51 protein-coding genes and 2 pseudogenes are annotated in these 56,640 nt (G+C 61.0%); 24 read left to right on the forward strand and 29 right to left on the reverse strand.

Translation table 11 applies throughout. The features are described 5' to 3' along the window. Window positions 1–610: 610 nt before the first annotated feature. Window positions 611–994: a DUF6124 family protein gene (locus tag BMY45_RS04230; RefSeq protein ID WP_092394955.1), complete on the reverse strand. Its 384-nt coding sequence runs from the start codon at window positions 992–994 to the stop codon at window positions 611–613. 537 nt (window positions 995–1,531) lie between these two features. Between BMY45_RS04230 and BMY45_RS04235 the strand changes: the two genes are divergently transcribed. Then, window positions 1,532–1,915 carry a helicase gene (locus BMY45_RS04235; RefSeq protein ID WP_092394958.1) on the forward strand — a complete coding sequence of 128 codons (384 nt, stop codon included), beginning with the start codon at window positions 1,532–1,534 and terminating at the stop codon, window positions 1,913–1,915. A 209-nt stretch (window positions 1,916–2,124) separates the two neighbouring features. On the opposite strand, the gene BMY45_RS04240 is transcribed toward BMY45_RS04235, so the two are convergent. The 6 genes from BMY45_RS04240 to exbB form a co-directional block, all read right to left on the reverse strand. After that, window positions 2,125–3,525 carry an aminoacyl-tRNA deacylase and HDOD domain-containing protein gene (locus tag BMY45_RS04240; RefSeq protein ID WP_092394964.1) on the reverse strand — a complete coding sequence of 467 codons (1,401 nt, stop codon included), beginning with the start codon at window positions 3,523–3,525 and terminating at the stop codon, window positions 2,125–2,127. 78 nt (window positions 3,526–3,603) lie between these two features. Further along, complete coding sequence (recG, locus tag BMY45_RS04245; RefSeq protein WP_092394967.1) at window positions 3,604–5,679, reverse strand: ATP-dependent DNA helicase RecG; 2,076 nt, start codon at window positions 5,677–5,679, stop codon at window positions 3,604–3,606. Between the two features lie 9 nt (window positions 5,680–5,688). Continuing rightward, window positions 5,689–6,609: a hydrogen peroxide-inducible genes activator gene (locus BMY45_RS04250; protein ID WP_092394970.1), complete on the reverse strand. Its 921-nt coding sequence runs from the start codon at window positions 6,607–6,609 to the stop codon at window positions 5,689–5,691. A 216-nt stretch (window positions 6,610–6,825) separates the two neighbouring features. Further along, window positions 6,826–7,581, reverse strand: a complete 756-nt coding sequence (locus BMY45_RS04255) for an energy transducer TonB family protein (RefSeq protein WP_092394973.1) — start codon at window positions 7,579–7,581, stop codon at window positions 6,826–6,828. Beyond that, window positions 7,578–8,006, reverse strand: coding sequence for a TonB system transport protein ExbD (gene exbD, locus BMY45_RS04260; protein WP_092394976.1), 429 nt, complete (start codon window positions 8,004–8,006; stop codon window positions 7,578–7,580). The genes BMY45_RS04255 and exbD overlap by 4 nt, the downstream gene beginning before the upstream one ends. A gap of 6 nt (window positions 8,007–8,012) precedes the next feature. Beyond that, a complete protein-coding gene (gene exbB, locus BMY45_RS04265) occupies window positions 8,013–8,990 on the reverse strand; it encodes a tonB-system energizer ExbB (protein ID WP_092394979.1) in 978 nt (325 codons plus the stop codon). Window positions 8,991–9,178: 188 nt separating this feature from the next. Between exbB and BMY45_RS04270 the strand changes: the two genes are divergently transcribed. Continuing rightward, window positions 9,179–10,036, forward strand: a complete 858-nt coding sequence (locus tag BMY45_RS04270) for an NAD-dependent epimerase/dehydratase family protein (protein WP_092394983.1) — start codon at window positions 9,179–9,181, stop codon at window positions 10,034–10,036. A 137-nt stretch (window positions 10,037–10,173) separates the two neighbouring features. On the opposite strand, the gene BMY45_RS04275 is transcribed toward BMY45_RS04270, so the two are convergent. From BMY45_RS04275 to BMY45_RS04300, 6 genes are all read right to left on the reverse strand, one after another. Then, the gene (locus BMY45_RS04275; RefSeq protein ID WP_076383093.1) at window positions 10,174–10,914 is read right to left on the reverse strand and encodes a hypothetical protein; all 741 of its coding nucleotides are present in this window, start codon (window positions 10,912–10,914) and stop codon (window positions 10,174–10,176) included. Between the two features lie 53 nt (window positions 10,915–10,967). Beyond that, entirely contained in the window at window positions 10,968–11,348 is a 381-nt protein-coding gene (locus BMY45_RS04280) for a RidA family protein (RefSeq protein WP_003229509.1), read from the reverse strand. Window positions 11,349–11,375: 27 nt separating this feature from the next. Beyond that, window positions 11,376–13,481 (reverse strand): bifunctional GTP diphosphokinase/guanosine-3',5'-bis pyrophosphate 3'-pyrophosphohydrolase, encoded by a 2,106-nt coding sequence (gene spoT / locus BMY45_RS04285; RefSeq protein WP_047226172.1) that lies wholly within the window; start codon window positions 13,479–13,481, stop codon window positions 11,376–11,378. Between the two features lie 60 nt (window positions 13,482–13,541). Beyond that, window positions 13,542–13,805 (reverse strand): DNA-directed RNA polymerase subunit omega, encoded by a 264-nt coding sequence (gene rpoZ / locus BMY45_RS04290; RefSeq protein WP_003177259.1) that lies wholly within the window; start codon window positions 13,803–13,805, stop codon window positions 13,542–13,544. Between the two features lie 167 nt (window positions 13,806–13,972). After that, window positions 13,973–14,593 (reverse strand): guanylate kinase, encoded by a 621-nt coding sequence (gmk, locus tag BMY45_RS04295; protein WP_047226171.1) that lies wholly within the window; start codon window positions 14,591–14,593, stop codon window positions 13,973–13,975. A 12-nt stretch (window positions 14,594–14,605) separates the two neighbouring features. Next, window positions 14,606–15,469 carry a YicC/YloC family endoribonuclease gene (locus BMY45_RS04300; protein WP_047226170.1) on the reverse strand — a complete coding sequence of 288 codons (864 nt, stop codon included), beginning with the start codon at window positions 15,467–15,469 and terminating at the stop codon, window positions 14,606–14,608. Between the two features lie 280 nt (window positions 15,470–15,749). Between BMY45_RS04300 and rph the strand changes: the two genes are divergently transcribed. Further along, complete coding sequence (gene rph / locus BMY45_RS04305; protein WP_047226169.1) at window positions 15,750–16,472, forward strand: ribonuclease PH; 723 nt, start codon at window positions 15,750–15,752, stop codon at window positions 16,470–16,472. 30 nt (window positions 16,473–16,502) lie between these two features. Then, window positions 16,503–16,871: a DUF4870 domain-containing protein gene (locus BMY45_RS04310; protein ID WP_047226168.1), complete on the forward strand. Its 369-nt coding sequence runs from the start codon at window positions 16,503–16,505 to the stop codon at window positions 16,869–16,871. Between the two features lie 175 nt (window positions 16,872–17,046). Here the strand turns inward: BMY45_RS04310 and BMY45_RS04315 are convergent, their stop codons facing one another. After that, a complete protein-coding gene (locus BMY45_RS04315) occupies window positions 17,047–17,826 on the reverse strand; it encodes an exodeoxyribonuclease III (protein WP_003177265.1) in 780 nt (259 codons plus the stop codon). An 82-nt stretch (window positions 17,827–17,908) separates the two neighbouring features. On the opposite strand from BMY45_RS04315, the gene pyrE reads away from it, so the two are divergent. Further along, complete coding sequence (gene pyrE, locus BMY45_RS04320) at window positions 17,909–18,553, forward strand: orotate phosphoribosyltransferase (RefSeq protein WP_092394986.1); 645 nt, start codon at window positions 17,909–17,911, stop codon at window positions 18,551–18,553. Between the two features lie 170 nt (window positions 18,554–18,723). On the opposite strand, the gene argB is transcribed toward pyrE, so the two are convergent. From argB to coaBC, 4 genes and pseudogenes are all read right to left on the reverse strand, one after another. Further along, window positions 18,724–19,629 carry an acetylglutamate kinase gene (argB, locus tag BMY45_RS04325; RefSeq protein WP_092394989.1) on the reverse strand — a complete coding sequence of 302 codons (906 nt, stop codon included), beginning with the start codon at window positions 19,627–19,629 and terminating at the stop codon, window positions 18,724–18,726. A 26-nt stretch (window positions 19,630–19,655) separates the two neighbouring features. Continuing rightward, window positions 19,656–21,059: pseudogene (locus BMY45_RS04330) on the reverse strand (phosphomannomutase/phosphoglucomutase); the annotation flags it as partial. Between the two features lie 251 nt (window positions 21,060–21,310). After that, window positions 21,311–21,766 (reverse strand): dUTP diphosphatase, encoded by a 456-nt coding sequence (dut, locus tag BMY45_RS04335; protein WP_092394996.1) that lies wholly within the window; start codon window positions 21,764–21,766, stop codon window positions 21,311–21,313. Between the two features lie 5 nt (window positions 21,767–21,771). Beyond that, the gene (gene coaBC, locus BMY45_RS04340) at window positions 21,772–22,980 is read right to left on the reverse strand and encodes a bifunctional phosphopantothenoylcysteine decarboxylase/phosphopantothenate--cysteine ligase CoaBC (protein WP_092394999.1); all 1,209 of its coding nucleotides are present in this window, start codon (window positions 22,978–22,980) and stop codon (window positions 21,772–21,774) included. A gap of 145 nt (window positions 22,981–23,125) precedes the next feature. On the opposite strand from coaBC, the gene radC reads away from it, so the two are divergent. Continuing rightward, a complete protein-coding gene (gene radC / locus BMY45_RS04345; RefSeq protein ID WP_092395002.1) occupies window positions 23,126–23,800 on the forward strand; it encodes a RadC family protein in 675 nt (224 codons plus the stop codon). Window positions 23,801–23,935: 135 nt separating this feature from the next. Here radC and BMY45_RS04350 read toward each other — a convergent pair whose 3' ends face one another. Next, window positions 23,936–25,522: an ABC transporter substrate-binding protein gene (locus BMY45_RS04350; RefSeq protein WP_092395005.1), complete on the reverse strand. Its 1,587-nt coding sequence runs from the start codon at window positions 25,520–25,522 to the stop codon at window positions 23,936–23,938. 436 nt (window positions 25,523–25,958) lie between these two features. Between BMY45_RS04350 and rpmB the strand changes: the two genes are divergently transcribed. Further along, entirely contained in the window at window positions 25,959–26,192 is a 234-nt protein-coding gene (rpmB, locus tag BMY45_RS04355) for a 50S ribosomal protein L28 (RefSeq protein WP_003177273.1), read from the forward strand. 11 nt (window positions 26,193–26,203) lie between these two features. Next, window positions 26,204–26,359: a 50S ribosomal protein L33 gene (gene rpmG, locus BMY45_RS04360; RefSeq protein WP_003177274.1), complete on the forward strand. Its 156-nt coding sequence runs from the start codon at window positions 26,204–26,206 to the stop codon at window positions 26,357–26,359. Between the two features lie 203 nt (window positions 26,360–26,562). On the opposite strand, the gene BMY45_RS04365 is transcribed toward rpmG, so the two are convergent. Continuing rightward, a complete protein-coding gene (locus BMY45_RS04365; protein WP_092395008.1) occupies window positions 26,563–26,925 on the reverse strand; it encodes a cupin domain-containing protein in 363 nt (120 codons plus the stop codon). Between the two features lie 243 nt (window positions 26,926–27,168). Here BMY45_RS04365 and BMY45_RS04370 point away from each other — a divergent pair, with 243 nt between their 5' ends. Both BMY45_RS04370 and BMY45_RS04375 read left to right on the forward strand, forming a co-directional pair. Further along, window positions 27,169–28,662, forward strand: a complete 1,494-nt coding sequence (locus tag BMY45_RS04370) for an aldehyde dehydrogenase (protein WP_092395011.1) — start codon at window positions 27,169–27,171, stop codon at window positions 28,660–28,662. Window positions 28,663–28,837: 175 nt separating this feature from the next. Beyond that, complete coding sequence (locus tag BMY45_RS04375) at window positions 28,838–29,980, forward strand: MFS transporter (RefSeq protein WP_092395015.1); 1,143 nt, start codon at window positions 28,838–28,840, stop codon at window positions 29,978–29,980. Between the two features lie 30 nt (window positions 29,981–30,010). Here the strand turns inward: BMY45_RS04375 and BMY45_RS04380 are convergent, their stop codons facing one another. Continuing rightward, on the reverse strand, window positions 30,011–31,579 hold the full coding sequence (locus BMY45_RS04380) for a phospholipase D family protein (protein WP_092395018.1): 1,569 nt from the start codon (window positions 31,577–31,579) through the stop codon (window positions 30,011–30,013). Between the two features lie 61 nt (window positions 31,580–31,640). Further along, window positions 31,641–33,074, reverse strand: coding sequence for an aminotransferase-like domain-containing protein (locus BMY45_RS04385; protein ID WP_092395021.1), 1,434 nt, complete (start codon window positions 33,072–33,074; stop codon window positions 31,641–31,643). Between the two features lie 179 nt (window positions 33,075–33,253). On the opposite strand from BMY45_RS04385, the gene BMY45_RS04390 reads away from it, so the two are divergent. Continuing rightward, on the forward strand, window positions 33,254–33,499 hold the full coding sequence (locus tag BMY45_RS04390) for a DUF1127 domain-containing protein (RefSeq protein WP_092395024.1): 246 nt from the start codon (window positions 33,254–33,256) through the stop codon (window positions 33,497–33,499). A gap of 116 nt (window positions 33,500–33,615) precedes the next feature. On the opposite strand, the gene BMY45_RS04395 is transcribed toward BMY45_RS04390, so the two are convergent. Then, window positions 33,616–34,929 (reverse strand): NAD(P)/FAD-dependent oxidoreductase, encoded by a 1,314-nt coding sequence (locus tag BMY45_RS04395; RefSeq protein WP_092395027.1) that lies wholly within the window; start codon window positions 34,927–34,929, stop codon window positions 33,616–33,618. A gap of 146 nt (window positions 34,930–35,075) precedes the next feature. Between BMY45_RS04395 and BMY45_RS04400 the strand changes: the two genes are divergently transcribed. Further along, window positions 35,076–35,429: a YkgJ family cysteine cluster protein gene (locus tag BMY45_RS04400; protein ID WP_003206850.1), complete on the forward strand. Its 354-nt coding sequence runs from the start codon at window positions 35,076–35,078 to the stop codon at window positions 35,427–35,429. A 13-nt stretch (window positions 35,430–35,442) separates the two neighbouring features. On the opposite strand, the gene BMY45_RS04405 is transcribed toward BMY45_RS04400, so the two are convergent. Beyond that, a complete protein-coding gene (locus BMY45_RS04405) occupies window positions 35,443–35,931 on the reverse strand; it encodes an Lrp/AsnC ligand binding domain-containing protein (RefSeq protein ID WP_003206849.1) in 489 nt (162 codons plus the stop codon). A 155-nt stretch (window positions 35,932–36,086) separates the two neighbouring features. Here BMY45_RS04405 and dadA point away from each other — a divergent pair, with 155 nt between their 5' ends. The 6 genes from dadA (at window position 36,087) to BMY45_RS04435 (ending at window position 42,213) form a co-directional block, all read left to right on the forward strand. Further along, window positions 36,087–37,391 (forward strand): D-amino acid dehydrogenase, encoded by a 1,305-nt coding sequence (dadA, locus tag BMY45_RS04410; protein WP_092395030.1) that lies wholly within the window; start codon window positions 36,087–36,089, stop codon window positions 37,389–37,391. Then, a complete protein-coding gene (locus BMY45_RS04415; protein ID WP_092395033.1) occupies window positions 37,363–37,716 on the forward strand; it encodes a RidA family protein in 354 nt (117 codons plus the stop codon). Before dadA ends, BMY45_RS04415 begins: the two co-directional genes overlap by 29 nt. Before the next feature lie 94 nt (window positions 37,717–37,810). Further along, on the forward strand, window positions 37,811–38,884 hold the full coding sequence (gene alr / locus BMY45_RS04420; RefSeq protein WP_092395036.1) for an alanine racemase: 1,074 nt from the start codon (window positions 37,811–37,813) through the stop codon (window positions 38,882–38,884). A 128-nt stretch (window positions 38,885–39,012) separates the two neighbouring features. Further along, a complete protein-coding gene (locus BMY45_RS04425; protein ID WP_047226150.1) occupies window positions 39,013–39,561 on the forward strand; it encodes a cupin domain-containing protein in 549 nt (182 codons plus the stop codon). A 183-nt stretch (window positions 39,562–39,744) separates the two neighbouring features. Continuing rightward, window positions 39,745–40,155: a c-type cytochrome gene (locus tag BMY45_RS04430; protein WP_305728325.1), complete on the forward strand. Its 411-nt coding sequence runs from the start codon at window positions 39,745–39,747 to the stop codon at window positions 40,153–40,155. A gap of 135 nt (window positions 40,156–40,290) precedes the next feature. Further along, the gene (locus tag BMY45_RS04435; RefSeq protein WP_092395039.1) at window positions 40,291–42,213 is read left to right on the forward strand and encodes an acetyl-CoA hydrolase/transferase C-terminal domain-containing protein; all 1,923 of its coding nucleotides are present in this window, start codon (window positions 40,291–40,293) and stop codon (window positions 42,211–42,213) included. A gap of 122 nt (window positions 42,214–42,335) precedes the next feature. On the opposite strand, the gene BMY45_RS04440 is transcribed toward BMY45_RS04435, so the two are convergent. Both BMY45_RS04440 and rep read right to left on the reverse strand, forming a co-directional pair. Then, a complete protein-coding gene (locus tag BMY45_RS04440) occupies window positions 42,336–42,908 on the reverse strand; it encodes a xanthine phosphoribosyltransferase (protein WP_092395042.1) in 573 nt (190 codons plus the stop codon). A gap of 69 nt (window positions 42,909–42,977) precedes the next feature. Beyond that, window positions 42,978–44,987 carry a DNA helicase Rep gene (gene rep, locus BMY45_RS04445; RefSeq protein WP_047226146.1) on the reverse strand — a complete coding sequence of 670 codons (2,010 nt, stop codon included), beginning with the start codon at window positions 44,985–44,987 and terminating at the stop codon, window positions 42,978–42,980. A gap of 274 nt (window positions 44,988–45,261) precedes the next feature. Between rep and BMY45_RS04450 the strand changes: the two genes are divergently transcribed. After that, window positions 45,262–46,932 (forward strand): putative bifunctional diguanylate cyclase/phosphodiesterase, encoded by a 1,671-nt coding sequence (locus tag BMY45_RS04450; RefSeq protein ID WP_092395045.1) that lies wholly within the window; start codon window positions 45,262–45,264, stop codon window positions 46,930–46,932. A 108-nt stretch (window positions 46,933–47,040) separates the two neighbouring features. On the opposite strand, the gene BMY45_RS04455 is transcribed toward BMY45_RS04450, so the two are convergent. After that, complete coding sequence (locus tag BMY45_RS04455; protein WP_092395984.1) at window positions 47,041–48,435, reverse strand: NorM family multidrug efflux MATE transporter; 1,395 nt, start codon at window positions 48,433–48,435, stop codon at window positions 47,041–47,043. A 158-nt stretch (window positions 48,436–48,593) separates the two neighbouring features. Here BMY45_RS04455 and BMY45_RS04460 point away from each other — a divergent pair, with 158 nt between their 5' ends. From BMY45_RS04460 to BMY45_RS04470, 4 genes and pseudogenes are all read left to right on the forward strand, one after another. Beyond that, window positions 48,594–49,514, forward strand: a complete 921-nt coding sequence (locus tag BMY45_RS04460) for a LysR substrate-binding domain-containing protein (RefSeq protein ID WP_092395048.1) — start codon at window positions 48,594–48,596, stop codon at window positions 49,512–49,514. Between the two features lie 347 nt (window positions 49,515–49,861). After that, window positions 49,862–50,776: pseudogene (locus tag BMY45_RS28570) on the forward strand (Cache 3/Cache 2 fusion domain-containing protein); the annotation flags it as partial. A 180-nt stretch (window positions 50,777–50,956) separates the two neighbouring features. Continuing rightward, entirely contained in the window at window positions 50,957–51,679 is a 723-nt protein-coding gene (locus BMY45_RS28575; protein ID WP_370695182.1) for a methyl-accepting chemotaxis protein, read from the forward strand. A 381-nt stretch (window positions 51,680–52,060) separates the two neighbouring features. Beyond that, the gene (locus BMY45_RS04470) at window positions 52,061–53,275 is read left to right on the forward strand and encodes an aldose 1-epimerase family protein (RefSeq protein WP_092395054.1); all 1,215 of its coding nucleotides are present in this window, start codon (window positions 52,061–52,063) and stop codon (window positions 53,273–53,275) included. Between the two features lie 6 nt (window positions 53,276–53,281). Here the strand turns inward: BMY45_RS04470 and BMY45_RS04475 are convergent, their stop codons facing one another. Continuing rightward, complete coding sequence (locus BMY45_RS04475) at window positions 53,282–54,775, reverse strand: YifB family Mg chelatase-like AAA ATPase (protein WP_092395057.1); 1,494 nt, start codon at window positions 54,773–54,775, stop codon at window positions 53,282–53,284. Between the two features lie 276 nt (window positions 54,776–55,051). Between BMY45_RS04475 and BMY45_RS04480 the strand changes: the two genes are divergently transcribed. After that, a complete protein-coding gene (locus BMY45_RS04480; protein ID WP_092395060.1) occupies window positions 55,052–56,329 on the forward strand; it encodes a sensor histidine kinase in 1,278 nt (425 codons plus the stop codon). A gap of 43 nt (window positions 56,330–56,372) precedes the next feature. Here the strand turns inward: BMY45_RS04480 and BMY45_RS04485 are convergent, their stop codons facing one another. Continuing rightward, window positions 56,373–56,633, reverse strand: a complete 261-nt coding sequence (locus tag BMY45_RS04485) for an accessory factor UbiK family protein (RefSeq protein WP_058543112.1) — start codon at window positions 56,631–56,633, stop codon at window positions 56,373–56,375. Between the last annotated feature and the right edge of the window lie 7 nt (window positions 56,634–56,640).

Consider the following 56,640-nt stretch of genomic DNA (forward strand, 5'->3'; position numbering starts at 1 on the left):
TGTTGACTGACACCCCGCTTTCGCGAGCAAGCCCGCTCCCACATTTGTTTTGGGTTGCCGCAATAGCCCCGATCCTCTGTGGGAGCGAGCCTGCTCGCGATGGCGGCCTGACAGCCGGCCTGGGGTTTGTTGACTGGGTACATATCCGTTGCTGCGGTAACGGCGGCTTAGGGTTCCGCCCTTACGGCGGGTCACTTTTGGCAAACGCCCCAAAAGTAACCAAAAGGTCTTTGCCCCACCACTCGGCACCTCGCTTAGGCTCGGTGTGCCCTCACTCCGGCATTGCTCCGTGGGCCCGCCGCGAAGGGCCATCCATGGCCCAGCGCGGCTATCCCGGCATCCATGCCGGGATGCCCACTGCGCAATACCTGCATTCGGCCAGCGTGGTTAACGGGGCCCCCAGATCAAAAGCCAGCGCGAGGCGGCCTGACAGCCGGCCTGGCTATAGCGGGTGTACACCATCAGAGCTGTTTGAGCAGAACCTGTGGGAGCAAAGCTTGCTCGCGAGGCGGCCTTATAGCCGACCTGTCTCTCCGGCCGTACCTCGATCCCATTGTGGGAGCGGGCTTGCTCGCGAAGGCGTCGGCACAGCTTGCATCAATGCAAAGCGCTACCCCTTGGTTCCAGGCGCCGCCATCTCTTTTGTTTCCAGATGATCCAGCGCTCGTTCAACCAACAACTGAACTCCATCGGCCATGCGGCTGATCGCCAAGGCTACGCAGCGGCGTGAATCATCGACATCGTCAGCCAGGTCGGCGGCGATGGTGCTGATGGAGAGCAGGTCTTCGGAGGCGTTGGCAAGCAGGGTTTCGGTGTCGATGTGGGGGGAGACGATGAAGAGCTGGTTCTTGTCGGGTTCGGGCGGGGAGGAAGGCTGGGGTTTGAGGTAGTAATCGAGGGCGCGGGTGGCGGCGTCTTCGAGCTTTTTTTCTTTGAGGGTTTCGACGCGGGATTTGTGGCCGCTTTGCGGCGGATTCGGTGAAGGCTTAACCATATTTATGTACCAGAGTTGGGGTTGGCATCCTTTCGCTTGCATTCGAAGAGGCGGCAACTGTGCGTAGGTGTGCAAGACCGGTCCGGTACCGCCGGCAGACCCGAAGGTCTCCCACGCACAATCGCCATAACGGACGCGAGCATAAAAAAATGCTCGGTCAATAGCTATCACCGATTGGATACCAGTCCGGACTTGCACGTCCGTGTCACCGTTTTTTGCGATGACGAACAGAGGTTAGCGGCGCTCGAAAGCGCTGCCTAGTTCATGAACAGCCCGGCGTTTTGAAGGAAATGTCCGAGGGGTTTGGCGGGGAAAAGATCGAAAGATCGTCCGAACGCGGCCCGAGCCTTCGGCAGCTCCTACATCGATTTCTGTAGGAGCTGCCGAAGGCTGCGATCTTTTGATTTTTGGTTTTATGACTTGGCAGTCATCTTTCGCGAAAACATGCTTATCTTCCGCCAAAGCGATCCGATGATGGCGTTACGCCGAAGAATCGCTAAACTGCCAAACATTCATTATTCTTTCGAGGCCGTGCCCATGAAGTTTCGTTTTCTGCTGTGGATGCTGGGGTTGTTGATGGGCAGGGCCAGTCGGACCAATCCGGCGTTCCAGCAGCAGTTGGGCGATAAGGAGTTGGTGTTCCAATTGCAAACCCTGGACGGCAAAGTCGCCCGGCATTTCACCGTGAAGGACCAGCGCATCACCAGCCAGTCCGGCACCTACCCGACGCCGGCATTCTCCATCGCCTTCAAGGACGCGGCCTATGGCTTCGCCACGATGCAGGCGAAGAACAAGCAGTTGGCCTTTATGACCGGGATTCAGGACAAGTCGATCCAGATCAAGGGCAATCCGGCGTTGGTGATCTGGTTTCAGGGGCTGACCAAGTACTTGAAGCCGAAGAAGGCCAAGGCGAAGACCTGAGGCGCTGCGGATACTTGTGGCGAGGGGATTTATCCCCGCTGGGCTGCGCAGCAGGCCCAAAAAGGCTGAGCGGTGTTCAGCCTGCGTAACCAGGGAAGCAGTTTTTAGGGCTGCTTCGCAGCCCAGCGGGGATAAATCCCCTCGCCACAACGGCCACAACGGCCACAACGGCCACAACGGCTACAACCACCCGATTGCCAGGCTGGCTATCAGCCATGGCTGAACTGCGAAGCCAGTTCGCGCAACAACACCTCAGCCTCCAGCACTTTGCTGACCACTTCATTGGCTTTGTCGCGACTCAGGCCGACGCGTTCGAGCAGTGCGTCGGGAATCTCCTCGTCGGGGCCTGAGCCAATGCCACGGGCGCGTAGCAGACGTACGGCCAGGCACACCAGGTTCGGGTAGGCGGCGTATTCGCCGTCGTAGTGCGGGTCGTGCTGGAAGCGCAGGGCGGTGGCCAGTTCGTCGGGCATGTCCCAGTAGCGCATCAGCCATGAACCGATCTGCTCGCGACTGATGCCCAGCAGATGCTGTTCCACGTAGCTGTGGCACAGATGCGGGTTGACCTCCAGATGCCGGCAGATCAACGAGAAGTGCGGCGGGAACACGTGGGCCAGCAACAGGTAGCCGAAGTTGTGCAGCAGGCCGGACAGGTACGACAGGCCGCCTTCGGGGCGCTGGGCGCGGGGCATGGCGCGGGTCAGGCCCTCGATGACGGCGGCGGTGTAGATCGACTGGTGCCAGTACGGCGTGGTGTGTTGCGGGTGGTCCTTGGGCAGGCTCAGGGTCTTGCCCAACGCCAGGCCCAGCGCCAGGTTGATCACCAGGTCGAAGCCCAGGACCCGGACGATGGCGTCTTCCACTGAGCGGATCTTGCCGGGCGACGCGTAGTACGGCGAGGCGGCCCAGCTCACCACTTGCGCGGCCAGCGCCGGGTCGGTTTCCACGACGCCGGTGATGTCATCAATGGTGGCGTCCGGATCGACACGCAGCTTGATAATCTTTTGCGCCGTTTCGGCCAGAGGCGGAATTTCTATGGTTTCTTCCAGCCGTTGCTGGATGCGTCGGGCGGTAAACGCCTGCACGGCCTGGGTGATTTCCGCGCGGTCGTCGTGTGGACGGTCCAGGTTGGGAGTGATGTTGCTCACGGCTTCGCCGAACGTCGCGGCGCTGGCCTTGGTGAGCATGGTCCTGAACGCCTCGCTGGTGACTTCCAGCAGCAGCCCCGGTTCACCCGAGTTGATCAGCAGTTTCGGCTCGCGCAGCAGGCTTTCTTCATACAGGCAAGGGGAGCTGGTCAGGGCCGGCAGGCCGGGCAGCAGGCTCAGGCTGTGCTTGCCGAGCATGCGCTCCAGACGGTCAGTGGGCACCGCCGTGAGTTTGCGACCGGTGAGTTCGGCCAGGCGGTTGAGGTCCAGCAGCTGGCTTTGCGGAAACAGCACCATGAGGGCGCCAACGGCATCGTGCAACAGAACGGCCTGCACTTTACGGGCGGGATTCAGGCCTGGTCGTTCGATTACTTCGTCAAAGCCGATGCCCAGTTTCTCGAGCAACAGCCGAATAACAGACGGAGCGTGCGGGGTTTCGGGGACGAGGGCAGCTTCTGTCATGGTCTGTATCCGTTTTCCTACAAGTTCAGCAGTATAACCAGCTTGCCGGACAGGTGCGTCCGGAAACTGAGAGCGTGCTCACACTTGGCCATATTGCTGCCCATGACGCAGCCAGCGATCCAGCAGCGGGCTGACATGGTCGGGCCAGCGTTCCAGCAAAGCCTGGGCGGCGTCGCGTACGGCGGGGAGCAGGTCGGCGTCGCGCATCAGGTCGGCTACCTTGAATTGAAGCAGGCCGGTCTGGCGCGTGCCGAGCATTTCACCGGGGCCGCGTAATTCCAGGTCTTTTTCGGCGATGACAAAACCGTCGTTGGTTTCGCGCATGATGCCCAGGCGCTGGCGACCGATCTGTGACAGCGGCGGGTGATACAGCAAGACGCAGTGGCTGGCGGCGCTGCCCCGGCCGACCCGGCCACGTAGCTGGTGCAACTGCGCCAGGCCCAGGCGCTCGGGGTTCTCGATGATCATCAAGCTGGCATTGGGCACATCGACCCCGACCTCGATTACCGTAGTGGCGACCAGCAATTGCAGGGCTCCGGCCTTGAATTCGGCCATCACGGCGGCTTTCTCGGCGGGTTTCATACGCCCGTGGATCAGTCCGACCTTGAGTTCGCCGAGGGCGGCGGTGAGGTCTTCATAGGTGGTTTCGGCCGCCTGGCAGGTCAGCTCTTCCGATTCTTCAATCAGTGTGCACACCCAATAGGCCTGTCGCCCTTCGGCACAGGCGCCGCGCACGCGCTCGATCACTTCGACACGTCGGGTGTCGGTGACCAGCACGGTATTGACCGGCGTGCGCCCAGGAGGCAGTTCGTCGAGGATCGAGGTGTCGAGATCGGCATAGGCGCTCATGGCCAGTGTCCGCGGAATCGGCGTGGCAGTCATGATCAATTGATGAGGGCACATCCGCCCGCCGACGCCTTTCTGCCGCAGCGCCAGGCGCTGCTGCACGCCGAAGCGGTGCTGTTCGTCGATGATCACCAGTGCCAGGTTCTTGAACTGCACTTCGTCCTGGAACAAGGCATGGGTGCCGACCACCATCGGTGCCCCTTCGGCGATCTGCGCCAGGGCGGCTGCGCGATTCTTGCCCTTGAGCTTGCCGGCCAGCCACGCGACCTCGATCCCCAGTGGTTCGAGCCAGCGCTGGAAGGTGATGAAATGCTGTTCGGCAAGAATCTCGGTAGGCGCCATCAACGCCACTTGATAACCCGCCTCCAGAGCCTGAAGCGCGGCGAGGGCGGCAACCACGGTCTTGCCGGCGCCGACATCGCCCTGGATCAGCCGCAGCATCGGCTCGGGCTGGCTCAGGTCGTAGGCGATTTCGTTGCCGACCCGCTGCTGGGCCCCTGTGGGTTTAAAGCCCAGGTTAGCCAGGTAACGGGCGGGCAGGTCCTTGGCCTTGGGCATCGCCGGGGCTCGCAGGGAACGCAGGCTTTCGCGCAGGCGTTGCTGGGACAGTTGATGGGTCAGTAACTCTTCAAAGGCCAGTCGGTGCTGGGCCCAGTGATGCCCCAGGGCGAGCTCGTCGACATCGGCATCGGCCGGCGGGTGGTGCAAATAGCGAATCGCATCAGCCAGTGGCGCCAGTTGATAATCTCGGGCCAGTTCGTTGGGCAGCCAGTCGGGCAGACTGCTGGGGCCGAGCAGGGTCAGGGTTTGCTGGCAGAGCTGACGCAGGCGCTGTTGGGTCAGGCCTTCGGTGAGCGGGTAGACCGGGGTCAGGGTTTCATCCACCGGCGGCGGCTCGTCGCCGGTGATGGCGCGGTATTCCGGGTGATAGATCTCCAGCCCGGACGCACCGGGCCGTGCTTCACCGTAGCAGCGCACGCGGGTGCCCCGCTTGAGGCCTTCCTTTTGCGCATTGCTGAAGTGATAGAAGCGCAGGCTCAGGCCGCCGGTGCCGTCCTGCAGGCGCACCACCAGGCTACGGCGCCGCCCCATGACCACGTCGGCGCCGCTGACGGTGCCTTCGATCACGGCGTCCTGGCCCGGGCGCAAATGCCCGATGGGCACGACGCGGGTGCGGTCCTGGTAACGCAGCGGCAGGTGGAACAGCACGTCCTGGAGGTTTTCCAGGCCAACCTTGGCCAGCTTCTCGGCCATGGCTTCACCGACACCCTTGAGTGCCGTGACCGGCACTTTCGACAGCTCAGTCATGGCCGCGGCTTACTTGGCAGTGGGCGGCTTGGCCACGGAACACAGGCGGATCGAGTCAGCGAGGATCTCGATGGCCTTGGGTCGCGGAAAGCTGGCGCGCCAGGCGATGGCAACGGTGCGGAACGGCACGGGCGGCGTCAGTGGGCGAACCTCGATCACGCCAGGGGCGTAATGATGGCTGTCCACCGCCGACAGCGGCAAAATCGAAATGCCCAGGCCCGAGGCGACCATGTGGCGAATGGTTTCCAGGGAGCTGGATTCCACCGTGGTGTGCTTGGCGCCTTCGCTGCCTTTGGTCAGGGTCGGGCAGGCTTCCAGCACTTGGTCGCGGAAGCAGTGGCCTTCGCCGAGCAGCAGCAGGCTCTTGTCGTTGAGCAGGGCGGCGTCGATGGATTTTTTCTGGGTCCACGGATGCTGGGCCGGCATCAACACGTAGAACGGCTCGTCGTAGAGCGGCAGGGTCAGGACATCGGCTTCGTTGAACGGCAGGGCGATGATGATCGCGTCCAGTTCGCCGTTGCGCAGTTTGTCGCGCAGCACATGGGTGAAGTTTTCTTCGATGTACAACGGCATCTGCGGGGCGACCCGGTGCAGTTGCGGAATCAGGTGCGGGAACAGGTACGGGCCAACGGTGTAGATGGCGCCGACTTTCAGCGGGGCGGTCAGTTGGTTCTTGCCGGCCTGGGCCAGTTCACGGATGCCTTGGGCCTGTTCGAGGACTTTTTGCGCCTGGGCAACGATGCCTTCGCCCACCGGGGTCAGGCGCACGGCGCTTTTGCTGCGCTCGAAAATCAGCACGCCGAGCTCGTCTTCAAGCTTTTTCACACCCACCGAAAGGGTCGGCTGGCTGACATGGCAACGCTCGGCCGCATGGCCGAAATGCTGCTCCTGGGCGAGGGTGACGATGTAGCGTAATTCTGTGAGGGTCATGGCGAGCGTCCGTGAAGTTGCAAGCCAAGCATACCGGCTGCAATCGATAGACGCACGTTATCAGACTGGAGACGCGGTGTGACACTGCCTAATGTGGGTGACGAGGGCTCTGTAGGAGCTGCCGAAGGCTGCGATCTTTTGATACTCAAGCATCAGGGAAAAGATCGCAGCCTCGCTCCGCTCGGCAGCTCCTACAGACCCGGCAGCACGCTGTGGCTAACGCCGGCGCTTGTCGATGGAGTACACAAACGGCGCGACGATTTCGATGGAGCCGTTCACCAGCATGTCGGCCGGTGGCTTGGGCAGTGGTTGGGCGCGGCGAATCATTTCCAGGGTCGCCCGGTCCAGGGCGGCGTTGCCGGACTTGCTCACCAACTCGAAGGACAACACATTGCCTTCGGCGTCCACCACGAACCGTAAACGGTTCAAGCCTTCCTTGCCGCGCGACTGGGCGCTGGCGGGGTATTTCTTGTACTTGCCCAGGTGCGCAAGCAATGTGCCTTGCCAACTGGCCTTGGCCGCCACTTGAGCGGGGGACGGGCCAGGCGCCGGCTGCGCGGATTTCTCGGTCGGTGCCTTGGTCGGCTGAGTATCGCTGGGCTTTTGCTCAGACGGCTCTTCCTTGGGCGGTTCCGGTTTCTTTTCCACGGGTTTGGGTTTGGGCTTGGGCGGTTTAGGCTTGGGCTTGACCGGCTTGGGCACCGAAATCTCCGGTTTCTCGGCTTCGGCGATTTTAGGCAATGGCAGTTCTTCGACCGGCTCCGGAGGCTGCGGTGGCGTGACGACTTTAGGCGGTGCAGGCGGTGGTGGGGCCGGAACCGGCGCCAGCTCGACCATCATCGCCTGGGGCGGCAATTCAATGGGCGGGTTTGACGTCCAGTTCAGCGCCAAGGCAATGGCGAGCGCATGCACGCCCAGCACCACGGCCAGGCTACCGCTGTAACGCGTCAGCTTTTGGCGCGTCGTGATCATTTCTTGGGCGCCGTCTCAAGTCCGACCAGACCGACCTTCAGGTATCCGGCGGCGCGCAGGGCGTCCATCACGTTCATCAGGTCGCCGTAATCCACGCCTTTATCAGCCTGGAAGAAGATCGTCGTGTCCTTTTTGCCCTGGGTCTTGGCGTCGAGGGTCGCGCCGAGGCTATCGGTCTTGACCTCGTCTTCACCCAGGAACAGGCGTTGGTCGGCCTTGACGCTGAGGAACACCGGTTTCTCGGGTCGTGGCGAAGGCTTGGCCGTCGACGCCGGCAGGTCGACCTTGATGTCCACGGTGGCGAGTGGCGCGGCCACCATGAAGATGATCAACAGCACCAGCATCACGTCGATGAACGGCGTAACGTTGATTTCGTGGTTCTCGGCCAGATCGTCGTCTGCGCCTTCTTTCAAATGCAGGCCCATGGCCGATTACCCCACTTTCACCATGTGCGGTTGCGAGCCACGCTCGGGCGGCAGGTGGTCGAGGTCGCGGCTGACCAGCAACAGGACTTCGGCCGAAGCGTCGGAGACCTGGGCCTTGTAACCGGCAATGGAACGGGCGAACACGTTGTAGATGACCACCGCCGGGATCGCCGCGACCAGACCCAGAGCCGTTGCGAGCAGGGCTTCGGCGATGCCGGGGGCCACGACAGCGAGGTTGGTGGTCTGGGTCTTGGCGATGCCGATGAAGCTGTTCATGATGCCCCACACGGTGCCGAACAGGCCGACGAACGGCGCGGTGGAACCGATGGTGGCGAGCACGCCGGTGCCGCTGCTCATGTTGCGACCGCAGGCCGCGACCAGACGCTCGAGGCGGAAGCTCACGCGCTCCTTGATGCCTTCCTTCTCGCGACTGTTGGCCGATAGGCGCATCTCTTCGAGGGCGTCGTGAACCAGCAGATTGGCCAAGGTGCCTTCTTTGGCTGCAGAGGCGCTGGCCTCTTTGAGGGTGGTGGCTTTTTTCAGGTTGGCGATTTCACCGCGCAAGCGGCGCTTGGCGCCCATCAGCTCGAAGCCCTTGGCGATCCAGATGGTCCAGGTGATGATCGAGGCGATGGCCAGGCCGATCATGACGATTTTCACGATAATGTCGGCGTTCTGGTACATGCCCCATGGCGACAGATCGTGGGCCATGCCCAAGGTGTTGTCGGCTTCGAGCACTTCAGGGGCGTCTACGGCGTTGGCTTCAACGGCCTGGGCCGGGTCGATGGCCTGAGGAGCGGCTACGGGCTGGGCGGCATCGACAGGCGTTTGGATGGCAGCGGGGGCTTCGGCCGGGGTCGTGGCCGGCGCTTGTGCGTCGGCAAATGCGCTGGGCGCCAGCAGCAGGCTGAGCAGCAGGGCTGCCATGGCGCTCCAGGTGCGAGGTCGATTGGTTGGCGAAGCGGAGGGGAGATAGCGTGTCATGCTGGCCGGACCTGAGAGGATAAAGAAGGTTGATGTTCTTCCAGGCCTCGAGGGCCGAGAACAAAACTGGCGTGCATTATTGCAAGTAATTCTTGTTAACAAAAGTAATACAGTATCTTTTTTTCCTGCATTGCTAGCCGCTCGTCCCTTCTGGCAGCTAGTCTGCGGCTTTATGAGAGGAGATTTTGATGTCCGCGCCTTCTGTTTTGATCGCCGGCTGCGGTGATATCGGCGGCCGCCTGGCGAGCCAGTTGCTGGTCGACCAATGGCAGGTGTACGGCCTGCGCCGCACGGTTTCGCACCTGCCGACCGGGGTCGTTGGGGTGACGGGTGACCTGTTCAGCGAGCAATGTCCCGCTGATTGGCCCACCGGTCCACTGGATTACGTGGTGTACAGCGTCGCCGCCACCGAGCATGACGAGGCGGGCTACCGCGCGGCTTATGTCCAAGGGTTACAGCATGTGTTGAGCTGGCTGAAGCAGCACGGGCAGCAGCCAAAACGACTGCTTTTTGTCTCCAGCAGCAGCGTCTACGGGCAGCAGGGTGGCGAGTGGGTCGATGAAACCTCGCCCACCGTGGGCGGTGGCTATTCCGGCCGGCTGATGCTCGAAGCCGAACAGGTGGCGCTCGACAGCGGCATCCCGGCCAGCCGCGTACGCCTGACCGGCATCTATGGTCCGGGCCGCGAATGGTTGCTGAGCCAGGTGCGCCAGGGCTATAGCGTGGTGGAAGACCCGCCCCTCTACGCCAACCGCATCCATGCCGACGACGCGGCGGGTCTGCTGGCCTTCCTGCTGGAAGCCGATCGCCAGGGCAAAACCTTGGAAGACTGTTACATCGGTGTCGACGACGCGCCCGCCGCGCTGGCCGAGGTTGTGGGCTGGCTGCGCGAGTACATGGGCGTTACCCAATGGGCCGAAAACGCCAGCGTCCGCCGCGCCGGCAGCAAGCGCTGCAGCAATGCCCGGGCCAAGGCCCTGGGCTGGACGCCGCGGTATCCGAGTTTTCGTGAGGGGTATGCGGCGATTCTGGAAGGGCGCTGCTGACTTGCGGCACCACAAGAACTTTGTGGGAGCGAGCCTGCTCGCGATGAGGCCATAACATTCAATATCAGTGTTGACTGTTATACCGCTATCGCGAGCAGGCTCGCTCCCACAGGGGGATCGGCGTGTGTTCAGTCGGACTACTGCTTTTCCAACACCCACTGCCGGTCACCCGGCGTAAACGAAGGCATTTCATCCGCCAGTGCCGCATTAACGGTCTGGAAAATTTCCAGTTTCTTGCCGTCGCGGGAGAAGATCCAGGTGTTGCCCTGGCCGTTCTGTTGCAGCCAGATGTTGTCGTTGCCGCCGCTCATGGATGCACAGTCGCCGGCCAGGCACAGGGCGTAGCGGTCGGCGCCTGGCAGTCCGCTGACCTGGCCATCGGGTTGGAACTGCACGCTGGCACCTTGGCCTGGGCCGTTGACGATGTTCCAGGTGCCGCCCAGATAGGCGGTATACAGCGCCCGTTCGAAACTGGCGCCCAGCGGCGCTCCCTCCGGCACCTGGACCTGGGCGCGCTCGAACACTTGCTGCGGTTCGTTCTCGGTGGCGGATTGGTTCAACTGGTCGCCGTCACGTTGCAGTTCGCTGGCGGAGCTGCCGTAGAAATCGACTTTCCACGCCCCGTCTTCTTCGCCCAGCAGCTTGCCTTCGACATTCTCGAAACCGTTGGTGTAGCGTGCCTGGCCGGCCCGGGTGTTGACGTCCCATTCCAGGTTCGGGCCATAGGCCTGCAGCGCCTCGCGCAGCGGGCCGCCCTTGGCGGCGGCGTCGATTGCCGCCTGGTTGATCCAGGTGCCGCTGATATCACGGTCGGCAGGGTCGCTGGCGCAGCCGCCCAACAGCAGGGCAGCCAGCGAAAGAGCAAGCGCTTTGCGCATGGTGGAATCCTTAAACGAAAACGGCGCAGCAGGGGAAGGCTGCGCCGGGCTTGTTACTCGATGACCAGGATGGCGTCCATCTCAACCTGCGAACCCTTCGGCAGGGCTGCTACGCCGATGGCGGCGCGGGCAGGGTAAGGCTGGTCGAAGTACTTGCCCATGATCTCGTTGACCTTGGCGAAGTGGCTCAGGTCGGTGAGGAAGATGTTGAGCTTGACGATGTCCTTGAACGAACCACCAGCAGCCTCGGCCACGGCCTTGAGGTTCTCGAACACCTGCACGGTCTGGGCTTCGAAGCCTTCTACCAGTTCCATGGTTTTCGGGTCCAGCGGGATCTGGCCCGACATGTACACGGTGTTGCCCGCCTTGATTGCCTGGGAATACGTACCGATGGCGGCCGGAGCTTTGTCGCTGGTGATAACGGTCTTGGTCATTTATGACTCCTTGTATTGGATGGGGAGCTATGCGCGCATGCGAGTGATGCGGATGACGCCAGTCAGGGCGCGCAGCTTCTTGATCACGCGGGCCAGGTGTACGCGGTCGTGCACGCTGACCACCAGTTGGACGACGCTGATGCGGCCATCACGCTCGTCCATGCTGATTTTTTCGATATTGCCGTCGGCGGCGTTGACGCTGCTGGCCAGCAAGGCGATCAGGCCACGCTGGTGCTCCAGTTCGACCCGCAGCTCGACATTGAATTCGCCGGTGACATCCTTGGCCCAGGAGAGCTGGATGCATTTTTCCGGGTTGTGGCGGATTTCGCTGATGTTGCGGCAGTTGTCCAAGTGCACCACCATCCCTTTGCCGGCGGACAGATGGCCGACAATCGGATCGCCAGGAATCGGCGTGCAGCACTTGGCATAACTGAGCACCAGGCCTTCGGTGCCGCGAATGGCCAGCGGGCCTTCAGGGCTAGGCAGCTGTTCGCCTTCGCCGAGCAGGCGGCGGGCGACGACGTAGGCCATGCGATTGCCCAGGCCGATGTCTTCCAGCAGGTCTTCGATCAGTTCCAGGCGGTACTCGCTGAGCATGATCTGCACGCGTTCGGCCGGGATCTTGTCCAGGGAGCTGTCGAAGCCGTTGAGGACTTTATTGAGCAAGCGTTCGCCCAGGCTGATGGATTCGGAGCGGCGTTGTAGCTTCAGGGCGTGGCGGATGTGCGTGCGAGCCTTGCCGGTGACTACAAAGTTGAGCCATGCCGGGTTTGGTCGCGCGCCGGCGGCGCTGACGATTTCCACCGTGGAGCCGCTTTGCAGCGGTTCGGACAACGGCGCCAGGCGGCGGTTGATCCGGCACGCGATGCAGCTGTTGCCGACGTCGGTGTGTACTGCATAGGCAAAGTCCACCGCCGTGGAGCCTTTGGGCAGCTCCATGATCCGGCCTTTGGGCGTGAACACGTAGACCTCGTCCGGGAACAGGTCGATCTTCACGCTTTCGATGAATTCCAGGGAGTTGCCGGCCCGCTGCTGCATTTCCAGCACGCCTTTGACCCACTGGCGGGCCCGGGCGTGGGTGCTCTTGGGTTGTTCGTCGCCGCTGGACTTGTACAGCCAGTGCGCGGCGATGCCGTTGTTGGCCATCTCTTCCATTTCGCGGGTGCGGATCTGGATTTCGATCGGTACGCCGTGCATGCCGAACAGCGTGGTGTGCAGCGACTGGTAGCCGTTGGCCTTGGGAATCGCGATGTAGTCCTTGAAGCGCCCTGGCAATGGTTTGTACAAATTATGTACAGCACCCAATACGCGGTAGCAGGTATCGACCTTGTCGACGATGATCCGGAACGCATAGACGTCCATGATCTCGTTGAAGGCTCGACGCTTGCCGCGCATCTTCTTGTAGATGCCGTAGAGGTGTTTCTGTCGGCCACTGACCTCGCCTTCGATGCCGTCGATGGTCAGGCAGTGGCTCAAGGACTCTTCGATCTTGTTGACGATTTCCTTGCGATTGCCCCGGGCGCGCTTGACGGCTTGATTGATCCGCGCCGAACGCATCGGGTGCATGGCCTTGAAGCCGAGGTCTTCGAACTCGATGCGAATCGCGTGCATGCCCAGCCGATTGGCGATGGGCGCATAGATTTCCAGGGTTTCCTTGGCGATTCGCCGGCGTTTTTCACCGGACAACACTTCCAGCGTTCGCATGTTGTGCAGGCGGTCGGCGAGCTTGACCAGGATCACGCGAATGTCGCGGGCCATGGCCATGGCCATTTTCTGGAAGTTTTCCGCCTGGGCCTCGGCCTTGGTCTCGAAGTTCATCTGGGTCAGTTTGCTGACCCCGTCGACCAGTTCGGCCACGGTTTCGCCGAACTGCGCTTGCAGCGCTTCCTTGGCAATTCCGGTGTCTTCGATCACGTCATGCAGCATCGCCGCCATCAGGCTCTGATGGTCCATGTGCATGTCGGCAAGAATGTTCGCCACCGCAAGCGGGTGCGTGACGTACGCCTCGCCGCTGCGGCGGCGCTGTCCGTCGTGGGCTTGTTCGGCGTAGAAATAGGCTCGGCGGACCAGATTGACCTGGTCCGTGCCGAGGTAGGCCGATAAGCGATCGGCGAGGGCGTCTATGCTCGGCATGATAATGACTCCTGCCGTTTGCTGTGACCCCGCGCCGTGCTACGTCGACCAGGCATAGGCTTAGACCGCCTCGTTGGACTCGTCCTCGAACGCTGCGAACAGCGGTTCGTCTTCAACGATTTCAGCGTTGGCGATGAACTCGTAGCTCATCAGGCCTTCGGCGATTTCACGTAGCGCTACCACGGTAGGCTTGTCGTTTTCCCACTGGACCAACGGCTCTTTGCCACCGGTGGCCAGTTGACGGGCACGCTTGGTAGAGAGCATGACCAGCTCAAAGCGGTTTTCCACGTGTTCTAGGCAGTCTTCAACGGTTACGCGGGCCATGGTATTCCTCGGAGCGAATGCAATATGCGCGCTGCCCGGTTGGGCGAGCGGACTCGACAGTTTAAAAAAACGCCAGCGTTTAGGGAAGCGCTGATTTTTTAACCAACCCCCTCGACCCGCTGCAAGCTCCAATGTAAAGCCGTCGCAGCGGTTTTGGGAAGGGCTGTTCAACCCAGCAGTTCGGCCAATAATTTACCGAAACGTTGCTGCTGGCGTTTCTGTTGCAGCTGGCTGGCGCGGAAAATCGCCTTCAGATCGTCCAGTGCATGGGCGAAATCGTCGTTGATGATCAGGTAATCGTAGTCGACGTAGTGGCTCATTTCGCTGACCGCTTCGCGCATCCGGCCTTCGATGATGTCGTCGCTGTCCTGGCCGCGATTGGTCAGGCGCTGGCGCAAGGCCTGTTGGCTCGGTGGCAGGATAAAGATCGAACGGGCCTGGGGCATCAGCTTGCGGACCTGCTCGGCACCCTGCCAGTCGATTTCCAGGATCAGGTCGTGGCCTTCGTCCAGGGTTTGCTGCAGATAGCTTTGCGAGGTGCCATAGAGATTGCCGAAGACTTCGGCGCGCTCGAGGAAGTCCCCGTGCTCGGCCATTTTCACGAACTGTTCGCGGTCGACGAAGTGATAGTTCACCCCGTCCACTTCGCCCGGGCGCATGGCACGGGTGGTGTGCGAGACCGAGACGCGGATCTGCGGCTCGGCGTCGATCAGCGCCTTGACCAGGCTGGTCTTGCCGGCGCCCGAAGGCGCGGAAATGATGTAGAGAGTGCCGGTGCTGTGGGTCATGTCGGGTTAGCCTTACTCAATGTTCTGCACTTGTTCGCGCATTTGCTCGATCAACACCTTGAGGTTGACCGCAGCCTGGGTGCTGCGCGGGTCGAAGGCTTTGGAGCCCAGTGTGTTGGCTTCGCGGTTGAGTTCCTGCATCAGGAAGTCCAGGCGGCGACCGGCCGCACCACCGGATTTGAGCACCCGGCGAACTTCAATGATGTGGGTGCTCAGGCGATCCAGTTCTTCGGCCACGTCGCTCTTTTGCGCGAGCATGACCATTTCCTGTTCCAGGCGCTGCGGGTCCAGCTCGGCCTTCATGTCGACGAAGCGGTCGAGCACCTTCTGACGTTGGGTGGCGAGCATTTGCGGGACCAGTTCGCGCAGGGTGACGACGTCTTCCTCTATGGAGGTCAGGCGCTCGTCGATCAACCGGGCCAGCTCCGCGCCTTCGCGCTCGCGGCCGGCCTTGAGTTCTTTCAGGCCTTGATTGAACAACGCCAGCGCTTCGGCATTCAGGGCCTGCGGGTCGCTCGCATCACCTACCAGCACGCCGGGCCAGGCCAGGACTTCCAGCGGGTTCAGAGGCGCGGGGTGCTTGATCAGGCTGGCGACGGTTTCGGCGGCAGCCACCAGTTGCGCGGCGCGCTCGCGGTCCACCTGCAAGGCCTTGCCGGTGCTTTCTTCGGTGAAGCGCAGGGTGCATTCCAGCTTGCCTCGGGACAGGCCCTGGCGCAGGGCTTCACGCACACTACCTTCAAGGTCACGAAAGGATTCGGGCAGGCGCAGGTGCGGCTCCAGGTAGCGGCTGTTGACCGAGCGCAGTTCCCAGCTCAGCGTGCCTTGGATGCCGGCTTTCTCGACGCGGGCGAAGGCGGTCATGCTGTGCACCATGGAGATTCCTCGCAATGCAGGCGGACGCAACGGGTAGTCGTAGCGCCTGGTATCTGTGGATAAAAGCCGAAGGGCAGCAAAGGCGCAGGATTGTAGCGCAGTGAGGTGCATGCCCCCAAACCGTGCATGTGACAAAGCGCTGCGGCTCGTCGGTCATAGGTCGATGGGGCTCGGCTCGTGGCAGCGGTTCTTTGGAACTGCGCGACGTTTAAACTGCCCTATGGCGGCCCATGGCTCTATAATGCTCGGCAGTTTTCCGTCCTCTGTACAGGTGTTCCCTATGAAACGTCCAAGTGGTCGCGCTGCCGATCAGCTTCGCTCGATCCGCATTACCCGCAACTACACCAAACACGCCGAGGGATCTGTACTGGTCGAATTCGGTGATACCAAAGTCATCTGCACCGTCAGCGTCGAAAACGGTGTGCCACGGTTCCTCAAGGGCCAGGGTCAAGGCTGGCTGACCGCCGAATACGGCATGCTGCCGCGCTCCACCGGTGAGCGCAACCAGCGCGAGGCCAGCCGCGGCAAGCAGGGCGGACGTACCCTGGAAATCCAGCGCCTGATCGGCCGTTCGCTGCGCGCCGCGCTGGACATGTCCAAGCTCGGTGACGTGACGCTGTATGTCGATTGCGACGTGATCCAGGCTGACGGCGGCACTCGTACCGCGTCCATCACCGGCGCCATGGTCGCGCTGGCCGATGCCTTGAAAGTGATCAAGAAGCGTGGCGGCCTCAAGGGCGGCGATCCGCTCAAGCAGATGATCGCCGCGGTGTCCGTGGGCATGTACCAGGGCGAGCCGGTGCTGGACCTGGACTACCTGGAAGATTCCGCCGCCGAGACCGACCTGAATGTGGTCATGACCAGCGCCGGTGGCTTCATCGAAATCCAGGGCACCGCCGAAGGCGCGCCGTTCCAGCCGGAAGAATTGAGCGCTATGCTGGAATTGGCAAAGAAAGGCATGAACGAGATTTTCGAACTGCAAAAAGCCGCACTGGCTGACTGATCGTTTCGCGCTTCAGACAAGGAGAACGTCATGAGTGATGAGCAAACCTTACTGCCCCAGCCCAGCAAGGAGGCGCGTCAATGGGCGATGTTCTGTCACTTGTCCGCCTTGTTGGGCATCTGGATTCCGTTCGGTACGCTGATCGGTCCGCTGGTGCTCTGGCAGCTCAAGCGCGAGACTGACCCGTTCATCGATGCCCAGGGCAAGGAAGCGCTTAACTTCCAGATCACGGTGGCAATTGCCTCGGCGATCAGCCTGCTATTGATGATCGTGGTGATCGGCTTCTTCCTGTTCGGGCTGGTGGCTATCGGTGCGCTGGTGCTGACCATCATCGGTGGGGTGAAGGCCAATGAAGGGCAGCCGTATCGGTATCCGTTTACGTGGCGGCTGGTCAAATAACGATCGATGAGTATTCCCCTGTGGGAGCGAGCCTGCTCGCGATAGCTGTGTGTCAGTCAACATCAATGTTGAATGTAACTGCACCATCGCGAGCAGGCTCGCTCCCACGGTAGAAAGGGTTGTCCACAAAAAAACCGACAGGGCTGTCGGTTTTTTTGTGGCTGCGAAACGACACTCAGATCGTCAGCGTCCAGTCGTAATCCACGATCAGTGGCGCGTGCTGCGAAAACCGTGGCTGGCGCGGCAGGCGAGCGCTGCGCACGAAGCGGCGCAGACCAGGCGTCAGCAACTGGTAGTCGAAACGCCAGCCGAGGTTGAGCATCTCGGCCTGTTCGTTGTCTGGCCACCAGCTGTACTGGTCGCCTTCACGGCTGACTTCCCGCAAGGCGTCAACATAGCCCATGTTGCCGACAATCTCGTCCATCCAGGCCCGTTCCGGCGCCAGGAAGCCCGGGGATTGCTGGCTGTCGCGCCAGTTCTTGATATCCAGCTTCTGTTGCGCCACGTACAGCGAGCCACAATAGATGTACTCGCGACGTTTGCGCCGCTGTTTATCCAGATAACGGGCGAAGTCGTCCATTAACTTGAATTTCTGATTCAAATCTTCATCGCCGTTCTGCCCCGAAGGGAGCAGTAAGGTCGCGATGCTGACCTTGTCGAAGTCGGCTTGCAGGTAGCGCCCGTAGCGGTCCGCCGTCTCGAAACCGAGACCGTTGATGACAGCCTTCGGTTGCAGCCGCGAGTACAAAGCCACGCCACCCTGGGCGGGGACTTCGGCATCGCAGGCATAAAGGAAGTAACCATCCAGTTGGAAGGCTGCATCGTCCAGTTCAAAGGCGGAGGCGCGGGTGTCCTGCAGGCAGATGACGTCGGCATTCTGTGCTTGCAGCCAACTGAGCAACCCTCGCTCCACTGCAGCCTGAATACCATTGACGTTCACACTGATGATCCGCATAAATGGCCCCAAAAATCACGTGCGTGTATGATACACGGCGTGTACCTATTTAGCTAAATCCGTGGTATTTGGGGCTTTTTTCATGCAAGCGTATCAGCGCGATTTCATTCGTTTTGCCATCGATCGCGGCGTTTTGCGCTTCGGTGAGTTCACCCTCAAGTCCGGCCGCACGAGCCCGTACTTCTTCAATGCCGGCCTGTTCAACACCGGTGCCGCCCTGGCGCAACTGGGCCGTTTCTATGCGGCGGCCATTGTCGAGAGCGGCATTGCGTTCGACGTGCTGTTCGGCCCGGCCTACAAAGGTATTCCTCTGGCCGCCACCACTGCCGTCGCCCTGGCCGAACACCACGGCCGCGACCTGCCCTGGTGCTTCAACCGCAAAGAAGCCAAGGCTCATGGTGAAGGGGGCAGCCTGGTGGGCGCGCCGCTGACCGGTGAAGTACTGATCATCGACGACGTGATCACCGCCGGCACCGCTATCCGCGAAGTGATGCAGATCATCGCTTCCCAGGAAGGCGCCAAGGCCGCCGGTGTGCTGATCGCCCTGAACCGCCAAGAGCGCGGCAACGGTGAGTTGTCGGCGATCCAGGAAGTGGAGCGTGACTTCAACATTCCGGTGGTCAGCATCGTGTCGCTGACCCAGGTCCTGGAATTCTTGGCCGACGACCCGCAGCTCAAGCAGCATTTGCCGGCGGTTGAGGCTTATCGGGCGCAGTTTGGCGTTTAAAGATTTGCACATTCCTTTGTGGGAGCGAGCCTGCTCGCGATAGCCATTTGTCATTCAACATTTATGTTGGCTGAACCACCGCTATCGCGAGCAGGCTCGCTCCCACAAGTAGTGCATAAAAAAAGACCCCGCTCAACCAGGTTGAACGGGGTCTTTTTTATGGGTGCCGATTACGGACGCTTGCGATTACTGATCAACGTACCCACGCCGGTATCGGTGAAGATTTCCAGCAAAATTGCATTCGGTACGCGGCCGTCGATGATCAAGGAGCTGCCGACGCCGCCCTGTACCGCTTCCAGTGCGCAGCGGATCTTCGGCAGCATGCCGCCGTAGATGGTGCCGTCGGCGATCAGTTCATCGACCTGTTGAGTCGACAATCCGGTCAGGACCTTGCCGGTCTTGTCCATCAGGCCGGCGATGTTGGTCAGCAGCATCAGCTTTTCGGCTTTCAATGCTTCGGCAACCTTACCCGCCACCAGGTCGGCGTTGATGTTGTACGACTCACCGTTGGCGCCGACGCCGATGGGCGCGATGACCGGGATGAAGTCACCCTTGACCAGCAGGTTCAGCAAGTCGGTGTTGATGCCGACGACTTCGCCCACATGGCCGATGTCGATGATTTCCGGCTGGGTCATCTCCGGCGTCTGGCGGGTGACGGTGAGTTTCTTCGCCCGGATCAGCTCGGCATCCTTGCCTGTCAGGCCGATGGCGCTGCCGCCATGACGGTTGATCAGGTTGACGATGTCCTTGTTGACCTGGCCGCCGAGGACCATCTCCACCACATCCATGGTTTGCGAGTCGGTGACGCGCATGCCGTCGATGAAGTGGCTCTCGATCGACAGGCGCTTGAGCAGGTCACCGATCTGCGGGCCGCCACCGTGCACCACCACCGGGTTGATGCCCACGGCCTTCATCAGCACGATGTCGCGGGCGAAGCCGGTTTTCAGCTCCTCGCTTTCCATCGCGTTGCCGCCGTATTTGATCACCAGGGTCTTGCCGACATAGCGTCGGATATAAGGCAACGCTTCGGACAGGACCTTGGCGGTATTGGCGGCGGCTTCGCGTTCGAGGGTCATTCAGGGCTCCGGTGGTGCTTCAAAAATCAGAACGGTAGTTGAAGATCAGGTGCAACACGTTTGAGTTGGGTGTGGAACACATCCTTGATGCGCTGCAGTTCGGCTTCGTTGTCGGCTTCGAAACGCAGGACCAGCACCGGCGTGGTGTTGGACGCGCGAACCAGGCCCCAGCCTTGGGGATAGTCGACCCGTACACCGTCGATGGTGGTCAGTTCGGCCCCTTCGCCCCATTGAGCGTCGTGCAGTGCATCAATGATGCTGAATTTGCTCTCTTCGGTCACATGGATATTGATCTCCGGCGTAGAAATATCGTTCGGGAAGGTCGCGAAGAGCTCTTCGGCCGTGGATTTCTCTTTGCTGAGGATTTCCAGCAGGCGCGCGGCGCTGTAAATGCCGTCGTCAAAACCGAACCAGCGCTCCTTGAAGAAGATGTGGCCGCTCATTTCGCCGGCCAGCAGGGCGCCACTCTCTTTCATTTTCTTCTTGATCAACGAGTGGCCGGTTTTCCACATGAGTGGGCGACCGCCGTATTCCTTGATCAGCGGCACCAGGCGGCGGGTGCATTTAACGTCGAAAATGATTTCGGCGTTCGGATTGCGCGCCACCACGTCGCGAGCGAACAGCATCAGCAGGCGGTCCGGGAACACCACGCTGCCGGTGTTGGTCACCACGCCCACGCGGTCGCCGTCGCCGTCGAAGGCCAGGCCCAGGTCGGCGTTGGTTTCCTCGACCTTGGCGATCAGGTCTTGCAGGTTTTCCAGCTTGCCCGGGTCCGGGTGATGGTTGGGGAAGTTGCCGTCCACGTCGCAGAACAGCGGGATGACTTCGCAGTTCAGGGCTTCAATCAGTTGTGGGGCGATCACGCCGGCCGCGCCGTTGCCGCAATCGACCACCACTTTCAGGCGACGGGCGAGTTTGACGTCTTTGACGATCTCGTCGTTGTAGCGCTCGAGGATATCGACCTTGGTGATGCTGCCTTGGCCGCTGCTCAGGTCGTTGGTCTTGAGGCGGGTGTGCAGCGCCTGGATCTGCTCGTTGGCGAGGGTGTCGCCGGCGATGACGATCTTGAAGCCGTTGTAGTTCGACGGGTTGTGGCTGCCGGTGAGCATCACGCCGGATTTACCGGCCAGCACGTTGGCGGCGTAGTACAGCGCTGGCGTTGGCACCAGGCCCACGTCGCTGACATGGCAACCGCTGTCGGCAACCCCTTTGATCAATTGTTCAACCAGCTCGGGGCCGGACAAGCGACCATCGCGACCGACGCACACGTTCGGTTCACCCTGCGCCAGGCTCTGGGAGCCGATGGCGCGGCCGATCCAATAGGCGGTTTCGGCGGTGAGGGTCTCCGGCACCACGCCACGGATGTCGTAGGCGCGGAAGATGCTGTCAGGGAAGATCGGGGCGATTGCGGCTGGGGTGTTCATGGGCGGGGCGCTCTATCAGGAAGATGACTGGACAGGCCGACGGTTCGCGTCGGCAGGCTCAAACTGAAGGGTATGACGGCGTTTTTGACAGAGAGTTCGTGGTGGGAAAGTGCCATGAGACAGCGTTACCTGGCCTCTATCGCCTAATACATTGATTCCGGATGGGAAACCTTGCAGCTGGCCTGTGCGCATTTTTCGTCCTGAAACAGAAGCTTAATAAATGGGCCGGGCGAGACGCCCGGCCTGAAACAGCTGGATCAGTGGCTGCCGGAATGCCCGAAGCCGCCAGCGCCACGCTGGCTCTCGTCGAATTCTTCCACCAGTTCGAAGTGCGCCTGGACTACCGGGACCAGCACCAGTTGGGCGATGCGCTCGCCCACGGCGATGTTGAACGCCGTTTGACCACGGTTCCAGCACGACACCATCAGTTCGCCCTGGTAATCGGAGTCGATCAGGCCCACCAGGTTGCCCAGCACGATGCCATGCTTATGGCCCAGGCCCGAGCGCGGCAGGATCAGCGCAGCCAGGCCCGGGTCGCCGATGTACACCGACAGGCCGGTTGGGATCAGCAGGGTCTGGCCTGGTTCCAGGACGGTGTCCTGCTTGAGCATGGCCCGCAGGTCGAGGCCTGCGGAACCCGGTGTGGCGTATTGCGGCAGCGGGAATTCGGTGCCGATGCGAGGGTCGAGGATTTTGGCTTGTAGAGCGTGCATGTCAATTAAACCTGGTTCAGCCGTTCGGCGATAAAAGTGATCAGCTGGCGGGCAATCTTGCTCTTGCTGGTCTGGGCGAAAAGGGTGGCGTGCAACTGGCGGTCGATCACGCTGCAGGCGTTTTCTTCGCTGTTGAAGCCAATGCTCGGGTTGGCGACGTCGTTGGCGACGATCAAGTCCAGGTTCTTGTCCTTGAGCTTGCGCGCGGCGTAATCGAGCAGGTGCTCGGTTTCGGCGGCAAAGCCGACACTGAACGGACGGTCCGGGCGGGTGGCGATGGTCGCGAGGATGTCCGGATTGCGCACCATTTGTAGTAGCAGGCCGTCGCCGCTCGTAGGGTCTTTCTTCAATTTTTGCGGGGCGACGACTTCGGGGCGGTAGTCCGCCACCGCCGCCGAGGCGATGAACAGATCGCACGGGATGGCCGCTTCGCAGGCCGCCAACATGTCCCGGGCGCTGACCACGTCGATGCGGGTGACCCGATCAGGGGTGGGCAAATGCACAGGGCCGGTGATCAGGGTGACCCGAGCGCCGGCTTCCACGGCGGCTTCGGCCAGGGCGAAGCCCATTTTCCCGGAGCTGTGGTTGGTGATGTAGCGCACCGGGTCGATGTTTTCCTGGGTCGGTCCGGCGGTGATCAGCACATGCTTGCCGGTCAGCGCCTGGCGCTGGAAGCAGTCGGCGGCGCACTGGGCCAGGTCGTTGGCTTCGAGCATGCGTCCCATGCCGACATCGCCGCAGGCCTGGCTGCCGGAAGCCGGGCCAAAGACTTTCAGATCGCGGCTTTCGAGCAATTGCAGATTGGCCTGGGTGGCCGGATCGCGCCACATGGCCTGGTTCATGGCCGGCGCGACGGCGACCACGGCGTCGGTGGCGAGCACCAGGGTGGTCAGCAAATCATCCGCGATACCTTGGGCCAGGCGGGCGATCAGGTCAGCCGTGGCCGGGGCGATCAGCACCAGATCGGCCCACTTGGCCAGTTCGATATGACCCATGGCGGCTTCGGCCGCCGGGTCGAGCAGGTCCAGGTGAACCGGGTGCCCGGACAGGGCCTGCATGGTCAGCGGGGTGATGAATTCACTGCCGCCGCGGGTCATGACGACCCGTACTTCCGCGCCCTGGTCGATAAGCCTGCGGACCAGCTCGGCGCTCTTGTAGGCGGCAATGCCACCGCCGACGCCCAGAACGATGCGTTTCCGATACAGCCGCTGCATAGGCCTGCCTTTCGATTTCAATGGTCAGTGCAGGACGAACCCCTCGACAGCAGCCTGCCTGGGTGCAAATCGCCTGCAAAAAAGATGGGCTACGATATCACAGCGACCGCTACGGAACAGCGGCGCCCACAATCAGGGAGATGCTATGAGTATTCGCGATTGGCCGGTGGCCGAGAGGCCACGGGAGCGGTTACTGGAGTTGGGATCGGCGAGTCTTTCGGACGCCGAGCTTTTGGCGATTTTCTTGCGCACAGGTGTGTCGGGTAAAAGCGCGGTGGACCTGGCGCGACATCTGCTGCATCAATTTGGAGGCCTGCGGGTTTTGCTCGAGGCTGATCTGCATACCTTCAACGCACAACTGGGGCTGGGCCCGGCGAAATTCGCGCAGTTGCAGGCCGTGCTGGAGATGGGGCGTCGGCATCTGGCCGAAAATTTGCGGCGCGATTCGGTGCTGGAGAGTCCGCTGGCCGTGCGGGACTACCTCAAGGCCATGTTGCGTCACGAGCCTCATGAAGTGTTTGGTTGCCTGTTCCTCGATTCCCGGCATCGGGTGCTGGCGTACGAGGCCTTGTTTCGAGGCTCCATCGATAGCGCGAGCGTCTATCCGCGGCAGGTGGTCAAGCGCGCCCTGGCCCATAACGCCGCAGCGTTGATCCTGTGCCACAACCACCCCTCCGGGCACACCGAGCCCAGCCAGGCCGACCGGTTGCTCACTGAGCGGCTTCAGGAGGCGCTGGAGCTGATCGACGTGCGGGTGCTCGACCACTTCATTGTTGGCGATGGTGAGCCGCTGTCGATGGCGGAGTATGGGTGGATGTAGGCGCGGTCAGGCAATGGCAATCCCTGTGGGAGCGGGCTTGCTCGCGAAGAGGTCGTGTCAGGCGACATCAATGCGGGCTGACCCACCGCTTTCGCGAGCAAGCCCGCTTCCACAGGTTTTAATGCAGACAGGGGGTCACTTGAGGCTGACCTTCGAATAATCCTGCCGCCCAAACGGGCTGACCGAGTAGCCCTGCACATCCTTGCGGGTCAGGGCGAACGCGGTCGGGTGCGCCAAGGGCAGCCACAGGGCCTGTTGCTGGATCTGCGCCTGGGCCTGCTCATAGAGTTTGGTGCGCACGCCCTGCTCGCTCGTGGTCTTGCCGGCGCTGATCACTTTATCCAGGTCCGGGTTGCAGTAGCGGGCGAAGTTGGTGCCGGACTTGAGCGCTGCGCAGGAAAACTGCGGTGTAAGAAAGTTGTCCGGGTCGCCGTTGTCGCCGGCCCAGCCCATGAACAGCAAGTCATGTTCCCCGGCCTTGGCGCGACGGATCAGTTCGCCCCATTCGATCACGCGAATCTCGGCCTGAATGCCGATCTGTGCCAGGTCGGCCTGCAGCAGTTGCGCGCCCAGGCTGGGGTTGGGGTTCAGCAGACTGCCGGAAGGGCGGGTCCAGATGGTGGTCTGAAAGCCGTCCTTCAAACCGGCCCTGGCCAGAAGATCACGGGCCTTGGCCGGGTCATGGGCGTAGCCGGGCAAGTTTTTGGCATAGCTCCAGGTGTTCGGTGGGTAGGGGCCCTTGGCCGCTTCGGCGGTGCCCTCGAAAACGGCCTTGAGGTAGCTGGCCTTGTCGAAGGCCAGGTTGACGGCTTGTCGAACCTCGGGCTTGTCGAAGGGCGGGTGCTGGCTGTTGATCGCCACGAACGCAGTCATGAAGGCGTCGGTCTGCGCCACTTTCAACGTCGGCTCCTGTCTGGCGGCCTGGACGTCCTGCGGCTTGGGTGACAGGGCGATCTGGCATTCGTTGCGCCGCAGTTTTTGCAGGCGCACATTCGCGTCCGGCGTGATGGCGAAGATCAGCGGATCCACTTGGGGTTTGCCGGCGAAATAGTCGCGGTTGGCCTTGTAGCGAATCGAAGCGTCTTTCTGGAACCGGTTGAAAATGAACGGGCCGGTGCCGATGGGCTGGTTGTTGAGTGCTTCTGGCGTGCCGGCTTTCATCAATTGGTCGGCGTATTCAGCCGAATAGATGGAGGCAAAGCCCATGCTCAAGGTGGCCAGGAAGGTCGAATCCGCATGATCGAGGATGAAGCGCACGGTCAGCGGGTCCAGCGCGTCGATTTTCTTGATCAGGCTCGGTAGCTGCATGGACTGGGCGTGGGGGTAGCCGCTCTGGGCGATCTTGTGCCAGGGGTTCGCCGGGTCAAGCATGCGTTCGAAGCTGAACTTGACGTCCTCGGCGGTCAGATCGCGGCGCGGCGTGAAGTATTCGGTCCGATGGAATTTGACCTGCGGGCGCAGCTTGAACACGTAGGTCAGTCCATCGGACGAGACTTCCCAGCTCTCGGCGAGGCTGGGGATGACCTTGCCGCTGGCGGTGTCGAAATCCACCAGGCGGTTCATCAGCACGTCGGCGGACGCATTGGTGGTGGTCAGCGAATTGTATTGAACGACATCGAATCCTTCCGGGCTGGCCTCGGTACAAACGCTCAGGGCGGCGGCCTGGGCCAGCGGGCTGATCAGCAGAGGGGCGAGCAACAGTGGGAGGGCAGCGAGGCGCATGGTCGGTTTCCTGTGCAAGTCGAAGGCCCATCTGCATGTGCAGTCTGGAAAAGGCCTACCCTAGTGGCCTCGCTGGAAAATGACTATCCCCTTTTTGCATTTTCCGGCACCCTGCGGCGCTGTATTGACGGCTCAGGCTCGGCATCGGTTTAAAAAACCTTCCTGCAGCGACGAGCGGTAAAAGGCGGCGTCAGCCTGTGCCCCAGCCGTTTGGGGGCGTTGATCGGCGCTTTCTTACGAAGACAAATCACACCGGCTGTTGTTGCGCTGTGGTCTTTCTGGTATAAAGCAGCGCTCTTTTCTAGGGGCCCGGTTCCTTCACTGTAGGTGTAGCCGGTAAGACCCTTAAAGAAACGCGGCGCCTGGCGCCAAATGACTGAGAGATTAAGCGGCCAACCCATGCCGGGTTGGGCATGTGGTTTTAGAGGGCTGAGGCATGTCGAGAGTCTGTCAAGTTACCGGTAAGGGTCCGGTGACTGGGAATAACATTTCCCACGCAAACAACAAAACCCGTCGTCGTTTCCTGCCGAACCTGCAGCATCACCGCTTCTGGGTTGAAGAAGAGAAACGTTTTGTGCGTCTGCGCGTATCTGCCAAGGGCATGCGTATCATCGACAAGCGTGGCATCAGTGTCGTGCTGGCCGAACTTCGTCGCGATGGCAAGGTTTAAGGGAGCTAATCATGCGTGAATTGATTCGTTTGATCTCGAGCGCCGGTACTGGTCACTTCTACACTACCGACAAGAACAAGCGTACTACCCCGGACAAAATCGAGATCAAGAAATATGATCCGGTTGTTCGCAAGCACGTGATCTACAAGGAAGGCAAAATCAAGTAATTGATTTTTCCCGACTTACGAAAAAGGCCTGTATCGCGAGATACGGGCCTTTTTTGTTGCCGGTTTTTGTTGCCTGTCGGGGCCTCATCGCGAGCAGGCTCGCTCCCACATTGGAGCTGTGTAATGCCTGAGTTTCAGGCAAGCGCAATTCCCTGTGGGAGCGAGCCTGCTCGCGATGAGGTCAGATCTAACGATGCAAATCCTCAAGCCTTCTGTTCAAACACCACATAAATCTTGCGGCAAGGCTCCAGCACTTCCCAGGTGCCCTTGAACCCCGCCGGGATCACGAAGCGGTCGCCGGCCCGCAGGGTCTTGGCATTGCCATCATTGTCCCGCAGCACGGAAACACCCTGGACGATTTCGCAGTATTCATGTTCGGTGTAGTTGACCGTCCACTGGCCGACCGCGCCTTCCCATACGCCCGCGTTCATTTGCCCGCAGGGGCTGCTGTAGTGGTTGAACACCGTTTGTTCGGGATCACCCTTGAGCACCTTGGCGGCGTCCGGGCGATAACGTTCGGCGGTGGTACTGGCCTGACTGAAATCGACGATGTCCTGGATGCTCATGCGGTTGTTCCCCGGTAATGACGGCGCGAATGGCTGGAAGAGCCAAAGTCTATGTTTATTAAAACGAACATCGCAAGGCCGTTTGCCAGCGTTGTGTCAAATATATTGAAACATTACTGGCCGCTGGTTTAGGGTGGCGGGTGCCCTAGGCCAAAAACAGTGCCGAAACAGGTTGGCCGGGCAGAATTCTTGGAGCGCTGCGCATCGCGTGGCGTTCGTACTCAATAAGAGGAGGACACACGCATGACCACCCTGACTCGTGCCGACTGGGAACAACGCGCCCGCGACTTGACCATTGAAGGCCGTGCCTTCATCAATGGCGAATACACCGAAGCGGTGTCCGGCGAAACCTTTGATTGCCTCAGCCCGGTGGATGGCCGTGTGCTGGGCAAGATTGCCAGTTGCGATGTCGCCGACGCCCAGCGCGCCGTCGAAAACGCCCGTGCCACCTTCAATTCCGGCGTCTGGTCGCGCCTGGCGCCGAGCAAGCGCAAAGCTACGATGATCCGTTTCGCCGGCCTGCTCAAGCAGAACGCCGAAGAACTGGCCCTGCTCGAAACCCTGGACATGGGCAAGCCGATCAGCGATTCCCTGAACATCGACGTTCCCGGTGCGGCTCAAGCGTTGAGCTGGAGCGGTGAAGCCATCGACAAGATCTACGATGAAGTGGCCGCTACCCCCCACGATCAGTTGGGCCTGGTGACCCGTGAGCCGGTGGGCGTCGTCGGCGCGATCGTGCCGTGGAACTTCCCACTGATGATGGCCTGCTGGAAGCTCGGCCCGGCGCTGTCCACCGGTAACTCGGTGGTGCTCAAACCGTCGGAAAAATCCCCGCTGACGGCCATCCGTATCGCGGCATTGGCCATTGAAGCTGGCATTCCGAAAGGCGTGCTCAACGTGCTGCCTGGCTACGGTCATACCGTCGGCAAGGCCCTGGCTCTGCACATGGACGTCGATACCTTGGTGTTCACCGGTTCCACCAAAATCGCCAAGCAATTGATGGTTTATTCCGGCGAGTCCAACATGAAGCGTGTCTGGCTGGAAGCCGGCGGTAAGAGCCCGAACATCGTGTTCGCCGATGCCCCGGACCTGCAAGCCGCCGCCGAGTCCGCCGCCAGCGCCATCGCCTTCAACCAGGGCGAAGTCTGCACCGCCGGCTCGCGACTGTTGGTGGAGCGTTCCATCAAGGACACCTTCCTGCCGTTGGTGATTGAAGCCCTCAAGGGCTGGAAACCTGGCAACCCCCTGGATCCGGCCACCAATGTCGGGGCCCTGGTGGATACCCAGCAGATGAACACCGTGCTGTCCTACATCGAGGCCGGTCACAGCGACGGCGCCAAGCTGGTGGCTGGCGGCAAGCGGATCCTCGAAGAAACCGGCGGTACCTATGTCGAACCGACGATTTTCGACGGCGTGAGCAACGCCATGAAAATCGCCCAGGAAGAGATTTTCGGTCCGGTGCTGTCGGTCATCGCTTTCGATACCGCCGAAGAGGCCATCCAGATCGCCAACGACACACCGTACGGCCTGGCCGCGGCGGTATGGACCAAGGACATTTCCAAGGCTCACCTGACCGCCAAGGCGCTGCGTGCTGGCAGCGTATGGGTCAACCAGTATGACGGCGGCGACATGACCGCACCGTTCGGCGGCTTCAAGCAGTCGGGTAACGGCCGCGACAAGTCGCTGCACGCGTTCGACAAGTACACCGAGCTGAAGGCGACCTGGATCAAGCTCTGACACTGACGTCCCTGGATCCTGTTCCGGGGCTGCATGCAGTGCTGGTCCCCTGTGGGAGCGAGCCTGCTCGCGATAGCGCTATGACAGTCGACAGCTCTGTTGAATGTTGCGCCGTCATCGCGAGCAGGCTCGCTCCCACAGTGTTTTGAGTGGTGCCTGAAACAGGAGTGTGGAAATGCGTTGGGCGACCTATTTCGCCGTGTTGGCATCTGTCCTGAGTGTCGGCTTGGCGCTGGGCGTGAGCATGCCGCTGGTGTCGCTGCGTCTGGAAGGCTGGGGTTATGGTTCGTTTGCCATCGGGGTGATGGCCGCCATGCCGGCCGTTGGGGTGCTGGTCGGGGCCAAGGTGTCGAGTCGGCTTGCGGCGCGGTTCGGCACGGCGGCGTTGATGCGCTTGTGCCTGTGGGGCGGGGCGGTGTCCATCGGGTTGCTGGCGCTGTTGCCCAGTTATCCGATCTGGTTGCTGCTGCGGTTGATGATCGGCGTCGTCCTGACCCTGGTGTTCATTCTGGGTGAAAGCTGGATCAACCAACTGGTGATCGAACAATGGCGCGGACGGTTGGTGGCGCTGTACGGCAGCAGCTACGCGCTGAGTCAGTTGTCTGGCCCGTTGCTGCTGGGCGCGCTGGGGACGGATCACGATTACGGCTTCTGGGTGGGGGTCGGTCTGTTACTGGTCTCGCCATTGCTGTTGCTGGGACGCAGCGGCGCGCCCAGCAGTGAAGCCTGCAGCGTCACTTTCAAGGATCTATGGGCGTTTTGTCGGGGGTTGCCGGCCATCGCCTGGGCGGTGTCGTTGTTCGCGGCGTTCGAGGCAATGATCCTGACCTTGCTGCCGGTTTACTGTTTGCGTCAGGGCTTCAGCGCCGACATTGCGCTGGCGATGGTCAGTACGGTGGTGGTCGGTGATGCCTTGTTGCAGTTGCCGATTGGTGCTCTGGCGGACCGCCTGTCACGCCGGTCGTTGTTCACGGGGTGCGCGGTGGCGCTGATGGTGTCGAGCCTGGCGGTTCCACTGCTGATCGATACGTTGTTGATCTGGCCACTGTGGGTGCTGTTTGGCGCCAGCGCGGGCGGGTTGTTCACCTTGTCACTGATCCTGATCGGCGAGCGTTATCGCGATGATGCATTGGTGCGGGCCAACGCCCATATTGCACAGTTGTGGGGGATCGGTTGCCTGATCGGTCCGTTGGCGGCGGGGGCGGGCAGTCAATGGATCAGCGGGCATGCACTGCCCTTGTTCATGGCAGCGGGCGCGTTCGGGCTGGTGATTCTGTTATTGCGCCAAGGGGCGTTCGGGGTCACCCAAACGGCCTGAGCACACCCTCACCACAAAAACGGGCTGCCTCTAAAGCATCTGTTCCAGGCCAATGGTCATGGCGAACCAGGCGTTGAACCGGCGCCACCAGCTGCCGGGCTCGCGGTCCAGGTCGTGCAGCTTGCCGTTGTCTTCGGTGGTCCATATCAGCTTCCCGTCCTTCAGGCGGGCCTGGTAACTCAGGGCCGGCGCCATGCCCTGCAAGGCCAGTTCGCGCACTTGGCCGGCGAGTTCGGGACTGTCGACCAACACCCCCACTTCGGTGTTCCACAGCACTGAACGTGGATCGAAATTGAACGAGCCGATGAAGGATTTCTGTCGGTCAAAGATTATTGCTTTGCTATGCAGGCTGGAATCCGATTCGCCGTAGGACTTGCTGTAGAACAAATGGGGGCTGCTGCCACCCGTGTCCCCGGGCTGGCGACGCAATTCGTACAGCCGCACCCCATGTTGCAGCAAAGCCCTGCGATACGGCGCGTAACCGCCATGCACCGCCGGTACGTCGGTGGCTTCCAGGGAGTTGGTCAAAAGACTCACCGCCACCCCGGCATCGGCCCGGCTGGTCAGGTAGACCAGCCCTGGCTGGCCGGGCACGAAGTAGGCCGAAATCATGATCAGTTCTTCCCTGACCCCCGTCAGCTCCGGGCCCAATTGCGTGGTCAGCAGCAACTGCGGATCAGGCTCATCCTTGGCCAGTACTTTGCTGGGTGCATCCCACAGCGCCTGATTCCAGGCCCAGATCAGCTGCCGGCGCCAGATGTCCAGGCGCGGTTGGGTCCGGTAGGAGGTCAACTGCTGGTAAAGCGCGTGATTTTCTTTGTGCGTCTGCTCCAGTGACTCTTGCAGGCGCAGCCGACTGTTGGCCAGATCCTTGGAGGTTGGCCGATGGGACAGGAATTGTTCGATGGGTTTGCTCAGGGCGCTGTTCCAGTATTGGTCGAAGCTGTGCCCCAATTGTTCGGCCACAGGCCCAACGCCCAGCAGGTCGATGTCGGTGAAGTTCAGGTTGGGTTCGGCGTCGAAATATTCATCCCCTAGATTGCGACCGCCGACGATGGCCATGCTGTTGTCCGCCAGCCAGAGTTTGTTGTGCATGCGCCGGTGTTGCAGTGAAAGATTGAGCAGTCGTCCCAGGCTGCGGGTTACCCCGGTGGCACGCCCCAGATGGAGTGGGTTGAACAGGCGTATCTGGATCCGCGGATGAGCGGCGAGGGTCGCGATGATCTGGTCCTGGCCATCGCTGGTGGTGTCATCCAGCAGAATGCGCACACGCACGCCCCGATCGGCGGCCTTGAGCAATTCATCCACCAGCATGCGCGTGCTGATGCCGTCGTGAACGATGTAGTACTGCAAATCCAGGCTGCTTTGGGCGTTGCGGATCAACTCGGCCCGGGCGGAGAAGGCGTCGGTACTGTCAGAGAGCAGGCGGAAGCCCGAGCGCCCCTCGTGGGGAGCGGCCTGGGCCTGTACCGAGCGGCCGAACGAAGAGTCGGTTGCCGGAAGCGCCTGGGAGGGCTCGCGGGTGATATCAAAACTGGCGCAGCCGCCCAGCAGCGAGGCGATTAGCAAGAGCGCAGGCAGGATGGGTCTGGATCTCACGTAGGCTCGTTCCGCTTGTTTGCGTTGATCGGCTTGTGGGTGCTGCTTCCCTGAGTAAAGCTCAGACGGCGTCGAGTCGGGTTTCGTTCAACAACGCAATGGCCGCGGCACCGACCTTGCGTACGGCGTCCTCGATCTGTGCCGTTGGTTTGGCAGCGTAGTTCATGCGCAGGCAATTGCGGTACTTGCCCGAGGCAGAAAATATGCTGCCGACCGCGACCTGCACGCCTTGATCATGCAGGACCCGATTGAGCTTGAGTGTGTCGAAGCCTTCGGGTAGCTCGACCCAGAGCATGAAGCTGCCTCGCGGGCGGCTGGCGCGGGTACCCGCTGGAAAATAGCGGCTGACCCAGTCGATCATGACGTCGCGATTGCGTTGGTATTGGGTGCGCATCCGGCGCAAATGCGGTTCGAAATGTCCGCCTTTGAGGAACTCCGCAATGGCAATCTGCGGTTGCGGTGCGGTGGAGCCGGTGCTGATGTATTTCATGTGCAGCACCCGTTCCAGATACCGGCCTGGTGCGACCCAGCCAATCCGCAAGCCCGGTGCCAGTGTCTTGGAAAAAGAACTGCAGAGCAGGACGCGGCCATCGTCGTCGAAGGATTTGATCGTACGGGGCCGTGGATAGGTATAGGCCAGTTCCCCGTACACATCGTCCTCGATAATCGCCACGTCGAAGCGCTGCGCCAAGGTCAGCAACGCGCGTTTGTTGGCCTCGGGCATGATGTAGCCCAACGGGTTGTTACAACTGGGCGTCAACTGTATGGCCTTGATGGGCCACTGTTCCAGCGCCAGTTCCAGTGCCTCCAGACTGATGCCGGTGAGCGGGTCGGTGGGAATTTCCAGGGCCTTCATGCCCAGGCCCTTGAGGGTTTGCATGGCGCCGTGAAAGCTGGGTGAATCCACCGCGACGATATCGCCCTGTTCACAGGTAGCGCGGATGCTGACCGACAGCGCTTCGTGACAGCCGGTGGTGACGATCAGGTCGCCGGCTCCCAGTTTGCAACCAGAGTCCAGCGACAGGCGAGCGATCTGTTCGCGCAACGCGAGGTTGCCGTAGATGTTGTCGTAATACAGACCCGGCATGTCCTGCCGGCGGCTGATCTGCGCCAGGCTGCGCAGCAGCGGTTTCATGGTCGGCGAATGAATGTCCGGCATGCCGCGGCCCAGTTGCACCACATCCGCCCGTGGCACGGCGCGAATCAGTTCCAGCACCTGGTCCCATTGGGAAATATCCACCGGTCGCTGGGCCGGGCGACCCACTACCGGCAGGTCAGGCAGTTCACGACTGGCCGGTACGAAATACCCTGATTTGGGTTTTGGCATCGCCAGTCCGCTGTCCTCCAGAACACGATAGGCCTGCTGTACGGTACTCAGGCTGACGCCGTGCTCCATGCTCAATGCGCGCACTGACGGCAGCCGGTCGCCGGGGCGGTAGAAGCCCTGTTCGATGCGGGTGCCGAGCAATTCGGCGAGGTTCACATAAAGGGTCATGGCGCGCTCTCGATGAAGTGGACAACGGTAACCAATACAGTTGCGGCGGAAAAAGACAATTCAGTGTCGAAAAGCCGCAATCTGTATGCGTATAAAACACATTGTTTGAATCTGTATTGAATTAGGCCGTCCGCGCATCATGAAAGCTCTGGCTACCCAAGTAAACAGGAGCGATCAAAATGAACGGCTTGAGCGATGTGCGGCTGACGTTACACAGCCAGGAACTGGCGGCGGGGCAGGAAAAGGAGCTGCGCAATGCGATGTTGCCCAGTGCTCCGTCCGGTCTGAGCCGCTGGGCCCTGTTCTGGCGTCGCCTGCATACACGCAAGGCCTTGTTGGAGCTTACACCCGAACAGTTGCGTGATATCGGGCTGAGCCGGGAGCAGGCGCGGGCGGAGGCGCTCAAGCCGTTCTGGCGGCTTTGAAGCCATAGGAACCCGGTGGCGAGGGAGCTTGCTCCCGCTGGGCTGCGTAGCAGACCTTCTTTTTGCGGTTGCTGCGCAACCGAGCGGGAGCAAGCTCCCTCGCCACGGATCCGGGACTAAATCAACTCTTTCAACCGATGCCACAGCATCCCCAACGCCAACAGTGGCGAGCGCAGATGCTTCCCGCCCGGGAAGGTCATGTGCGGCACCTGGGCGAACAGATCGAAATCACCACTCTGTTGCCCACTGATGGCTTCGGCCAGCAGCTTGCCGGCCAGGTGCGTGGCATTCACCCCATGACCGGAATAGGCCTGGGCGTAGTAGACGTTGGGCTGATCCTTGAGTCGGCCGATCTGCGGCAAGCGATTGGCGCCGATGCCGATCATCCCGCCCCATTGAAAGTCGATTTTCACCTGCGCCAGTTGCGGGAACACCTTGAGCATTTTCGGACGCATGTACGCGCCAATGTCTTGCGGGTCACGACCGGAATAGTGGCAGGCTCCGCCGAACAGCAAGCGTCGATCCGCGGAAAGCCGGTAGTAATCCAGCGCCACCCGTTGATCGCAGACCGCCATGTTCTGCGGCAACAACGCCTGGGCCTGAGCCTCGCTCAAAGGTTCAGTGGCGATGATGTAGCTGCCAGCGGGCAGCACTTTGCCGCTGAGTTCCGGGTTGAGCCCATTGAGGTAGGCGTTGCAGCCCAGCACCAGGGTCTTGGCCCGGACCGCGCCCTGTTGGGTGTGCACCTTCACTTCCGGGCCGTAATCAATGCGCGTGACCGCCGATTGCTCGAACAGCCTGACCCCCAATTGCTGCGCGACGCAGGCTTCGCCCAGGGCCAGATTCAGCGGATGTAAATGGCCCGAGCCCATGTCGATCAGGCCGCCGACGTAGCGATCCGAACCCACCACACTGTGCATTTCGTGGGCTTGCAGCAGCCGGGTCTGATGGCGATATCCCAGGCGGCGCAGCTCTTCGGCGTCCTCAGCGAAACCTTCCAGGTCACCTGGCTTGTTGGCGAGGTCGCAATAACCCCAGGTGAGGTCGCAGTGGATCTGAAAGCGCTCGACCCGTTGACGGACGATTTCCACCGCCTCAAGACCCATCAGCTTCATCTGGCGTACGCCGTCGGCACCGATGACCGGGGCGAATTGATCAAGGCCGTGACCGACGCCGCGAATCAATTGACCGCCGTTGCGCCCGCTGGCCCCCCAACCGATCTTGTGCGCTTCCAGCAGCACTACGCTCATGCCGCGCTCGGCCAGTTCGATCGCTGTGTTCAATCCCGAGAACCCGCCGCCGACCACGCAGACATCCGCCACCAGCTCGCCCTGCAGCAGCGGATGATCCGGTTGCGGCAGGCTGCTGGCGGCGTAGTAAGAGGCGGCGTGCGAATGGCTCGGGACAGGTTGCTGAACACGGGCGTTCATGTGCGTAATCCTGATTATTGTGTTTGAGAAATTTTACGGAGCATAAGCCGGGGATTCGTCCATGGGCAACATCGGTCGGTTGGCGCTGTCTGGGATAAGCCTTTTCGTGCAGAATCCTGCCTTGTCCCGTCTCGGTAGCCGCTTCGATGAGCTGCAACAGTCAAAAAATCCGCACGTTGCGCCAACAGATTCCCTCGTTCGAGTGCGTACCGGGCTGCCATGACTGCTGCGGGCCAGTGACCACCTCGCCGGAGGAAATGGCCCGCTTGCCGCGCAAGACCCGGGCCGAACAGGACGCGGCCATGGAAGCGCTCGACTGCGTGCACTTGGGACCCAATGGCTGCACTGTCTATGACGAGCGGCCGCTGATCTGCCGGTTGTTCGGCACCACCGCCACCCTGCCGTGCCCAAACGGGCGACGGCCAGTGGAGTTGATCCATCCCCGGGTCGAGAAGCAGATTCACGAATACATGGCCAGCACCCGGCAGGTGTTGGTGTAGCCAAGAACGCCCTTCAATCCGGAATCGGCAGGTTCAAGCTCTCCTTCACCTCTTCCATCACGATGTAGCTCTTGGATTCGCGCACGTGGGGCAGCTTGAGCAGGATGTCGCCCAACAGCTTGCGGTACGAAGCCATCTCGGAAATCCGCGCCTTCACCAGATAGTCAAAGTCGCCTGACACCAGATGGCATTCGAGCACGTGAGGCAATTTCAGCACTGCGCGCCGGAATTCTTCAAAGGTGTCGCCGGACTTGTAGTCGAGGCTGATTTCGACAAATACCAGCAGACTTCCCTTCAAATGCTGCGGATTGAGCCGGGCGTTGTAGCCCATGATGATTCCCTCGCGCTCCAGGCGACGAACCCGCTCGGTGCAAGGCGTGGTGGAGAGGCCGACCTTTTCCCCAAGCTCTGTAAAGGAAATCCGTCCATCCGCCTGGAGGATGCGCAGGATGTTGCGGTCGATCTTGTCCAGCTCACGTTTGGTCTGAGTGTTGGTCCGCACAGGTGATGCTCCTCCATGAAAAGGGTTTTTGCCGAGAATTCTCGCCAAATATAAGCATTTATATAGTGAAAAGCACTGGCTGATCTTTTCTAAACTGCGCACATTACGGTCTGTACAACAAAACGTCAGCGGTTATCCGCGATGAGGGCTTCAACATGCGCGTTCTGGTTTTAGGTAGCGGCGTCATCGGTACCGTCAGTGCTTACTACCTGGCCCGTGCCGGGTTTGAAGTCGTGGTGGTTGATCGTCAGCCGGCGCCAGCCATGGAAACCAGTTTTGCCAATGCCGGCCAGGTGTCGCCGGGTTATGCCTCGCCGTGGGCCGCGCCAGGTGTGCCACTCAAGGCCATCAAGTGGCTCCTGCAGCGCCATGCACCGCTGGCGATCAAAGCCACCGCCGACATCGACCAGTACCTGTGGATGGCGCAGATGCTGCGCAACTGCACCGCCAATCGTTATGCCGTCAACAAGGAGCGCATGGTGCGTCTGTCCGAGTACAGCCGCGACTGCCTCGACGAACTGCGCGCCGAAACCGGGATTGCCTACGAAGGCCGCAGTCTGGGGACCACTCAATTGTTCCGTACCCAGGCTCAGGTTGATGGTGCGGCCAAAGACATTGCCGTGCTGAAAGAGTCCGGTGTGCCCTTCGAAGTGCTGGACCGTGAAGGTATTGCCCGCGTCGAGCCGGCGTTGGCCAATGTCACTGACATCCTGGCCGGAGCCTTGCGTCTGCCCAATGACCAGACTGGCGACTGTCAGATGTTTACCACGCGTCTGGCGGAAATGGCCGTGAAGCTCGGCGTACAGTTCCGCTTTGGCCAGAATATCCAGCGCCTGGACTACGCCGGTGATCGCATCAATGGCGTCTGGATCGACGGCAAGCTGGAAACCGCCGACCGCTACGTCTTGGCCCTGGGCAGTTATTCGCCGCAATTGCTCAAGCCGCTGGGCATTCGTGCGCCGGTTTATCCGCTCAAGGGTTATTCCCTGACCGTGCCGATCACCAACCCGGCGATGGCCCCCACCTCGACCATTCTCGACGAAACCTACAAGGTCGCGATTACCCGGTTCGATAACCGCATCCGCGTGGGCGGCATGGCGGAAATCGCCGGTTTTGACCTGTCTCTCAACCCGCGTCGGCGTGAAACCCTGGAGATGATCGTCAACGACCTTTATCCTCAGGGCGGCGATCTGGCCCAGGCCAGTTTCTGGACCGGCCTGCGTCCGACCACCCCGGATGGCACGCCGATCGTGGGCGCCACCCCGTTCAAGAACCTGTTCCTGAACACCGGCCACGGCACCCTCGGTTGGACCATGGCCTGTGGTTCCGGGCGCTTGCTGGCGGACCTGATGGCGAAGAAAAAACCACAGATCAGCGCCGAAGGCCTCGATATTTCCCGTTATGGCAGTAAACACCAGGAGTCTGCAAAACATGTCAATCCAGCGCCAGCTCACCAATGACCGCATGAGTCAGGTCGTCCTGCACAACGGCACCGTTTACCTTGCCGGACAGGTTGGCGACGACATGAGTGCCGGTATCGAGCAGCAGACCCGGGAAACCCTGGCCAATATCGAACGTTTGCTGGACCTGGCCGGGACCGACAAAAACCATCTGCTGTCGGTGACGATTTACTTGAAAGACATCGACGCCCATTTCGAAGGCATGAACGCGATCTGGGACAAATGGCTGCCCAACGGCGTCGCGCCAGCCCGGGCTACTGTGCAGGCCAAGCTGTGCGAACCGGAAATCCTGGTGGAGCTGTCCGTCGTGGCCGCGCTGCCCTAAACCCGGAAAACTATCCCTCTTGCGGTGCTGTTGGTGGTTCGTGCCGTCAGCCAGCGCCGTTTTTTTTACCGAGTCCGCCTAGAAGCCTGCCGCCATGCGTCCTGCCCGTGCCCTGATCGATCTTCAAGCCTTACGTCACAACTACCAATTGGCCCGCGAAGTGACGGGAGCCAAAGCCCTTGCGGTGATCAAGGCCGATGCCTATGGGCACGGCGCAATACGCTGCGCCGAGGCTTTGCAGGACACGGCCGATGGGTTTGCCGTGGCTTGCATCGAAGAAGCGCTGGAACTGCGGGCCGGCGGGATTCGTGGGCCGGTCTTGCTGCTGGAAGGCTTCTTCGAGGCCGATGAGCTGTCGCTGATCGTCGAACACGATTTCTGGTGTGTGGTGCATTCGTTGTGGCAGCTCGAAGCGATTGAAAACGCGACCTTGAACAAGCCGATTACGGTCTGGCTCAAGCTCGACTCGGGGATGCATCGGGTGGGGCTGCATCCGGCAGATTATCAGGCGGCCTATCGTCGACTGCTGGCCAGCGGCAAGGTGGCGAAGATTGTGTTGATGAGCCATTTCGCCCGTGCCGATGAGCTGCACGATCCCAGCAGCACCGAGCAACTGGCCGTGTTTGAGGCGGCTCGCCAGGGGCTGGCGGCGCAGATCAGTTTGCGCAACTCCCCAGCCGTGCTGGGCTGGCCACAAATGCCCAGCGACTGGGTGCGGCCAGGCATCATGCTGTACGGCGCGACACCCTTCGAGGAGGCCAACGCCGTTGCCGCGCGGCTGCAACCAGTCATGACACTGGAGTCCAAGATCATCAGCGTGCGTGAATTGCCCGCCGGTGAGCCGGTGGGGTATGGCGCCCGTTTTGTCACCGCGCAACCGACGCGGGTCGGCGTGGTTGCCATGGGGTACGCCGACGGTTACCCGCGCCAGGCGCCGAACGGTACGCCGGTGCTGGTGGATGGACAGCCAAGCCAATTGATCGGGCGGGTGTCGATGGACATGCTGTGCGTGGATTTGACTGATATCCCCCAGGCCGGGCTCGGTTCGACCGTGGAACTGTGGGGCAAGACTATCCTGGCCAGCGATGTCGCGAAGGCGGCCGGCACGATTCCTTATCAGATTTTCTGCAACCTGCGCCGGGTGCCACGGCTCTATTGCGGGGGCTGACGCAAAGCGCAACCTACCGAAAGTCGCTTCACCGCACGGGATTGAGGTCAAAGTGTTGTAAATACTGAACGCTGTCGCCATGATAACGCTCACTTTCCACACAACCTGATTCCCTGGAGGCTCCAGCATTGGACGTCGGTGAACGACTGCAATCCATTCGTAAACTCAAAGGCCTTTCCCAGCGTGAACTCGCCAAGCGCGCGGGCGTCACCAACAGCACCATTTCGATGATCGAGAAAAACAGCGTCAGCCCCTCGATCAGCTCGCTGCGTAAGGTCCTTGGCGGGATTCCCATGTCCATGGTCGAGTTTTTCTCCGAAGAAATCCTTCAGGAGAAACCGACCCAGATCGTCTACAAAGCCAATGAACTGATCGACATTTCCGACGGTGCCGTCACCATGAAACTGGTGGGCAGGGCACACCCCAGCCGGGCGATTGCCTTTCTGAACGAGATCTACCCGCCTGGCGCCGATACCGGTGACGAGATGCTTACCCATGAGGGCGAAGAGACCGGGATTCTGGTGGAGGGGCGGCTGGAGTTGGTGGTCGGCGCCGAAACCTTCGTACTCGAAGCGGGCGATAGCTACTATTTCGAGAGCACCAAGCCACACCGCTTTCGTAATCCGTTCGATGCGCCGGCGCGACTGATCAGCGCAGCCACACCGGCCAACTTCTAGGAAAAGAGGCGCCGTGCCTGCACGGCAAAGGCGCCCGAAGGATGAGCTGTCATGACAAACAAGACCCTTGCGACTTTGGGGTTGTTTCAGTGTGACGGCCTTCCCGCTATACTTGCGCCCGCCTGCAAACCGTGGCCGCAGGCGTGACTAGCCACCATTGAGGGTGTACGCGTGAACCTAATTATGAAAATGCTGGCTGCACCAGCAACCGTATTGGCCCTATGGGCGGTCAGCGCCCAAGCGGCGACCAACGACGAAATCGCCGAGCGCCTGAAGCCGGTTGGCCAGGTCTGCGTTCAGGGGCAGGAATGCAAAGGCATGGAAGTCGTGGCTTCGGCTGGCGGCGGTGGTGCCAAGACGCCGACGGATGTTATTGCAAAACACTGCAATGCTTGCCACGGTACCGGCCTGCTGAATGCTCCGAAGATCGGCGATGCGGCAGCCTGGGGTGAACGAGCCAAGAAAGAAGGTGGCCTTGATGGGCTGCTCGCCAAAGCGATCTCCGGTATCAATGCCATGCCCCCTAAGGGCACTTGCGCCGATTGTTCGGATGATGAGCTCAAAGGTGCCATCAAAGAGATGTCGGGTCTGTAAACACCAGCATCTTCAACAAAAAAGCCGCTTGCGAGCGGTTTTTTTGTGCCCGGTGGTTTTACAAAGCTGTTCATCGCAACCAAGACCCGGCAAGCTCGGTCCAACCCACATTCATGGAATGTCCCGGAGGGTCGGATGGTGCAGTTGTGTTCAATCGAACAGGCGGTGGATGACGTACTCGCGCGCCTACCAGCGCACATTCATCTGGGGATGCCCCTGGGGTTGGGCAAACCCAATCTGTTCGCCAATGCGCTGTACCGGCGTATCGCGCAACTGCCAGAGCGCCAACTGACCATCTACACGGCCCTGAGCCTGGGCCGACCCAATCTGGGCGATGGGTTGCAGAAGCGCTTTCTCGAACCTTTCATCGAGCGCGTTTTTGGTGATTATCCGGAACTGGATTACCTGGCCGATCTGCACCGCGACAGCCTGCCGGCCAACATCCATGTCCAGCAATTCTTCCTGCAACCGGGCAGCCTGCTGCATAGTACGTCGGCCCAGCAGGATTACGTCAGCAGCAACTACAGCCACGCCGCGCGGGACATCAATGCCGCCGGCTTGAACCTGATTGCGCAATTGGTGGCCAGTGATCCGCAGCATCCTGACCGCCTGAGCCTGAGTTGCAACCCGGACATTACCCTCGACCTGTTGCCGATGATCGCCAAGCGGCGTGCGGCGGGGGAGACCATCCTCATGGTGGGCCAGGTCCACAGCGATCTGCCCTACATGCCCGGTGATGCGGAAGTCGGCATCGACGCGTTCGACCTGTTGATCGATGAAAAGGACAGCCACACGCTGTTTTCCACGCCGAACATGCCGGTGGGCTTTCAGGACCATATGATCGGCTTGCACGCCAGTGCCCTGGTGCGTGACGGCGGTACGTTGCAGATCGGCATCGGCTCCATGGGCGATGCGTTGACGGCGGCGCTGCTGGCGCGTCAAGCCGACAATGCCGCTTACCAGGCGTTGCTGGCGGAACTGAATCTCAGCCAGTGGGCGCAGTTGATCGAGCGTGAGGGCGGGGTCGAACCCTTTGCCACAGGGTTGTACGGTTGCAGCGAAATGTTCGTCAACGGCTTGCTGGTGCTGGCGGAGGCCGGAATTATCCGGCGCAGGGTCTATCCCGACGAGCCGACCCAGGAACGGGCCAACGCCGGCACCCTCGACGAGGCGGCGCAACCCGACGGCGTTTGCATCCATGGCGGATTCTTCCTCGGTCCTCGCAGTTTTTACGAACGCTTGCGCGAGTTGCCCCAGAGTCGGCGCCTCGAATTCAACATGACCCGCATCAGTTACATCAACGAGCTGTTTGGCCAGGAACGACTCAAGCGCCTGCAGCGACTCGACGCACGCTTCATCAACACGGTTTTCACCATGACCTTGCTGGGCGCCGGGGTGGCGGACCAACTGGAAGACGGTCGGGTACTCAGCGGCGTGGGCGGGCAGTACAACTTCGTTGCCCAGGGCCATGCGCTGGAGGGCGGGCGTTCCATTCTGCTTCTGCGCAGTTGGCGCGAGGCGGGGGGCGAGATCAGTTCGAACATCGTCTGGGAATACGGCCATTGCACCATTCCCCGGCACCTGCGAGACATCGTGGTGACTGAATACGGTATCGCTGACCTGCGGGGCAAGACTGATGCTGCGGTGATCGAGGCGCTGCTGAACATCAGCGACTCACGTTTCCAGTCGGAGCTGATCGAGCAGGCGCAAAATGCCGGTAAGTTGCCGAAGGATTTCCGCCTTGATCCGCGGTTCACCGACAACACCTCGGAACGCTTGCAGGCCATCCAGGCGCGGCATCCGAATTTGTTTCCGGAGTATCCGTTAGGTTGCGATTTTGACGGGGTGGAACGCGACCTGCTGCGTGCGCTGAACTGGCTCAAGAGCAAGTTCAAACTCACCGAGATGCTGGAGTTGGGCAAGGCCGCGCTGGACGCGCCGCCGCCGTCGGAGTTTCCCGAGCATTTGGAGCGGATGCAGTTGGCGAGCCCCGAAGGGCTGAAAGAAGAGCTGGGCCAGCGTTTGTTGCTCGCTGGTCTCAAGATCACCGCGCCTTAACGGCCACATCAACGCCCTTGTGGGAGCGAGCCTGCTCGCGATAGCGGGCTGTCAGTCAACGTTGATGTTGGATGTGCCGGCCTCATCGCGAGCAGGCTCGCTCCCACAGGGATGCAGGGCGATTATTCGATAAAGGTCACGACCCCACCGGCCAGCGATTGCACCCGGGCCAGGGATTCAACCCGATACCCCTGGGCATCCAGCTCCGCGCGTCCACCCTGGAACGATTTCTCGATCACGATCCCCAGGCCTGCCACGGTGGCGCCGGCCTGCTTGATGATGGAGATCAGCGCCTGGGAGGCTTTGCCGTTGGCCAGGAAGTCATCAATGATCAGTACCCGGTCGCTGCTGGTCAGGTGGCGCGGGCTGATGGCCACGGTGCTTTCGGTCTGTTTGGTGAACGAATACACGGTCGCGGACAACAGGTTCTCCGTCAGGGTCAGGGAGTGTTGTTTGCGGGCGAAAATCACCGGCACACCCAGGTTCAGACCGGTCATGATCGCCGGGGCAATGCCCGAGGCTTCGATGGTGACGATCTTGGTGATACCCGAGTCCTTGAACAGCGCGGCAAATTCGTCGCCGATCAGCTTCATCAATTGCGGGTCGATCTGGTGGTTCAGGAAAGCATCGACTTTCAGAACCTGATCGGAAAGTACGATGCCGTGTTCACGAATTTTCTGCTGCAGGGCTTCCATCAAGCCTCCTTTAATGACGCCTTCGGCGCCCCTGGAAATGGGTAAAAGTTCGCTGAAAAGTAGTCGATTCTAGCGCTTGAGCATCGCTCGTATATCGGCCAGGGCGCTATTGCCGCGAACGGCCTTGACCTCGGTCGGTGTGTCGTCATTGCCTTCCCAGGCCAAGTCGTCTGGCGGCAGCTCATCGAGGAAGCGACTCGGGGCGCAGTCGATCACCTCGCCGTATTGCTTGCGTTTGGCGGCGAAGGTAAAGGCCAGCGTCTGACGTGCGCGGGTAATACCGACGTAGGCCAGGCGTCGTTCTTCTTCGATGGTGTCGGCTTCGATGCTGGAGCGGTGGGGCAGGATTTCTTCTTCCATGCCCATGATGAACACGTAGGGGAACTCCAGGCCCTTGGAGGCGTGAAGGGTCATCATCTGCACGCCTTCGGCGCCGTCCTCTTCTTCCTGCTGGCGTTCAAGCATGTCCCGCAGCACGAGTTTGCCGATGGCGTCCTCGACAGTCATGTCGCCGTCTTCGTCCTTTTCCAGGGTGTTTTTCAACGCCTCGATCAAGAACCAGACGTTGCCCATGCGGTAGTCTGCGGCCTTGTCACTGGAGCTGTTGGTGCGCAGCCAGTTCTCGTAGTCGATGTCCATGACCATGCTGCGCAGCGCCGAGATCGGGTCTTCGCCAGCGCACTGTTCGCGCACCTTGTCCATGAAGCGTTTGAAGCGCGCCAGACGGTCGGTGAAACGGCTGTCCAGATGTTCGCCCAGGCCGATTTCGTCGGTGGCGGCGTACATCGAGATTTTGCGCTCGGTGGCGTAGTTGCCGAGTTTTTCCAGGGTGGTCGAACCGATTTCCCGGCGCGGGACGTTGATCACCCGCAGGAAGGCGTTGTCGTCGTCCGGGTTCACGATCAGGCGGAAATAGGCCATCAGGTCCTTCACTTCCTGACGGCCGAAAAAGCTGTTGCCCCCCGACAGGCGATAGGGGATCTGGTGATGCTGCAATTTCAGCTCGATCAGCTTGGCCTGGTAGTTGCCGCGATACAGGATCGCGAAGTCGCTGTACGGCCGGTCGGTGCGCAGGTGCAGGCTGAGGATTTCCATGGCCACGCGCTCGGCTTCGGCGTCTTCGTTGCGGCAACGGATCACGCGGATCTCGTCGCCGTGGCCCATCTCGCTCCACAGTTGCTTTTCGAACTCGTGGGGGTTGTTGGAAATCAGCACGTTGGCGCAGCGCAGGATGCGGCTGGTGGAGCGGTAGTTCTGCTCCAGCATCACCACTTTGAGCGACGGGTAGTCTTCCTTGAGCAACATCAGGTTTTCCGGCCGCGCACCGCGCCAGGCGTAAATCGACTGGTCGTCGTCGCCCACCACGGTGAACTGGTTGCGGATGCCGATCAGCAGCTTCACCAGCAAATACTGGCTGGCGTTGGTGTCCTGGTATTCATCCACCAGCAGGTAGCGGACCTTGTTCTGCCATTTTTCGAGGATGTCGGCGTGGTCCTGGAACAGCTTGACCGGCAGCAGGATCAGGTCGTCGAAGTCCACCGCGTTGAACGCCTTGAGCGTGCGCTGATAATGGGCGTACACGATGGCGGCGGTCTGTTCCTTGGGATTGCGGGCGTTTTCCAAGGCTTGGGGCGGCAGGATCAGGTCGTTTTTCCAGGCGCCGATCATGTTCTTGATCTCGTCCACGCCGTCGTCGCCCGAATATTCCTTTTGCATGATGTCGGTCATCAGCGCCTTGACATCGGTCTCGTCGAAAATCGAGAAACCTGGCTTGTAGCCCAGTCGTGCATGTTCCTTGCGGATGATGTTCAGGCCCAGGTTGTGGAAAGTGCAGACCGTCAGGCCACGGCCTTCACCAGCGCGCAGCAGGCCGCCGACCCGCTCTTTCATTTCCCGGGCGGCTTTGTTGGTGAAGGTCATGGCGACGATGTACTGGGCGCGGATACCGCAGTTCTGGATCAGGTGCGCGATCTTGCGGGTGATCACACTGGTCTTGCCGGAGCCTGCACCGGCGAGCACCAAAAGAGGGCCGCCGACATAGTTCACGGCTTCTTGCTGCCGGGGATTGAGTCGGGACATGACAGGGTCAGGGAGTCGTTTGCGAAATGGGCCGGCATTTTAACAGGCTCACAGAATTGTGCTGCTCTGTCCGACTTGTGACGCTACACAGCATTGTCATTTGCCGCTTTGGTTACTTTCACGCAGGATGTGGGGCGAATGGCGTCCAACGTTCGGCTTCGAGGGTAAAAAAGCCGTCTGAAGCAAGTGTTTGAGAACCATTGGCATTGGTCATTAGCGGTCAGCAGGTCATAATGCCCTGCGCCTATTACCTTGCAGAGTCTAGGGAGTCAGCTTGTCAACGTCTGTCGAACCCTTGCGTTTGCTGCTATTGGCCGAAGAGCCGGTATGGTCGGCGATTTTGCGCGAGTGCCTGGCCCCCATGGGGCCGTCGGTTGTGTTGATCAGTGCCCCGAGCTGGGAGTCGGTCAGCAGCCTGTTCGAGGACAACCACAACGCGGTGCTGCTGACTGTCGCGGCGCTGCAGCCGGCACCCGGTCGTTGCCGTTTGCCGACGGTCCTGTTGCTCGAGCACGAGCCCACCACTGCACCTGATGGTGTCAGCGATTGGCTGGTACGTGATGTGCTCGATGGCGCCACTCTGCGCCGTTGCCTGCGCCATGTGCGCGAGCGCGGAGTGCTGGAAAACACGCTGCAGCGCCTTGCCGAACAGGATCCGCTGACCGGCATCGCCAATCGCCAGGGCTTCCAAACCCTGCTGGCGGCGCGCCTGGCTGAAAACGAAGGCCGTGGCCTGGCGCTCGGGCATCTGGATCTGGATAACTTCCGTCACGCCAACGATGCCCTCGGCCACCAGGCCGGTGACCGCTTGATCCTGCAAGTCGTGTCGAGGCTCAAAGGTTCGCTTGAAGCCGGCGATCAACTGGCGCGCTTGGGCAGCGACGAATTTGCACTCCTGATCGACACCCGCCGGGCGCCTCAGCGGGCTGAATGGATGGCCGAGCGCATCACCGAAGCCATGGCCGAACCCTATTGGGTCGATGGCGAAAGCCTGCTGATCGGTTGCAGCCTGGGGATCGCCCACGCTCGCGCCCAGGCCGGCGCGGACCCGTTGATGTGGCACGCTCATATCGCCATGCAGCAGGCCAAGAGCACACAGGGCTGCACCTTTCATATCTTCAACGAACGCATCAATCGTAACGCCCGCAGCCTCGCCGATCTGGAGAGCGAGTTGCGTCGGGCGCTGCGGCGCGACGAGCTGGAGTTGCATTACCAACCCCGGCTGAGCCTTGATGACGGCACCATCGTCGGCCTCGAAGCCCTGGTGCGCTGGCGTCATAACGAACGCGGGCTGTTGCCGCCCAGTGAGTTCGTGCCATTGGCCGAACAGAGCGGGCTGATCGTACCGCTGGGCTACTGGGTGATTTCCCGGGCATTGCGGGACATGCAAGCGCTGCGTGAAAGGGGATTGGCGCCCCTGCACATGGCGGTCAACCTGTCATTCCGGCAGTTCCAGGACAGCCAGTTGCTGCCGACGCTGAGCCGCCTGATCGCCGAGCGGGGTGTCGAGGCGCAATGGTTGGAATTCGAACTCACCGAAACCGCCGTCATGCGCCGCAGCGAACTGGTCAAGCAGACCATGGACGCCCTGGGTCGCCTGGGGGTGCGCTTTTCCCTGGACGACTTCGGCACCGGCTTCTCCTCGTTCGTGCACCTCAACAGCCTGCCCATCGCCTTGCTCAAGATCGACAAGAGCTTCGTGGGTGGCATGGAGCAGCGCGAGGAAAATCGCAAATTGGTCCATGCGATGATCAACCTGGCCCACAACCTCAACCTGGAAGTAGTGGCCGAGGGTGTGGAAACCCGGGAGCAACTGGATTTGCTACGCGGCTTTGGTTGCGACCAGGTGCAGGGTTTCCTGATCAGCAAGCCGTTGCCGTTTCCGGAGTTGGTTGAGTACTTGACGTTCGAGGGTGATCAGCAGTCGATGCTGGAAATCAGCTGACACAAAACCATGTGGGAGCGGGCTTGCTCGCGAAGACGGTGGATCAGTCGATATATTTCTGGCTGATACACCGTCTTCGCGAGCAAGCCCGCTCCCACATAGGGAACCTCAGTCGGCTTGGATGCTTTCGAAGCGCCTCAGCCCAGGCTCACTGCGGATCATCCGCTTCATCTTCCACTCAAACGCCGCCGTCAGGCTCACCGCCGCGCAGGCCAGGCCCAGGGCCAGGCCCCACCAGACGCCGGTCGGGCCCCAGTTCAGGTGGAAGGCCATCCACCAGGCCGCCGGTGCGCCAATCAGCCAATAACAACCCAGGCCCACCAGGAAGGTGGTCTTGGCGTCCTTGAGCCCACGGATACAGCCCATGGCAATGGTTTGCGCGCCGTCGAACAGCTCGAACCACGCCGCTACCGCCAACAGGCTCACTGCGAGCTCGATCACCCCACGAAACGCCGGATCGTCGTGGTCCAGGAACAAGCCGACCAATGGGTTTGGCAGCAGCCAGAACACCATGGCGAACGCCAGCATGACCGCTGCGCCGAAGCCAATTCCGACCCGACCGGCCAGCCGTGCCATCAGCAGTTGCCCGGCGCCATAGTGCTGGCCGATGCGCATGGTGATCGCATACGACATTCCCGCCGGGACCATGAATGCCACCGAGACGATCTGCAGGGCGATCTGGTGCGCTGCCAAGGGCGTGCTGCCCATGGTGCCGATGCACAGCGCAGCGAACGCGAACAGCCCGACTTCCACTGCGTAAGTGCCGCCAATGGGCAGACCCAGGCGCCACAGTTCCTTGAGGTACTGGCGATTGGGGCGCGACAGACCTTTGAGTAACGGATAAGCGCGGTAGGCTTGATGCCGGTGAATATGCCAGGCCAGCGCCAGGGCCATGCAGTTGGCAACGATGGCCGTGACCAGACCGATGCCCATCAGCCCCAGTTTTGGCAGGCCGAACATGCCGGTGATCAGTGCGTAATTGAGCAGGAAGTTGGCCACCGTGCCGCCAAGACTGATCACCATCACTGGGGTCGCCCGGCCAATGGCGCTGGTAAAGCCGCGCAGGGCCATGAAGCTCAGATAGCCGGGCAGGGCGAATGGCAGCACCAGCAGGAACTGGCCGGCGGCCAGGACGTTGGTTTCAGTCTGGCCGAACAGCAACAGTACCGGTTTGAGGTTCCACAGCAGGAGCCCGGCCACCAACGCCATCAACCAGGCCAGCCACAACCCGGCCTGAGTCAGTCGGGTGGCGCCTTCGACATCACCGGCGCCCTGCCGAATAGCCACCAACGTGCCCACTGCGGCGATCACACCGATGCAGAAAATCGAGACGAATGAATAACTCGCCGCGCCGAGTCCACCGCCGGCCAGGGCTTCGGGGCTCAGGCGCGCCATCATCAGGGTGTCGGTCAGGACCATCAGCATGTGCGCCAACTGCGAGGCAATCAACGGCCCTGCCAGCCGCAGGATAGCCCAGAGTTCGATTCGCACCGGATGCCGCATGATCATCACACTCCATGTTCAAACAAGGCTGTAAAACGGTGATTTTCGGCGCTCTCAGCGGTTTGCACAAAAGGATAAAAGCGATCAGTGGCATGATTAAAACTCATGCTGAGAGCTTTCTGATAGGGTGCGTAACTATCGCCATAGGAGCTTTCCCGATGTCTCGTCGTCTCCCTCCTCTTTATGCGTTGCGGGCATTCGAAGCGGCGGCGCGATACAGCTCGTTCACCCGGGCGGCCGAAGAACTGTCGATTACTCAAAGTGCCGTCAGCCGGCATATTCGTACACTCGAAGAGCACTTTGCCTGTCGGCTGTTCCAGCGCAGTGGCCGCAACCTGCAGTTGACCGAAGCGGCGCGGTTGCTGCTACCGGGCGTGCGTGAGGGTTTCATGGCGCTGGAGCGGGCCTGTCATACCTTGCACGGTGAAGATGGCATCCTCCGCATGAAGGCGCCGTCCACGCTGACCATGCGTTGGCTGTTGGCGCGCCTGAGCCGTTTCCGGCATCTTCAGCCCGGCAATGAAGTGCAACTGACCAGCGCCTGGATGGACGTCGACTCAGTGGACTTCAACACCGAGCCTTTCGATTGCGCGGTATTACTGGGCAACGGGCATTTTCCTACCGACTGGGAGGCAAGCTTGCTGTTTCCCGAGGAGCTGATTCCGGTAGGCGCACCGAACCTGTTGAACGACCAGCCCTGGGATGTGGCGCGGTTGGCCAGCGCAGAATTGCTGCATCCCACTCCGGACCGTCGTGATTGGCGCAACTGGCTTTCGCGCATGGGCCTGTCCGATCAGGTCTCGCTCAAGGGCGGGCAGGTGTTCGATACACTGGAACTGGGCATGATCGCGGCAGCGCGTGGTTACGGCGTGTCCATGGGGGATCTGTTGATGGTGGCCGAGGACGTGGCCCAAGGGCGCTTGAGCCTGCCATGGCCTACCGCTGTCGCCAGTGGCGAGCACTATTACCTCGTCTGGCCGAAAACCCGGCCAGGAGGTGAACGTTTGCGCCGTCTGAGCGATTTTCTCCAGAGCGAAGTGAACGCCATGCAATTACCCGACGTGAAGCGTCTTGGCTGAATCGTTGAAGCTCCCGTGATAGCCACTTGGCATTATTCCTTCCAAACCGCTCAAGTATTCGGTTTCGCCGCCGAATGTGTGGAAGTAGTACTTTCGTATTAGAAAGGGACTGCCTACACATCACCCGAATAAAATTGCCGAGTGTGCGACGTGATCAGGATGATCCGGTCACTTGGCCAGGAGCCGTCATGTCTCAACCTCGTGCCCGAATCGCCTCACAGCTGGGCCTCGCCCTCGCCGTGATACTGGCGATCGTGATCTCCGGCAGTACCATCTTTGCCTTGCGCTCGCTGGACTCCGCCAACCTCGCGACTCGTGAAGAACACCTGGCCAGCGAAGCGCGCCTCATGGCCGACCAGCTCAATACCTTCCATGGCACCCTGCGTGAAAGCACGCAGCGATTGAGCGGACTGTTCGAGAAGCGTTTTAGCGCGGGCCTGAGCGTGCACCCGGACCAGCCGGTCGCGGTGGCAGGCGTGCAGACTCCAGTCCTGAGCCTGGGCAGCGAAGTGCTGAACAACAACTTCAAGGAAGTCGACGAGTTCAAGGACACGACCGCCGGGGTGGCGACGGTGTTTGTACGCAGTGGCGATGATTTCATCCGCGTGAGCACTTCGTTGACCAAGCAGGACGGGACGCGGGCGATCGGCACCATGCTCGACCGTGCCGGCCCGGCTTATGCCCCAGTAATGAGTGGGCAGAGCTACATTGGTCGTGCCCTGCTCTTCGGGCGCTTCTACATGTCGCAATACACCCCCGTACGCGACAGCAGCGGCAAGATCATTGCCGTGTTGTATGTAGGATTCGATTACACCGACGCGCAGAACGCCCAGTTCGAGAATCTCAAGCGCTTCCGTATCGGCCAGACCGGTTCGCTGGCGGTGCTGGATGAGCAAAACAAATGGCTGGTTCCACCAGCGGGTGTGCAGGCGCTGGAGCAGGCGACCGTGACCATCAAGGAGTTGGTCAAGAAGCCGGGCAAAGGTGTGTTCTGGAGCGATACCGCTGAAGATTTCTACAGCGTTGCCGTGCCGTTCGAGGACGGCCCGTGGGCGGTGGTGGCGAGCATGCCGAAAGCCGAGATTCGCGCCGTGACCTGGAGTGTCGGCACGCAACTGGCTATCGGCAGTCTGCTGGCCATGTTGCTGGCCGTGGGCTCGGCGGTGTGGCTGTTGCGCAGCAAACTGGCCCCACTGGGCGATCTGGTGCGTCAGGCCGAGGCGCTGGGCGCCGGCGACCTGAGCGTACGTCTGAACGTGTCGAGCCACGACGAAATCGGTCAGTTGGCCCGTGCCTTCAACCAGATGAGCCAGGCCCTGTCGACCATGGTCGAGCATATCCGCAAGGCCTCTCAAGAGGTCAATAGCCGAGCCCAGGCCCTGTCCGGGTTGTCCAGCGGGGCCTATGAGGGCATGGAGCAGCAGTCCGGCGAAATCACCAGCATGGCCGGCGCAGTGGAAGAATTCAGCGCTACCTCGTTGAACATCGCCGATAACATGGGCAATACCGAACGCCTGGCCCAAGATAACGCCCAGCAAACCCGCATCGGTCGTACGTCGATGGATGAAGCGTCCTCGTCGCTGGAGCAAATTGCTGGCGCGCTGAACAGCACTGCCACGGTCATCAACACCTTGGGCCAGCGCTCTCAGGAAATCGGCGGCATCGTCGGGGTGATCACCTCGATCGCCGAGCAGACCAACCTGCTGGCGCTCAACGCGGCCATCGAAGCCGCCCGTGCGGGCGAGCAGGGTCGGGGCTTTGCCGTGGTGGCTGACGAAGTCCGTAGCCTGGCGTCCCGTACCCGTCAGGCCACTGACGAAATTTCCGGCATGATCAATAGCATCCAGCAGGAAACCGGTAACGCCATCAGTACCATGGAAAAAGGCAACTTGCTGATGCAAGAAGGCTTGTCGCGCAATGCCAATGTGGCCTCGGCCCTGGCGCGCATCGACGAGCAAAGCCGTTCGGCCGGCCAGCAATTCGCGGCGATCACCACCGCCACTCAGGAGCAAAGCAGCACCGCGACCCTGCTCAGCAGCAACCTGCAAAGCATCGCTATGGCCAACAGCGAACAGCGCGAAGTGGTCTCGAACCTGGCGATCACCGCCAAGGAACTGGAAAAACTGGCGCAGGACCTGCGCAAAGAGGTTGACCGGTTCCGCTGATACTCCTTCCGCCGCTCCCGTCGCGAGCAAACTCACCCCAGAATTCTCTGGGAGCGAGTTTGCTTGCGAAGAGGCGGCCTAGCCAACATCACCGCAACTGACTCACCGCTACCGCGAGCAAGCTCGCTCCCACAGGGGCTTGGCGGCGAACGGGCATTTTGCGGCCATCCCCAATCGATGTGGGAGCGGGCTTGCTCGCGAATAGGGCCTTGGGGCCAGCATCCCTGCAACTGACCCTCCGATATCTAAAAGCGAACCTGTTTGTGCGAAGGCCGGTTGCTGCAGCACTGCGTCTTTTCGAGGTATTCGCTGTTTTTAAGCTTGCTGAAACGTTTCTTCAAGTCTATAAAAACCGCACAACTCCAAGAAAAGGCTGCCCTTATGACTTCGCTCAAACTTGTCATTGCCCTCAGCGCCCTGGGCGCTACGTCCCACGCCATGGCCTGGGATTACGTCCTGCTCGACACCGATAAAGCCGCTCAGCCCTGGAAAATCACCAGCCAGCAGCTCGGCGTGAAAACCGACAAGCCCTTTTCCGTGACAATGCGCACCCTGCATGGCGGTCGGCAGGAAGGCGTCAGCATTGTCGATATCGACAACGGCGCGATGAAGCTCTCGGTCGTTCCAACGCGGGGCATGAACGTACTGCAGGCCTCGGTCGGCGAAGTGCGTATGGGCTGGGATTCGCCAGTCAAGGAAGTGGTCAATCCGTCGTTCATCGAGCTCAATGGTCGCGGTGGACTGGGCTGGCTCGAAGGCTTCAACGAGCTGGTGACGCGCTGTGGCTACGAATGGGTCGGTCATCCCGGCATGGACAACGGCGAGCTGCTGACTCTGCATGGCCGAGCCGCCAACATCCCGGCCAACAAAGTGACGCTACACATCGATGAAAAACCGCCTTATGCCATTACTCTGCGGGGCGAGCTGAAGGAGCAAGCCTTCAAAAAGGTCGATTTCTCGGTACAAACCGAACTGCTGACCGAGCCCGGCAGCGTGAGCTTCGCACTCAAGGATACGCTGACCAACAACGGCGACTATCCGAAGGAATACCAAGCGCTTTACCACAGCAATTTCAGCACACCGTTCCTGGAGCAGGGGGCTCGCTTCGCGGCACCGGTCAAGCAGGTCTCGCCGTTCAACGACAAGGCCAAGGGCGATCTGGCGGATTGGCAAACCTACCGAGGGCCAACCAAGGACTACGACGAAACCGTCTACAACGTCGTGCCTTATGCCGATGCCAAGGGCGACACGCTCACCGTGTTGCACAACAAGGCCGGTAGCCTCGGTGTATCGGTGGGCTTCAACACCGGCACGCTCCCCGTGTTCTCCCTGTGGAAAAACACTGACACCCAAGGTCAGGGTTACGTGACCGGGCTGGAGCCGGGCACCAGTTTCTCCTATAACCGCCGGTATCAACGGCCACTGGGCCTGGTGCCCACCCTCTCGCCAAAAGAGCAGAAGCAGTTCCAGATCCACTACAGCCTGTTGGCGGATAAAGGTGCTGTGGATAAAGCCCTCAAACGTATCGATGAAATCCAGGGCTCTCAGCAAACCGAAGTACGAAATACGCCGCTGGTGGACCTGAGCAAACCATGATGCCCATCAGGGCGTGGCGGGCCGGTATTGCAATGCTTCGGCCAAGTGCTCCCGGCTGATTCGATCCGCTTGCTCAAGGTCCGCCAGCGTACGGGCGACCTTGAGCAGGCGGTGGGCGGCTCGCAGCGACAGGGTCAGTCGTTCGCAGGCGGTTTCCAGCCAGGTTTCATCGGTTGTGGATAACTTGCAATGCCGACGCAAACCCGGCAGATCTAAGAACGCGTTGGCGCATCCCTGGCGCTTTTGCTGGCGTTCGCGGGCCTCGGCCACTTGCACGGCTACGGTAGCCGTATCGTCACCGGATTCGCTTTTTGGGCTCAGCGCCGTGGCTTCCCGGGCGACGGTCAGGTGCAGGTCGATGCGGTCCAGTAACGGGCCGGAGAGTTTATTGCGGTAGCGCTGCACCATGTCCGGCGTACACGAGCATCGGCCGCTGGCCTCGCCAAGGTACCCACAGGGGCAGGGATTCATCGCCGCCACCAGTTGGAAGCGCGCCGGAAAGCGCACCCGGTCACGGGCGCGAGAAACCACAATGTGACCCGATTCCAGTGGCTCCCTCAAGACCTCCAGGACCTTGCGGTCGAACTCCGGCAGTTCATCGAGAAACAGCACGCCATGGTGGGCGAGGGTGATTTCCCCCGGTTGCGGCTTTGATCCGCCACCCACCAGCGCCGGGCCGGACGCCGAGTGATGTGGCTGGCGAAACGGGCGCTGCGGCCAATGGCTCAACGGCACGCAACTGGCCACCGACTGGATCGCGGCGACCTCCAGGGCCTCACATTCAGCCAGTGGCGGCAACAATCCCGGTAAACGGCTCGCCAGCAGTGTCTTGCCGGTACCGGGTGGTCCGCTGAATAACAGGTTATGCGCGCCCGCAGCGGCAATCAGCAATGCGCGCTTGGCCCCGACCTGGCCTTGTACTTCATTCAGGTCGGGATAAGGCTTGCTCGCCGAGAGCAATCCATTGGAAGCATAGGGCTGCACAGGGGTGTGGCCGTTGAAGTGCGCCACCGCTTCGAGCAAATGATCCACGGCGATCACCTTCAGCCCCGACGCCAGGCAGGCTTCCTCGGCATTCGCTCGCGGTACCAGCAGCGTACGCCCGGCCTTGCGCGCCGCCAGCGCGGCGGGCAACACACCGCGCACTGGGCGCACCGCGCCGGACAACGCCAGCTCGCCGAGGCATTCCACATCGTCCAGCATCAAGGTCGGCACTTGTACGCTGGCCGCCAGGATCCCCAGGGCAATTGCCAGGTCGAATCGCCCGCCGTCCTTCGGCAGGTCCGCCGGCGCCAGGTTCAGGGTGATGCGCCGAGCCGGGAAATTCAGGCCCGAATTGATGATCGCGCTGCGCACTCTGTCCTTGCTTTCCTTCACCGCCGCTTCAGGCAAACCGACCATCGTCAGCGATGGCAAGCCATTGGCCAGATGGACTTCAACGGTAACGGCAGGAGCCTCCACCCCCACCTGGGCGCGGCTATGGACAATGGCGAGCGACATGCAATCGTTCCTTGAGTGAATAAGGGGCCGCGTCCTGCGGCTCTTGAAGGTTAGTCGTGGGATAGGCTTTCGGTGGGGCAATTGAAGGCGAAAATTTTGCCAGGATGTTGCGGTTGTGAATGGCCGATCACCCGCGCGACCACGATCGCGATAGGGCGCGCGTTTGTTCAGCATGGCTCTGCGGCCGTTTCGCAGAGCCTTCGAAATGGCCGTCCCAGGCCCTGCTAGACTCCGATTTGTCCAATCGGCATCTACGGCACAGGGAGTGAGTGGCCCATGAACGATCTGCTGGCTTTGTTAACCGACAAGCGCTTCATGCCCCATGGGCATTGCTATATGTGGCGGCCGGATTTGCTGTGGACCAATGTCATTGCCGATGGCTTGATCACCCTGTCCTACATCTCCATCCCTTTCACCCTTCTGTACTTTATCCACAAGCGCAAAGACGTGCCTTTTGACTGGATGCTGACGGCTTTTGGGGTGTTCATCCTGGCGTGCGGGACCAGCCATGTGATGGAAATCCTGACTATCTGGCAGCCCTACTATTGGCTGTCGGCGCTGGTAAAGGTCATCACCGCTATCGCCTCGGTGATTACTGCCATCCTGCTGGTCCGGCTGGTGCCTGCGGCCCTTAAGATCCCCAGCCCGCAGCAACTGGCCCGGGTCAATGACGAGTTGCGTGAAGCGCAGGCCGAACTGGTCACTACCGCGCGCCGGGCCGGTATGGCGGAAATCGCCACCAATGTGCTGCACAACGTGGGCAATGTACTCAATAGCGTCAATGTGTCAGCCCGACTCTTGTACGAGAAAGTGCACGCATCCAAAGGGCAGGGGGTAATCAGGGTCGCTGAATTGATGAGGGAGCATTCCGATGATCTCGGCGCCTTTATCAGCAGCGATCCGAAAGGTCGCGCGCTACCCGGCTATCTTGGCAAGTTGGCCGAAGCCCTGGCCGCCGAGCAGCGGAGCATGATCGATGAGTTGGTGCAGCTGACCAAGAGCATCGACCATATCAAGGAGATCGTCGCCACCCAGCAGTCCTATGCCGGTAACTCCAGCGTGCTGGAGCCGGGTTCGCTGCGAGAGCTGATCGAGGATGTGGTACGCATCTGCGATGTGTCCCTGGCTCGCCATCGTGTGACGCTGACCAAGGAGCTCGCCGATATTCCGATGATGTCGCTGGACAAGCACAAGGTGCTGCAAATACTGATCAATCTAATCAACAACGCCAAGCAGGCGCTTGATTCGGTGGCGGATCGACCGTCGTGCATTACCCTGCGTCTGAAGGCCACTGACGACAAGCGTGTGCGGATCGAGGTCGAGGACAACGGCGAGGGTATTTCCAGGGACAATCTCACCCGGGTGTTCGAGCATGGTTTCACTACGCGCGCCGACGGTCACGGCTTTGGCCTGCACAGTTGCATTCTGGCTGCGCATGAGATGGGTGGCGAGCTGACGGTGCAGAGCGCGGGCCCGGGTAAGGGCGCGCTGTTTACCCTGGAGTTGCCGCTTGCGCTGGCCCACGGTCAATCTCCGCGAGCCGCGAGTGGCTGAGCTGCCAGTTTGCGGTCTCGGCACAAAAGCGTTGTAGGGAGCGTTATTCGGTAGGTGGATTTACCTTCGCCTCCAACTCCGCCACCTTCGCCTCCAGGCTCTCCAACCGCGCCCGGGTTCGGGCCAGTACGACCATCTGGCTGTCGAATTCTTCCCGGCTGACCAGATCCAGCTTGCTGAAGCCGCTTTGTAGCAGGGCCTTGAACTGGCTTTCGATTTCGCTTTTGGGCAAGGGTGTGTCGCCGCTCAAGAGGCGGGAAGCATGGCCGCTCAGGGCGTCGAGGAGGTCTTTGGGCGCAAGCATGGCAGGT

Origin of the sequence: Pseudomonas sp. NFACC39-1 (assembly GCF_900110355.1) — a bacterium.
GTDB lineage: Bacteria > Pseudomonadota > Gammaproteobacteria > Pseudomonadales > Pseudomonadaceae > Aquipseudomonas > Aquipseudomonas tehranensis.

Coding starts and splice junctions, on each gene's coding strand:
- alr (WP_092395036.1), top strand. CDS start 37,811: ATGCGTCCTGCCCGTGCCCTGATCGATCTTCAAGCCTTACGTCACAAC.
- rep (WP_047226146.1), bottom strand. CDS start 44,987: ATGTCCCGACTCAATCCCCGGCAGCAAGAAGCCGTGAACTATGTCGGC.
- BMY45_RS04250 (WP_092394970.1), bottom strand. CDS start 6,609: ATGACCCTCACAGAATTACGCTACATCGTCACCCTCGCCCAGGAGCAG.
- BMY45_RS04310 (WP_047226168.1), top strand. CDS start 16,503: ATGAGTGATGAGCAAACCTTACTGCCCCAGCCCAGCAAGGAGGCGCGT.
- BMY45_RS04460 (WP_092395048.1), top strand. CDS start 48,594: ATGTCTCGTCGTCTCCCTCCTCTTTATGCGTTGCGGGCATTCGAAGCG.
- BMY45_RS04370 (WP_092395011.1), top strand. CDS start 27,169: ATGACCACCCTGACTCGTGCCGACTGGGAACAACGCGCCCGCGACTTG.
- BMY45_RS04440 (WP_092395042.1), bottom strand. CDS start 42,908: ATGGAAGCCCTGCAGCAGAAAATTCGTGAACACGGCATCGTACTTTCC.
- BMY45_RS04485 (WP_058543112.1), bottom strand. CDS start 56,633: ATGCTTGCGCCCAAAGACCTCCTCGACGCCCTGAGCGGCCATGCTTCC.
- BMY45_RS04430 (WP_305728325.1), top strand. CDS start 39,745: ATGAAAATGCTGGCTGCACCAGCAACCGTATTGGCCCTATGGGCGGTC.
- rph (WP_047226169.1), top strand. CDS start 15,750: ATGAAACGTCCAAGTGGTCGCGCTGCCGATCAGCTTCGCTCGATCCGC.
- rpmG (WP_003177274.1), top strand. CDS start 26,204: ATGCGTGAATTGATTCGTTTGATCTCGAGCGCCGGTACTGGTCACTTC.
- BMY45_RS04300 (WP_047226170.1), bottom strand. CDS start 15,469: ATGGTGCACAGCATGACCGCCTTCGCCCGCGTCGAGAAAGCCGGCATC.
- BMY45_RS04470 (WP_092395054.1), top strand. CDS start 52,061: ATGACTTCGCTCAAACTTGTCATTGCCCTCAGCGCCCTGGGCGCTACG.
- BMY45_RS04280 (WP_003229509.1), bottom strand. CDS start 11,348: ATGACCAAGACCGTTATCACCAGCGACAAAGCTCCGGCCGCCATCGGT.
- BMY45_RS04475 (WP_092395057.1), bottom strand. CDS start 54,775: ATGTCGCTCGCCATTGTCCATAGCCGCGCCCAGGTGGGGGTGGAGGCT.
- rpmB (WP_003177273.1), top strand. CDS start 25,959: ATGTCGAGAGTCTGTCAAGTTACCGGTAAGGGTCCGGTGACTGGGAAT.
- exbB (WP_092394979.1), bottom strand. CDS start 8,990: ATGACACGCTATCTCCCCTCCGCTTCGCCAACCAATCGACCTCGCACC.
- BMY45_RS04455 (WP_092395984.1), bottom strand. CDS start 48,435: ATGCGGCATCCGGTGCGAATCGAACTCTGGGCTATCCTGCGGCTGGCA.
- BMY45_RS04255 (WP_092394973.1), bottom strand. CDS start 7,581: ATGATCACGACGCGCCAAAAGCTGACGCGTTACAGCGGTAGCCTGGCC.
- dadA (WP_092395030.1), top strand. CDS start 36,087: ATGCGCGTTCTGGTTTTAGGTAGCGGCGTCATCGGTACCGTCAGTGCT.
- BMY45_RS04385 (WP_092395021.1), bottom strand. CDS start 33,074: ATGACCCTTTATGTGAACCTCGCCGAATTGCTCGGCACCCGCATCGAA.
- BMY45_RS04480 (WP_092395060.1), top strand. CDS start 55,052: ATGAACGATCTGCTGGCTTTGTTAACCGACAAGCGCTTCATGCCCCAT.
- gmk (WP_047226171.1), bottom strand. CDS start 14,593: ATGACCCACAGCACCGGCACTCTCTACATCATTTCCGCGCCTTCGGGC.
- argB (WP_092394989.1), bottom strand. CDS start 19,629: ATGACCCTCGAACGCGAAGCCGCCGCCAATACCGCCAAGGTCCTGTCC.
- BMY45_RS04435 (WP_092395039.1), top strand. CDS start 40,291: ATGGTGCAGTTGTGTTCAATCGAACAGGCGGTGGATGACGTACTCGCG.
- radC (WP_092395002.1), top strand. CDS start 23,126: ATGAGTATTCGCGATTGGCCGGTGGCCGAGAGGCCACGGGAGCGGTTA.
- BMY45_RS04240 (WP_092394964.1), bottom strand. CDS start 3,525: ATGACAGAAGCTGCCCTCGTCCCCGAAACCCCGCACGCTCCGTCTGTT.
- BMY45_RS04315 (WP_003177265.1), bottom strand. CDS start 17,826: ATGCGGATCATCAGTGTGAACGTCAATGGTATTCAGGCTGCAGTGGAG.
- spoT (WP_047226172.1), bottom strand. CDS start 13,481: ATGCCGAGCATAGACGCCCTCGCCGATCGCTTATCGGCCTACCTCGGC.
- dut (WP_092394996.1), bottom strand. CDS start 21,766: ATGCACGCTCTACAAGCCAAAATCCTCGACCCTCGCATCGGCACCGAA.
- BMY45_RS04230 (WP_092394955.1), bottom strand. CDS start 994: ATGGTTAAGCCTTCACCGAATCCGCCGCAAAGCGGCCACAAATCCCGC.
- BMY45_RS04350 (WP_092395005.1), bottom strand. CDS start 25,522: ATGCGCCTCGCTGCCCTCCCACTGTTGCTCGCCCCTCTGCTGATCAGC.
- BMY45_RS04390 (WP_092395024.1), top strand. CDS start 33,254: ATGAACGGCTTGAGCGATGTGCGGCTGACGTTACACAGCCAGGAACTG.
- pyrE (WP_092394986.1), top strand. CDS start 17,909: ATGCAAGCGTATCAGCGCGATTTCATTCGTTTTGCCATCGATCGCGGC.
- BMY45_RS04270 (WP_092394983.1), top strand. CDS start 9,179: ATGTCCGCGCCTTCTGTTTTGATCGCCGGCTGCGGTGATATCGGCGGC.
- BMY45_RS04375 (WP_092395015.1), top strand. CDS start 28,838: ATGCGTTGGGCGACCTATTTCGCCGTGTTGGCATCTGTCCTGAGTGTC.
- BMY45_RS04395 (WP_092395027.1), bottom strand. CDS start 34,929: ATGAACGCCCGTGTTCAGCAACCTGTCCCGAGCCATTCGCACGCCGCC.
- exbD (WP_092394976.1), bottom strand. CDS start 8,006: ATGGGCCTGCATTTGAAAGAAGGCGCAGACGACGATCTGGCCGAGAAC.
- recG (WP_092394967.1), bottom strand. CDS start 5,679: ATGACTGAGCTGTCGAAAGTGCCGGTCACGGCACTCAAGGGTGTCGGT.
- BMY45_RS04400 (WP_003206850.1), top strand. CDS start 35,076: ATGAGCTGCAACAGTCAAAAAATCCGCACGTTGCGCCAACAGATTCCC.
- BMY45_RS28575 (WP_370695182.1), top strand. CDS start 50,957: ATGGCCGGCGCAGTGGAAGAATTCAGCGCTACCTCGTTGAACATCGCC.
- BMY45_RS04415 (WP_092395033.1), top strand. CDS start 37,363: ATGTCAATCCAGCGCCAGCTCACCAATGACCGCATGAGTCAGGTCGTC.
- rpoZ (WP_003177259.1), bottom strand. CDS start 13,805: ATGGCCCGCGTAACCGTTGAAGACTGCCTAGAACACGTGGAAAACCGC.
- BMY45_RS04235 (WP_092394958.1), top strand. CDS start 1,532: ATGAAGTTTCGTTTTCTGCTGTGGATGCTGGGGTTGTTGATGGGCAGG.
- BMY45_RS04365 (WP_092395008.1), bottom strand. CDS start 26,925: ATGAGCATCCAGGACATCGTCGATTTCAGTCAGGCCAGTACCACCGCC.
- BMY45_RS04275 (WP_076383093.1), bottom strand. CDS start 10,914: ATGCGCAAAGCGCTTGCTCTTTCGCTGGCTGCCCTGCTGTTGGGCGGC.
- coaBC (WP_092394999.1), bottom strand. CDS start 22,980: ATGCAGCGGCTGTATCGGAAACGCATCGTTCTGGGCGTCGGCGGTGGC.